Source organism: Labrys sp. HAY1-8F (assembly GCF_056754975.1).
In genome coordinates this window covers 3853687-3909101 of record NZ_JBPGWZ010000002.1, presented here as the reverse complement: position 1 = coordinate 3909101, position 55415 = coordinate 3853687, and the positions used below count along the sequence as shown (strand labels likewise).

Annotated in this window: 52 protein-coding genes and 2 pseudogenes (2 of these 54 only partly in view); 27 read left to right on the top strand and 27 right to left on the bottom strand. The window is 64.5% G+C overall.

Annotation, left to right across the window (positions count from 1 at the left end; genetic code table 11):
* A protein-coding gene (locus tag ACR9ZN_RS27100) for a TetR/AcrR family transcriptional regulator (protein WP_481273654.1) crosses the window boundary here: on the bottom strand, positions 1 to 492 show its 5' portion. It extends 165 nt beyond the left edge of the window; only the first 492 of its 657 coding nucleotides appear in the window; the start codon lies at positions 490 to 492; the stop codon falls past the left edge of the window.
* Positions 493 to 819: 327 nt separating this feature from the next.
* Here ACR9ZN_RS27100 and ACR9ZN_RS27095 point away from each other — a divergent pair, with 327 nt between their 5' ends.
* From ACR9ZN_RS27095 to ACR9ZN_RS27075, 5 genes and pseudogenes are all read left to right on the top strand, one after another.
* Positions 820 to 2151: an HlyD family secretion protein gene (locus ACR9ZN_RS27095; protein ID WP_481273653.1), complete on the top strand. Its 1332-nt coding sequence runs from the start codon at positions 820 to 822 to the stop codon at positions 2149 to 2151.
* Between the two features lie 218 nt (positions 2152 to 2369).
* Positions 2370 to 3950 (top strand): DHA2 family efflux MFS transporter permease subunit, encoded by a 1581-nt coding sequence (locus ACR9ZN_RS27090; RefSeq protein ID WP_481273652.1) that lies wholly within the window; start codon positions 2370 to 2372, stop codon positions 3948 to 3950.
* Between the two features lie 105 nt (positions 3951 to 4055).
* A pseudogene (locus ACR9ZN_RS27085) lies at positions 4056 to 5346 on the top strand (glutamate-5-semialdehyde dehydrogenase).
* Positions 5347 to 5463: 117 nt separating this feature from the next.
* Complete coding sequence (locus tag ACR9ZN_RS27080) at positions 5464 to 6024, top strand: transcriptional repressor (RefSeq protein ID WP_434959508.1); 561 nt, start codon at positions 5464 to 5466, stop codon at positions 6022 to 6024.
* 148 nt (positions 6025 to 6172) lie between these two features.
* Entirely contained in the window at positions 6173 to 7096 is a 924-nt protein-coding gene (locus ACR9ZN_RS27075; protein WP_481273651.1) for a MerR family transcriptional regulator, read from the top strand.
* Between the two features lie 13 nt (positions 7097 to 7109).
* Here ACR9ZN_RS27075 and ACR9ZN_RS27070 read toward each other — a convergent pair whose 3' ends face one another.
* A complete protein-coding gene (locus ACR9ZN_RS27070; protein ID WP_481273650.1) occupies positions 7110 to 8015 on the bottom strand; it encodes a LysR family transcriptional regulator in 906 nt (301 codons plus the stop codon).
* Between the two features lie 89 nt (positions 8016 to 8104).
* On the opposite strand from ACR9ZN_RS27070, the gene ACR9ZN_RS27065 reads away from it, so the two are divergent.
* Positions 8105 to 8881, top strand: a complete 777-nt coding sequence (locus ACR9ZN_RS27065) for an SDR family oxidoreductase (RefSeq protein ID WP_481273649.1) — start codon at positions 8105 to 8107, stop codon at positions 8879 to 8881.
* A complete protein-coding gene (locus ACR9ZN_RS27060; protein ID WP_481273648.1) occupies positions 8874 to 9281 on the top strand; it encodes a GlcG/HbpS family heme-binding protein in 408 nt (135 codons plus the stop codon). Before ACR9ZN_RS27065 ends, ACR9ZN_RS27060 begins: the two co-directional genes overlap by 8 nt.
* 42 nt (positions 9282 to 9323) lie before the next feature.
* Here the strand turns inward: ACR9ZN_RS27060 and ACR9ZN_RS27055 are convergent, their stop codons facing one another.
* Positions 9324 to 10424 (bottom strand): FUSC family protein, encoded by a 1101-nt coding sequence (locus ACR9ZN_RS27055; RefSeq protein ID WP_481273647.1) that lies wholly within the window; start codon positions 10422 to 10424, stop codon positions 9324 to 9326.
* A gap of 146 nt (positions 10425 to 10570) precedes the next feature.
* Between ACR9ZN_RS27055 and ispG the strand changes: the two genes are divergently transcribed.
* Positions 10571 to 11824 carry a flavodoxin-dependent (E)-4-hydroxy-3-methylbut-2-enyl-diphosphate synthase gene (ispG, locus tag ACR9ZN_RS27050; RefSeq protein WP_454812363.1) on the top strand — a complete coding sequence of 418 codons (1254 nt, stop codon included), beginning with the start codon at positions 10571 to 10573 and terminating at the stop codon, positions 11822 to 11824.
* A gap of 91 nt (positions 11825 to 11915) precedes the next feature.
* Here the strand turns inward: ispG and ACR9ZN_RS27045 are convergent, their stop codons facing one another.
* Positions 11916 to 12143, bottom strand: a complete 228-nt coding sequence (locus ACR9ZN_RS27045; protein ID WP_434959501.1) for a hypothetical protein — start codon at positions 12141 to 12143, stop codon at positions 11916 to 11918.
* Between the two features lie 111 nt (positions 12144 to 12254).
* On the opposite strand from ACR9ZN_RS27045, the pseudogene ACR9ZN_RS27040 reads away from it, so the two are divergent.
* Positions 12255 to 13252, top strand: a pseudogene (locus tag ACR9ZN_RS27040) (LysR substrate-binding domain-containing protein).
* Between the two features lie 70 nt (positions 13253 to 13322).
* On the opposite strand, the gene ACR9ZN_RS27035 reads toward ACR9ZN_RS27040, so the two are convergent.
* Positions 13323 to 13547, bottom strand: a complete 225-nt coding sequence (locus ACR9ZN_RS27035; protein ID WP_454812358.1) for a hypothetical protein — start codon at positions 13545 to 13547, stop codon at positions 13323 to 13325.
* Positions 13548 to 13661: 114 nt separating this feature from the next.
* Here ACR9ZN_RS27035 and ACR9ZN_RS27030 point away from each other — a divergent pair, with 114 nt between their 5' ends.
* The gene (locus tag ACR9ZN_RS27030) at positions 13662 to 14558 is read left to right on the top strand and encodes a LysR substrate-binding domain-containing protein (RefSeq protein WP_454812357.1); all 897 of its coding nucleotides are present in this window, start codon (positions 13662 to 13664) and stop codon (positions 14556 to 14558) included.
* On the opposite strand, the gene ACR9ZN_RS27025 is transcribed toward ACR9ZN_RS27030, so the two are convergent.
* Positions 14545 to 15300, bottom strand: coding sequence for an RluA family pseudouridine synthase (locus tag ACR9ZN_RS27025; RefSeq protein WP_481273646.1), 756 nt, complete (start codon positions 15298 to 15300; stop codon positions 14545 to 14547). The genes ACR9ZN_RS27030 and ACR9ZN_RS27025 overlap by 14 nt on opposite strands.
* Positions 15301 to 15402: 102 nt before the next feature.
* Here ACR9ZN_RS27025 and ftsY point away from each other — a divergent pair, with 102 nt between their 5' ends.
* The 4 genes from ftsY to ACR9ZN_RS27005 all read left to right on the top strand — a co-directional run bounded on the left by ftsY (position 15403) and on the right by ACR9ZN_RS27005 (position 19073).
* Positions 15403 to 16638: a signal recognition particle-docking protein FtsY gene (ftsY, locus tag ACR9ZN_RS27020; protein WP_481273645.1), complete on the top strand. Its 1236-nt coding sequence runs from the start codon at positions 15403 to 15405 to the stop codon at positions 16636 to 16638.
* Between the two features lie 3 nt (positions 16639 to 16641).
* Complete coding sequence (locus tag ACR9ZN_RS27015; RefSeq protein ID WP_454812351.1) at positions 16642 to 17313, top strand: septation protein A; 672 nt, start codon at positions 16642 to 16644, stop codon at positions 17311 to 17313.
* 8 nt (positions 17314 to 17321) lie between these two features.
* Positions 17322 to 18122, top strand: a complete 801-nt coding sequence (locus tag ACR9ZN_RS27010; protein ID WP_454812349.1) for a metallophosphoesterase — start codon at positions 17322 to 17324, stop codon at positions 18120 to 18122.
* 198 nt (positions 18123 to 18320) lie between these two features.
* Positions 18321 to 19073, top strand: coding sequence for an arginase family protein (locus ACR9ZN_RS27005; RefSeq protein ID WP_454812348.1), 753 nt, complete (start codon positions 18321 to 18323; stop codon positions 19071 to 19073).
* A gap of 20 nt (positions 19074 to 19093) precedes the next feature.
* On the opposite strand, the gene ACR9ZN_RS27000 is transcribed toward ACR9ZN_RS27005, so the two are convergent.
* A complete protein-coding gene (locus tag ACR9ZN_RS27000) occupies positions 19094 to 19876 on the bottom strand; it encodes a transporter substrate-binding domain-containing protein (RefSeq protein ID WP_454812346.1) in 783 nt (260 codons plus the stop codon).
* Between the two features lie 105 nt (positions 19877 to 19981).
* Positions 19982 to 21061 (bottom strand): DUF2125 domain-containing protein, encoded by a 1080-nt coding sequence (locus ACR9ZN_RS26995; protein ID WP_481273644.1) that lies wholly within the window; start codon positions 21059 to 21061, stop codon positions 19982 to 19984.
* Between the two features lie 254 nt (positions 21062 to 21315).
* Between ACR9ZN_RS26995 and ACR9ZN_RS26990 the strand changes: the two genes are divergently transcribed.
* The gene (locus ACR9ZN_RS26990; protein ID WP_481273643.1) at positions 21316 to 21600 is read left to right on the top strand and encodes a BolA family protein; all 285 of its coding nucleotides are present in this window, start codon (positions 21316 to 21318) and stop codon (positions 21598 to 21600) included.
* A 16-nt stretch (positions 21601 to 21616) separates the two neighbouring features.
* Here ACR9ZN_RS26990 and ACR9ZN_RS26985 read toward each other — a convergent pair whose 3' ends face one another.
* From ACR9ZN_RS26985 to ACR9ZN_RS26975, 3 genes are all read right to left on the bottom strand, one after another.
* Positions 21617 to 23263 (bottom strand): peptidoglycan L,D-endopeptidase MepK, encoded by a 1647-nt coding sequence (locus tag ACR9ZN_RS26985; protein WP_454812343.1) that lies wholly within the window; start codon positions 23261 to 23263, stop codon positions 21617 to 21619.
* Between the two features lie 261 nt (positions 23264 to 23524).
* On the bottom strand, positions 23525 to 25456 hold the full coding sequence (locus tag ACR9ZN_RS26980; RefSeq protein WP_481273642.1) for a L,D-transpeptidase family protein: 1932 nt from the start codon (positions 25454 to 25456) through the stop codon (positions 23525 to 23527).
* Between the two features lie 230 nt (positions 25457 to 25686).
* Positions 25687 to 27204, bottom strand: coding sequence for a sigma-54-dependent transcriptional regulator (locus ACR9ZN_RS26975; RefSeq protein ID WP_481273641.1), 1518 nt, complete (start codon positions 27202 to 27204; stop codon positions 25687 to 25689).
* Between the two features lie 464 nt (positions 27205 to 27668).
* On the opposite strand from ACR9ZN_RS26975, the gene ACR9ZN_RS26970 reads away from it, so the two are divergent.
* Positions 27669 to 29546, top strand: a complete 1878-nt coding sequence (locus ACR9ZN_RS26970) for a M3 family oligoendopeptidase (protein WP_481273640.1) — start codon at positions 27669 to 27671, stop codon at positions 29544 to 29546.
* Between the two features lie 32 nt (positions 29547 to 29578).
* On the opposite strand, the gene ACR9ZN_RS26965 is transcribed toward ACR9ZN_RS26970, so the two are convergent.
* Complete coding sequence (locus tag ACR9ZN_RS26965) at positions 29579 to 29965, bottom strand: RidA family protein (RefSeq protein WP_481273639.1); 387 nt, start codon at positions 29963 to 29965, stop codon at positions 29579 to 29581.
* A 66-nt stretch (positions 29966 to 30031) separates the two neighbouring features.
* On the opposite strand from ACR9ZN_RS26965, the gene ACR9ZN_RS26960 reads away from it, so the two are divergent.
* The 3 genes from ACR9ZN_RS26960 (at position 30032) to ACR9ZN_RS26950 (ending at position 31713) form a co-directional block, all read left to right on the top strand.
* The gene (locus tag ACR9ZN_RS26960; protein ID WP_481273638.1) at positions 30032 to 30562 is read left to right on the top strand and encodes an Lrp/AsnC family transcriptional regulator; all 531 of its coding nucleotides are present in this window, start codon (positions 30032 to 30034) and stop codon (positions 30560 to 30562) included.
* Between the two features lie 95 nt (positions 30563 to 30657).
* The gene (locus ACR9ZN_RS26955; RefSeq protein WP_481273637.1) at positions 30658 to 31341 is read left to right on the top strand and encodes a lysophospholipid acyltransferase family protein; all 684 of its coding nucleotides are present in this window, start codon (positions 30658 to 30660) and stop codon (positions 31339 to 31341) included.
* A gap of 141 nt (positions 31342 to 31482) precedes the next feature.
* Positions 31483 to 31713, top strand: coding sequence for a hypothetical protein (locus ACR9ZN_RS26950; RefSeq protein WP_481273636.1), 231 nt, complete (start codon positions 31483 to 31485; stop codon positions 31711 to 31713).
* 74 nt (positions 31714 to 31787) lie between these two features.
* On the opposite strand, the gene ACR9ZN_RS26945 is transcribed toward ACR9ZN_RS26950, so the two are convergent.
* Entirely contained in the window at positions 31788 to 32696 is a 909-nt protein-coding gene (locus tag ACR9ZN_RS26945; RefSeq protein WP_434959483.1) for a DMT family transporter, read from the bottom strand.
* Between the two features lie 120 nt (positions 32697 to 32816).
* On the opposite strand from ACR9ZN_RS26945, the gene ACR9ZN_RS26940 reads away from it, so the two are divergent.
* Complete coding sequence (locus ACR9ZN_RS26940; RefSeq protein WP_434959482.1) at positions 32817 to 33251, top strand: Lrp/AsnC family transcriptional regulator; 435 nt, start codon at positions 32817 to 32819, stop codon at positions 33249 to 33251.
* Positions 33252 to 33274: 23 nt separating this feature from the next.
* Here ACR9ZN_RS26940 and ACR9ZN_RS26935 read toward each other — a convergent pair whose 3' ends face one another.
* The 3 genes from ACR9ZN_RS26935 to acnA form a co-directional block, all read right to left on the bottom strand.
* The gene (locus tag ACR9ZN_RS26935) at positions 33275 to 33547 is read right to left on the bottom strand and encodes a hypothetical protein (RefSeq protein WP_434959481.1); all 273 of its coding nucleotides are present in this window, start codon (positions 33545 to 33547) and stop codon (positions 33275 to 33277) included.
* Positions 33548 to 33903: 356 nt separating this feature from the next.
* On the bottom strand, positions 33904 to 34572 hold the full coding sequence (locus ACR9ZN_RS26930; protein ID WP_434959480.1) for a carbonic anhydrase: 669 nt from the start codon (positions 34570 to 34572) through the stop codon (positions 33904 to 33906).
* Positions 34573 to 34750: 178 nt separating this feature from the next.
* Positions 34751 to 37432, bottom strand: a complete 2682-nt coding sequence (gene acnA / locus ACR9ZN_RS26925) for an aconitate hydratase AcnA (protein WP_481273635.1) — start codon at positions 37430 to 37432, stop codon at positions 34751 to 34753.
* Between the two features lie 385 nt (positions 37433 to 37817).
* On the opposite strand from acnA, the gene ACR9ZN_RS26920 reads away from it, so the two are divergent.
* Positions 37818 to 38105, top strand: a complete 288-nt coding sequence (locus tag ACR9ZN_RS26920; protein WP_454812329.1) for a hypothetical protein — start codon at positions 37818 to 37820, stop codon at positions 38103 to 38105.
* A 38-nt stretch (positions 38106 to 38143) separates the two neighbouring features.
* Here ACR9ZN_RS26920 and ACR9ZN_RS26915 read toward each other — a convergent pair whose 3' ends face one another.
* On the bottom strand, positions 38144 to 39046 hold the full coding sequence (locus ACR9ZN_RS26915; RefSeq protein WP_481273634.1) for a LysR family transcriptional regulator: 903 nt from the start codon (positions 39044 to 39046) through the stop codon (positions 38144 to 38146).
* 113 nt (positions 39047 to 39159) lie between these two features.
* Between ACR9ZN_RS26915 and ACR9ZN_RS26910 the strand changes: the two genes are divergently transcribed.
* Entirely contained in the window at positions 39160 to 39882 is a 723-nt protein-coding gene (locus ACR9ZN_RS26910; protein WP_481273633.1) for an SDR family NAD(P)-dependent oxidoreductase, read from the top strand.
* Positions 39876 to 40373 carry a RidA family protein gene (locus ACR9ZN_RS26905; RefSeq protein WP_454812323.1) on the top strand — a complete coding sequence of 166 codons (498 nt, stop codon included), beginning with the start codon at positions 39876 to 39878 and terminating at the stop codon, positions 40371 to 40373. The genes ACR9ZN_RS26910 and ACR9ZN_RS26905 overlap by 7 nt, the downstream gene beginning before the upstream one ends.
* A 25-nt stretch (positions 40374 to 40398) precedes the next feature.
* On the opposite strand, the gene ACR9ZN_RS26900 is transcribed toward ACR9ZN_RS26905, so the two are convergent.
* Positions 40399 to 41280, bottom strand: a complete 882-nt coding sequence (locus ACR9ZN_RS26900) for a LysR family transcriptional regulator (RefSeq protein WP_481273632.1) — start codon at positions 41278 to 41280, stop codon at positions 40399 to 40401.
* A 123-nt stretch (positions 41281 to 41403) separates the two neighbouring features.
* Between ACR9ZN_RS26900 and ACR9ZN_RS26895 the strand changes: the two genes are divergently transcribed.
* Positions 41404 to 42615 carry a YbfB/YjiJ family MFS transporter gene (locus ACR9ZN_RS26895; protein ID WP_481273631.1) on the top strand — a complete coding sequence of 404 codons (1212 nt, stop codon included), beginning with the start codon at positions 41404 to 41406 and terminating at the stop codon, positions 42613 to 42615.
* A 160-nt stretch (positions 42616 to 42775) separates the two neighbouring features.
* A complete protein-coding gene (locus tag ACR9ZN_RS26890) occupies positions 42776 to 44443 on the top strand; it encodes an amidohydrolase (protein WP_481273630.1) in 1668 nt (555 codons plus the stop codon).
* A gap of 176 nt (positions 44444 to 44619) precedes the next feature.
* On the opposite strand, the gene ACR9ZN_RS26885 is transcribed toward ACR9ZN_RS26890, so the two are convergent.
* The 7 genes from ACR9ZN_RS26885 to ACR9ZN_RS26855 all read right to left on the bottom strand — a co-directional run bounded on the left by ACR9ZN_RS26885 (position 44620) and on the right by ACR9ZN_RS26855 (position 50814).
* A complete protein-coding gene (locus ACR9ZN_RS26885) occupies positions 44620 to 46014 on the bottom strand; it encodes an amidohydrolase family protein (protein WP_481273629.1) in 1395 nt (464 codons plus the stop codon).
* A gap of 177 nt (positions 46015 to 46191) precedes the next feature.
* Positions 46192 to 47049, bottom strand: a complete 858-nt coding sequence (locus tag ACR9ZN_RS26880) for a LysR family transcriptional regulator (protein WP_441773349.1) — start codon at positions 47047 to 47049, stop codon at positions 46192 to 46194.
* A 192-nt stretch (positions 47050 to 47241) separates the two neighbouring features.
* The gene (irrA, locus tag ACR9ZN_RS26875) at positions 47242 to 47751 is read right to left on the bottom strand and encodes an iron response transcriptional regulator IrrA (protein ID WP_434959469.1); all 510 of its coding nucleotides are present in this window, start codon (positions 47749 to 47751) and stop codon (positions 47242 to 47244) included.
* Positions 47752 to 47864: 113 nt separating this feature from the next.
* The gene (locus ACR9ZN_RS26870; protein ID WP_441773350.1) at positions 47865 to 49052 is read right to left on the bottom strand and encodes a lytic murein transglycosylase; all 1188 of its coding nucleotides are present in this window, start codon (positions 49050 to 49052) and stop codon (positions 47865 to 47867) included.
* 144 nt (positions 49053 to 49196) lie between these two features.
* Entirely contained in the window at positions 49197 to 49781 is a 585-nt protein-coding gene (locus tag ACR9ZN_RS26865; protein ID WP_481273628.1) for a cob(I)yrinic acid a,c-diamide adenosyltransferase, read from the bottom strand.
* A gap of 405 nt (positions 49782 to 50186) precedes the next feature.
* On the bottom strand, positions 50187 to 50516 hold the full coding sequence (locus tag ACR9ZN_RS26860; protein ID WP_434959466.1) for a hypothetical protein: 330 nt from the start codon (positions 50514 to 50516) through the stop codon (positions 50187 to 50189).
* A gap of 106 nt (positions 50517 to 50622) precedes the next feature.
* On the bottom strand, positions 50623 to 50814 hold the full coding sequence (locus tag ACR9ZN_RS26855; protein ID WP_434959465.1) for a twin transmembrane helix small protein: 192 nt from the start codon (positions 50812 to 50814) through the stop codon (positions 50623 to 50625).
* 207 nt (positions 50815 to 51021) lie between these two features.
* On the opposite strand from ACR9ZN_RS26855, the gene ACR9ZN_RS26850 reads away from it, so the two are divergent.
* Together ACR9ZN_RS26850 and eda are read left to right on the top strand one after the other, a co-directional pair.
* Positions 51022 to 51969, top strand: a complete 948-nt coding sequence (locus ACR9ZN_RS26850; protein ID WP_454812311.1) for a PfkB family carbohydrate kinase — start codon at positions 51022 to 51024, stop codon at positions 51967 to 51969.
* Entirely contained in the window at positions 51966 to 52607 is a 642-nt protein-coding gene (gene eda / locus ACR9ZN_RS26845; RefSeq protein ID WP_434959463.1) for a bifunctional 4-hydroxy-2-oxoglutarate aldolase/2-dehydro-3-deoxy-phosphogluconate aldolase, read from the top strand. The genes ACR9ZN_RS26850 and eda overlap by 4 nt, the downstream gene beginning before the upstream one ends.
* 87 nt (positions 52608 to 52694) lie before the next feature.
* On the opposite strand, the gene ACR9ZN_RS26840 is transcribed toward eda, so the two are convergent.
* The gene (locus ACR9ZN_RS26840) at positions 52695 to 53468 is read right to left on the bottom strand and encodes a transporter substrate-binding domain-containing protein (protein ID WP_434959462.1); all 774 of its coding nucleotides are present in this window, start codon (positions 53466 to 53468) and stop codon (positions 52695 to 52697) included.
* Between the two features lie 91 nt (positions 53469 to 53559).
* Positions 53560 to 55415: the 3' portion of an aminotransferase class III-fold pyridoxal phosphate-dependent enzyme gene (locus ACR9ZN_RS26835; RefSeq protein WP_481273627.1), read on the bottom strand. It continues 1195 nt past the right edge of the window; only the last 1856 of its 3051 coding nucleotides appear in the window; its start codon lies off the right edge, out of view; it ends in the stop codon at positions 53560 to 53562.

Here is a 55415-nt window from a genome sequence, read left to right as displayed (position 1 = left end):
CTCGATGGCGAGTTGGCCGGCGGCCACGCGCAGATCGAGATATTTAGCCAATTGCTTGCGCGAGTGGCCAGGCCCCGCATTGTAGAAATGGGCTCCGATATCGGGCATGCGTTCGGTGATGCCCATCACGGCGCGCATCGCCGAGATGATGCGCGGCTGGCAGATGAAGGCGGTGATCGCGGCGGAAAGCTCCAGCAGCGTGCCTTCGACGTCGGGGGAGTTGTAATCGAACTCGAAGATGCGCTCGACATGGGAGGAACGCTCCTCGTCGACGATCGCCGCGAACAGGCGCTCCTTGTTCTCGAAATAGACGTAAAGAGTGCCCTTGGAGACGCCTGCCTCCTTGGCGATGTCGTTCATGCTGGCGCCTTCGAAACCATGGGCCAGAAAGACGCGACGGGCGCCATCGACGATCTGGCGGCATTTGGCGTTGTCGGCGGCCGGTGGGTCGGTAGCCGACTCTTTCGCGGGCACCGGGCTTTCGGCGAGCATGGCTGGAAGTCCCCAAAAAATGACTGAACCGTTCGGTTCGATTTTTATTGCGTATCGCAGCGCAACATGATAGTCAACGAAAACTGACTGAACCGTTCGGTTCGATCCTAACAGTCCCAGCCAGACGGTATTGATCTTGTCGACCGGAGCGAAACGCGTTTCCCTGGAAGCGAATTTTACTCCAAGCCTTTGTTTTAATGCATATTTGCGATCCTTGGCATAACCACCCAAATCGTAGAATGCTCCGGGGCAAGATCAACACGGTCTGGTTTTGCAGACAACTTATCCGAGTTGTCCAGGGGCGCCTCACCTTCCGGTTGGGAGATTATGATGGACGCAGCTCGCGACCACAATGCCGTGCCGGGTGGCCAGGGAGCCACCGGCTCTGCCGATGTTACCGACAACGTCGTGACCCTGGAGCGCCAGCGCACCGACGCGCCGGAAGCGCCCGAGACCAAGAAGACCGAGCCCCAGAAGACCGAGGCTCCTGCGGCTCCGGCGCAGACCAAGCCTACCGCCGCTGCCGGCAAGAAGAAATCCAAGGCCCGCACCGTACTGCCGATCCTGCTGATCGTCGCCCTCGCGGCGGGTGGCTGGTACGGCTATGAATGGTGGACCAATGGCCGCTTCATGGTCGAGACCGACGACGCCTATGTGCAGGCCGACGTCTCGACCCTGGGCGTGAAGGTCTCGGGGTATGTCGACGCCGTGCCGGTGCAGAACGGCGACAGCGTCAAGGCCGGCGACGTCATCGTCAAGCTCGACGACACCGATTATCGCACTGCGCTCGAATCCGCCAAGGCCAAGCGCGTCACCCAGAACGCCACCATCGCCCGCATCGACCAGCAGGTCGTGGCCCAGCAGGCGGCGATCGAAACCGCCAATGCCGGGGTCGCCTCGGCCAAGGCCGGCATCGAAGCGGCACAGGCCGGCATCGACTCGGCCAAGGCCGAGATCGTGCGCGCCAATGCCGCCTTCGAGCGGGCTGACACGCTGGCCGCCCAGAATTTCGGCTCCAAGGCCACGCTCGACCAGGCTATCGCCGACCGCGACAAGGCCAATGCCGGCCTCGCCAGCGCCAACGCCTCGCTCACCAATGCGCAGGCGAGCCTGAACAGCGCCCAGGCCAACGTGATCGCGGCCAAGGCCAATCTCGCTGTGACGCAGGCTCAGAAGGCCGAGGCCGAGCAGGGTGCCAAGGAGCTCGACGTCGCCATCGTCAAGGCGCAGAACGATCTCGACGCCACCGTGGTTCGCGCACCCACCGACGGCGTGGTCGGCAACCGCGCCGCCCAGCCGGGCCAATATGTCTCCCCCGGTTCGCGCCTGATCGCGCTGGTGCCACTCAAGAGCATCTACATCGCGGCCAACTTCAAGGAAACGCAGCTCGGCCCGCTGGTATCAGGCCAGAAGGTGGAAGTCTCGGTCGACTCGATGGACGGCAATATCTTCGAAGGCGTCGTCGGCAAGTTCTCGCCGGCCTCCGGCTCGATCTTCAGCCTGCTGCCGCCAGAGAACGCCACGGGTAACTTCACCAAGATCACGCAGCGCGTGCCTGTTCGCATCGAGGTGCCCGCCGACCTCGCCCTCAGCGGCAAGCTGCGTCCCGGCCTGTCGGTGGTGGTGACGGTCGACAGCCGCACCGGCCCGAAGGGGTAGTGCCACGAGAAAGCCTTCTCCACGCGGTGGGGAAGGTGGCCCGGCGAGGCCGGGTCGGATGGGGTGTGGTCCGCTCGCGCGCCCTATCCGGATAAGATCAACGAACGGCCCGCACCCCATCCGGCATTTCTTCGAAATGCCACCTTCCCCACTGCGTGGAGAAGGCTTTCGCGCGCTTCGTCCGGCAAGGATGCGGCGAAAAGGACCAGGAGGCCGCCATGGCCACCGCAACCGCCACTGCCATTCCGGCACCCGCCGACGACAAGATCGACAAGCGCAAGCTGATCGCCTTCCTGGCGATGGTGTTCGGCATGTTCATGGCGATCCTTGACATCCAGGTCGTCTCCGCCTCCCTGCCCCAGATCCAGGCCGGCCTCGGCGCTTCCGGCGACGAGATCCCCTGGGTGCAGACGGCCTATCTGGTCGCCGAAGTGGTGATGATCCCGCTCTCGGGCTTCCTCTCCCGCGCCTTCTCGACGCGCTGGACCTTCGCGGTGTCCTGCGCAGGCTTCACCGTCATGAGCTTCATGTGCGGTACCGCGACCAACATCAACGAGATGATCATCTACCGCGCGCTGCAGGGCTTCATCGGCGGCGGCATGATCCCCACGGTGTTCGCGGCCGCCTTCACCATCTTCCCGCGCTCCAAGCAGGCCATCGTCTCGCCGATGATCGGCCTGGTGGCAACCCTCGCCCCCACCATCGGCCCGACGGTGGGCGGCATCCTCACCGATGCGATCTCCTGGCACTGGCTGTTCTTCATCAATGTGGTGCCGGGCGTCATCGTCACGCTGATGACCTTCTCCATGGTCGATTTCGACGAGCCGGACCTGTCGCTGCTCAGCAATTTCGACTGGACGGGCCTGATCTCGATGGCGGTGTTCCTCGGCGGCCTCGAATATGCGCTGGAAGAAGGGCCGGGACATGACTGGTTCGCCGAGACGCCCGTCCTGGTGATGTCGGTGCTCGCAGCCATCGGTGCCCTGGTGTTCTTCGCCCGCGTGCTGCTGGCAAGGCAACCCATCGTCGATCTCTACGCCTTCAAGGACGGGAACTTCGCCACCGGTTCGCTGCTTTCCTTCGTGCTGGGCGTCGGCCTCTACGGCCTTACCTATCTCTTCCCCGTCTATCTTTCCGCCGTGCGCGGCTATGATTCGCGCATGATCGGCGAGACCATGTTCGTCACCGGCCTGTGCATGTTCTTCACCGCGCCGATCGCGGGCAATCTCACCCGCTTCGTCGATCCGCGCCTGATGATCGCTGGCGGCTTTATCGGCTTTGCCGCCGGCACCTGGATCATGACCGGCATCACGCATGACTGGGATTTCTACGAGATCCTGCTGCCGCAGGTCCTGCGCGGCGTCTCCTTGATGATCTGCATGGTGCCGATCTCCAACATCGCCTTAGGCACCCTGCCTCCCGCCCGCATCAAGAACGCCTCCGGCCTGTTCAACCTGATGCGCAATCTCGGCGGCGCGGTGGGGCTTGCCATCATCAACACCTCGCTCAACAAGCGCCAGGACCTGCATCTGTCGCGCCTGGGCGAGGCGGTGAACTGGAGTCGCGACAACGTCCTGCAGGCCTATGACAACATGAAGGCGGGCTTTGCCGCCTTCGGCGCGGCCGCCGACCAGATGACCGTTGCCAGGCTGGTCAGCCTGATGCGGCGCGAGGCGTTGGTGATGGCGTTTTCGGATGTGTTCCTGCTACTGACGCTGCTGTTCGGCCTGCTCAGCCTCTCCGTCTTCATGCTGAAGAAGCCGCAGATGCCGGGCGGCGGCGGTGGCGGCGGGCATTGAGGAATTGGGAGGCCGGCCCGAAGACCGGCCCCCAACAGCCTTGCAACGAACCCCGATCCGGCCTAACCACGTCAACCTGATCTTTCCAAACTGACAGGGTGAACCATGCCCGACGAAAACCGGGGAATGGACGACGGCAACGTCATTGCCGTCATGCGCAAAGTGGGACAGGCGGCTCGATCGGCCGCGCGGATCCTGGCGCTCGCCCCGGCCCCAGCCAAGAATGCCGCGCTCGAGGCGATGGCCAGGGCGATCCTCGCCAATGAGGCCGCCATCCTGGCCGCCAATGCGTTGGATGTCGCCGATGCGCTCGCGCGCGGCCAGATCGCTTCGTATGTCGATCGCCTCACCCTCGACGAGAAGCGCGTCGCCGGCATTGCCGCGGCCATCCGTGAAGTCGCTGCCCAGCCCGATCCCGTCGGCCATGTCCTGGCGAGTTGGACGCGGCCGAACGGCCTGGAATTCGAGCGTGTCTCGACGCCACTCGGCGTCGTCGGCGTGATCTTCGAGAGCCGTCCCAATGTGCTGGCCGATGCCGGCGCACTCTGCCTGAAGGCAGGCAATGCCTCGATCCTGCGCGGCGGCTCGGAGAGCTTCCGCACCTGCGCCGAGATTGCCAAGGCATTGAGAGCCGGCCTGCTGGCCGCCGGATTGCCCGAGGCTGCCATCCAGATGGTCCCCACGGCCGACCGCTCCGCCGTCGGCGCCATGCTGGCCGGGCTTGACGGCAATCTCGACGTGCTGGTGCCGCGCGGCGGCAAGAGCCTGGTTTCGCGCGTGCAGGCGGAAGCCCGCGTGCCGGTGTTCGCCCACCTGGAAGGCGTCAACCACACCTATGTTCATGCCGGCGCTTCGCTCGACATGGCCATCCAGGTCGTGCTCAACGCCAAGATGCGCCGCACCGGCGTGTGCGGTGCCACCGAGACTTCTGCTGGTCGACCAGGCCGTAGCCCCCGTCTTCCTCAAGCCACTGGTCAAGGCCCTGCTGGAGGCCGGCTGCGAGGTCCGCGGCGATTCGCGCACCCTCTCGGTCGATCCCCATGTGAAGCCGGCCGACGACACCGACTGGGCCACCGAATATCTCGACGCCATCATCTCGGTGAAGGTGGTTTCGGGCCTCGATGCGGCGCTCGCCCATATCGAGCGCTACGGCTCGCACCACACCGATGCCATCGTCACCGACGACGAGGCCGCCGCCCGGCGCTTCCTCACCGAGGTCGATTCGGCCATCGTGCTGCACAACGCCTCAACCCAGTTCGCCGATGGCGGCGAATTCGGTTTCGGCGGCGAGATCGGTATCGCCACCGGCCGCATGCATGCCCGCGGCCCTGTCGGCGCCGAGCAGCTCTGCTCGTTCAAATACCGTGTGCGCGGCCATGGCACTGTGAGGCCTTAGCCCGGGATCCCGGTATGCCTGCATTCCCGCGAATGCCCCATTCCCGGGAAAGCGCCCTTTCCCTTGAGAACTGGCATTGGCGCCCCGCCATTGCTACATAGGGCGGGAGAGGTTTCCATGGCACACAGCCACTCCCACGATCGCGACCATCGCGGACATAGCCATGATGGCCATGACCATGACGGCTCTACGCCCGTCTTCGCCGAGCCTGGCCATGATCACAGCCACTGCAGCTCGACCGTGCTCGCGCGGGCGGAAAGCCTCTCGGCCGAGCGCGGCGTCCGGCTGACCCAGATCCGCCGCCAGGTGCTGGAGGCGCTCGCCGCCACCCACCAGCCGATCGGGGCCTATGAGCTGATCGAGAAGCTGGAGGATGCCGAGGGCAAGCGCCCTGCCCCGATCACGGTCTACCGCGCGCTCGACTTTCTGCTCGAACAGGGCTTTGCCCATCGCATCGAAAGCCGCAACGCCTTCATCGCCTGCGCCCATGACCACAAGGACGGCAGCGTGGTGATGTTCCTGATCTGCGAGAGCTGCGGCACAGTTGGCGAGGCCGAGTCGGAGGCCGTCGGCAAGGCGCTCACCGCAGCCGCCGGCGCCATCGGCTTTCAGCCGCGCGGCCAGGTCATCGAACTCGCCGGCATCTGTCGCCACTGCCGAGCGAAGGCACAGGGTTAGCCCTCTTTGGGACCGCGAACGTCCGGCCCGCTCTTGGGAGCACTGGGCTCTAGGCAGAGGAAGAGCGGACGGGACGTCCGCGCACCCGGAAAGTTTCCGGAAACGCGCCGCTTGACTCTCCACTTGGTGGAGCCCGTAGAACCGCGCCATGAGCGACAGAACCTACACCATCGGCGAACTTTCCAAGCTGAGCGGCACCGCGGTCCGCAAGATCCGCTTCTATTCCGACAAGGGCCTTCTGCCGCCCACGGCACGGGCTGAAAGCGGCTACCGCGTCTATTCGGAGGCGGACCGGGCCAGGCTCGATCTCATCCTCGCTCTGCGCGATGCCGGCGTGAAGCTCGGCGACATCGCGCGCCTGCTCGCCCGCCGCCTCGGCCTTGCCGACGTCCTGGCCCTGCGCCTGGAAGCCATCGAGGCCGAGCTGTCGGCCAAGCGCCGCATCGCTGCCGCCTTGCGCGCCACGCTGAAACTCGCCGATCCCACCCCGCAAGATTTGAGGAGACTGTGGACCGTGACCGCCCTTTCCCAGAACCAGTTCCGCACCGCAATCGAGAGTTTTTACGATGAGGTCGGCGCCGGCGCCAGGATGGACCCGGCCTGGCGTGCCAGGATGATCGAGGCCTCCACCCCGGACCTGCCCGACGATCCGAGCTCCGAACAGATCGACGCCTGGACGGAACTTACCGGCATCCTCACCGACAAGGCCTATATCAGCGAGATGCAGGCCAGCATGCGGCAATTGTGGAATGACGGCTTCGACCCTGCCGCCTATCGCCAGGTCTCGGACCAGACTTTCGCCGAGGTGCGCCAGGCCATGGCCAAGGGAGTCGCGCCGAATTCGGACACCGGCCGGGCCATTGCCGAGACATGGCTGCAGAACTCGGCCCGAGCGATGAAGAAAGAGCCGGACCAGGCTTTTCTCGACTGGCAGCTCGAACAATATCGCAAGCACCATGCCCGTTCGCGGCGCTATCTGGAACTGATGGCGATCCTGCGCGGCGATCCTCCCAGCCAATTGGCGGCCAGCGAATGGGGCTGGATCGTCGAGGCCCTGTCGAGCCGGCTGTGAACCGAATGCGCCGTCATCCCGCGCGGATGGCGGCGATCAGCGCGCGCAGCCCGGACGAGACGTGGCGGTGCCCGGGATAATAGAGGCAGAGGCCCGGAAAGGCCGGGCACCATTCGTCGAGAACACGTTCGAGACGCCCATCCGCCAGGGCGCCCACCACCAGATGATCGGGCACGAAGGCGATGCCGATGCCCTGGATCGCCGCCTCGACCATCAAGGGCTGGTCGGTCAACGTGAGGGGACCGATGACGTTGATCGTCTCCGTCATGCCGTGACGCTCGAATTCCCAGCGATAGATCGCACCGCTTTCAAACCGGAAGCGGATGCAGGCGTGGCGATGCAAATCCTGCGGCACGGCCGGGCGGCCGTGGGCCGCGAAATAGTCCGGCGACGCCACCGCGGCGAAGCGTGCGGTCTCGGTGAGACGAACCGCGATCATGTCCTGCGGCACCGCCTCGGCCAGCCTGATACCGGCATCGAAGCCATCGGCGACGACGTCGCTCAACCGGCCGTCGCTGACGATGTCGAGATGGACCTGCGGATAGTCCCTGGCGAAGCGCGCCAGCACCGGCAGCAGCACGAGGCGGATCGCACCCTCGCTGGAATTGATCCGCACCGTCCCGCTGGGGATTTCGCGATAATCGTCGACCACCTGCAGCGCCTCGGCGATCGAGGATACCGCCGGCCTGAGCGTGGCGGCCAGCCGCACGCCCGCATCGGTAAGGGAGACGCTGCGGGTCGTACGGTTGAACAGGCGGACGTCGAGGCGCTGTTCCAGGCTCTTGATCGAATGGCTGACGGCCGAGGGGGTCACATCGAGTTCGATCGCTGCCGCCCGGAAGCTGCGATGGGCGGCAACCGAGAGGAACACGGTGAGCGCGAGGAGATCGCCGCTCTTCAATTGATGAATATTTCTCATCTCTACATCAAGAATTGGCGAGATTGTTGCAGCAGTCAAGCTTCCATAGGGTAGGCCCGATCTCGGTCATCGAGAACGGAGGAAAGACCATGTCAAAGAAAATCCTGATCACCGGCGCCAGTTCCGGTTTCGGTCGCGGCGCTGCGATCGAGCTCGCCCGCCAGGGGCACCAAGTCGTCGCGACCGCCGAAACCTGGCCCCAAGTACGCGGCTTGCGCGCCGACGCCGAGGCCGCCGGCGTCAAGCTCGAAGTCATCAAGCTCAACCTTCTCGACGACATCGATATCGCGCATGCAGCCAGCTACGCCCCCGACATCCTCGTGCTCAATGCCGGCGTGATGGAAAGCGGCTCCGTCGTCGACATCCCGATGGAACGCGTGCGAGAATCGTTCGAGATCAACGTTTTCGGCCATCTCAAGCTGGCTCAGGGCATCGTCCCGAAGATGGTGGCGCGCAAATCCGGCAAGGTGGTGTGGACCTCCTCGATGGGCGGCATCCTCGTCATTCCCTTCGTCGGCGTCTACTGCGCAACCAAGCACGCCATCGAAGCCATCGCCGGCTCGATGAGGGCCGAGCTGGCGCCCTACGGCGTCAAGGTCGCGACCGTGAACCCCGGCGTGTTCGGCACCGGTTTCAACGACACCGGCGCAGAGAGCCACACCCAGTGGTATCGCGCCGATAGCGCGGTCGTGCCCATGCCCGACTTTGCCGGCGCCCTCGCAGACCAGAACGATCCCCAGGAGATGATCGACGCGATGGTCGATATCATTCCGGCCGAGGATCATCTCTATCGCACCATGCGCCCGCTCGACACGATCAAGGCGGCCAAGCAGTGGCAGGAAACCGAGTGGAGTCAGAATGCCTGAGATCACGCTCAACCACGCGCAGTCTGTTGTGTCTCAAGGTCGCGCGGCCGCAGAGAAGGCCGGCATGAAGGCGGTCTTCGCAGTGCTCGACAGGGGCGCGAACCTGGTGGCGTTCTCCCGCATGGATGGCGCCTGGCTGGCATCGAACGAACTCGCCATTGCCAAGGCCCGCACCTCGGTCATGTTTCAGGCGCCCACCGAAGCCCTGAATGCGCCGCTGCAGATCGGCCAGCCAGTCCCGCATTTCGACCACATCCACCATGGCGGCCTGCTCCTCATGGGCGGTGGGATACCCCTGTTCGACTCTGAGGGGGCCTTGATCGGTGGGCTGGGAGTGTCGGGTGGCAGCCCCGAACAGGACGCCGCTCTCGCCCTATCGGTGGTCGAGCAACAGAGCTGACCCCAGAACATCGGGCCTGTTTGCTGAATCAGGCCCTGCGTTCTATTCCCGAGCCAGATCGCTGCTGCGCTCGATCAGGTCCTTGATGTCCTGGCCGAGTTGCTCGAAACCGAAGCGCAGGGCGTAGAGGCGGCCGACCTCCTCGCTCTGCAGCTCCCGCAGCACGCCGGCCGACCGCAACTTGTCCATGGCGGTGACATAGGCGGTAAGGCTGGTGTCGAAGCCCACGGCATCCGGCCCGAGATAGCCGCGCCGCAGGGCTTCGGCGATTCCGCGCAGCAGGCCGACGGTCGCGTCCCGCATCGCCTCCAGGGGCTCGGTCAGGGTCGGCGCTACCCGTTCCGGCAGAGCGCGCACGCAGACCCGGGCGATGATGACGAGATCATGCCGGACGCGGTAGAGCGTGCGCGCCATGGGTTCGGGATCGATGGCGGCGCTGAGATGGGCACTGCGCTCGCGCACCGTCTCCTCCACGGCCGCATCGATCTGGCGCAGGCCGGCGCGGATGCGCTTGTTGATGCCGGCGAGCTCGGGCCGGCCCTTGCCGTCGATGAGGCTGCCCGTCAGAGCGAGCAGAAGTTCGGCATTGAGATCGGCCACGCGCGCGGCCGCGGCAGCGAGCGCCCCCTGCGCCCGAGCGGGCAGCACGAAGAGGGCGACGCCGACACCGACGATAATGCCGAGCGCGATCTCCGCGACGCGCTCGGCCGCATAGGCATAGGGCGGCAGCAGCGTACCGCCCGCCGGAATCAGAACGATCAGCGCCGTGATGGGCGCCACCCGGAAGCTCGGCCTGAGGGCGGAGGCCACCGCCATCGGGGCCACGGCCATCAGCACCGCCAGGCCGAGTGCGACATTGCCCTCATGATGCGGCATCACCACCGATACCGCCGCGCCCCATAGAGCCCCGAGCAGCGTGCCGGTCATCCGGTCCATCGCCGCCTTGACCGAGCCGCCCAGGCTGGCTTGCATGACGATGATGGAGGTGATCACCGCCCAGCTCGACTGGGAAAGATCGACCAGCTTGACCGCCACGAAAGTCAGGCCCGCCGCCACCGTGACGCGCACGGCCAGGGCCAGTTCCATGCGCTTGGCCGCGAACCATTTGAACAGGCGTGCCGTGGCACCAGCGCCGATCATCATCAACCCATCACATCATTTGCAAGATGCGATGGTAGAAAGGTTCGGGCGGAGCGCAACCTCTGCGTTTTCCAATCCACGGTGTGCCGAACCTTGACGCGCCCACCGGTGAGGTCCATGTCATCCCCAAACGAAACCAGCGGTGCCCGATGATCCCGTCCTATGCGCGCTTTGGCCTGATGTCCCGTCGCCTTACCGTTCCCGTCGATGTCGGCGGCGTCATGGTCGGTGGCGGCGCACCCATCGTCGTGCAGTCGATGACCAATACCGACACGGCCGATATAGATGGCACCGTGCGTCAGGTCGCCGCCCTGGCTCGTGCCGGATCTGAACTGGTACGCATCACGGTGGATCGCGACGAGGCCGCCGCAGCTGTACCGCGCATCAAGGAGAGGCTGATGCGCATCGGCGTGACCACGCCGATCATCGGAGATTTCCACTATATCGGCCACAAGCTCCTGGCCGACCATCCCGCTTGTGCCGAGGCGCTCGACAAATACCGCATCAACCCCGGCAATGTCGGCTTCAAGGACAAGCGCGACCGCCAGTTCGGTGCCATCATCGAGACGGCGATGCGCCATGACAAGCCGGTGCGCATCGGCGCGAACTGGGGCTCGCTCGACCAGGAACTGCTCACTCATCTGATGGACGAGAACGCCAGGAGCGAGGCGCCCGTCGATGCCCGCACCGTAACCTGGGAAGCACTGGTGCAGTCAGCCCTGCTCTCGGCCGATCGCGCGGTGGAAATGGGCCTGCCCAAGTCCCGCATCATCATCTCGGCCAAGGTCTCGGCGGTGCAGGATCTCATCGCCGTCTACAACGAGATGGCAAGCCGTTCCGACTATGCCCTGCATCTCGGCCTCACCGAGGCCGGCATGGGTTCGAAAGGCATCGTCGCCTCTGCCGCCGCCCTCTCCCCGCTGCTGCAGGCCGGTATCGGCGACACCATCCGCGTCTCGCTCACGCCGGAGCCCGGCGGCGACCGCACTCAGGAGGTCAAGGTCTCCCAGGAGATCCTGCAGGTGATGGGCATCCGCACCTTCGTGCCGCTGGTGGCCGCCTGTCCCGGCTGCGGTCGCACCACCTCGACGGTGTTCCAGGAGCTCGCCCAAAGCATCCAGGGCTTCATCGTCGATTCCATGCCCGACTGGAAGACGCGCTATCCCGGCGTCGAGACGCTGAAGGTCGCGGTGATGGGCTGCATCGTCAACGGCCCCGGTGAGAGCAAGCATGCCGATATCGGCATCTCCCTGCCCGGCACCGGCGAGACACCGACGGCGCCGGTGTTCGTCGACGGCCAGAAGGCCGCGACCCTGCGCGGCCCCGGCATCGCCGACGAATTCAAGCAGCTGGTGATCGACTATATCGAGAACCGCTACGGGGTTAGGCCCGCAGCGGAATAATCCCTGGGAGCGCGGACGTCCTCACCCGCCCCCTTGGAAACGTCACGACTGCTGGAAAAGAAAAGCGGGCGGGACGTCCGCGCTCCCAGGCTTAGCGATAGCGGTCCATCAGGTCGTAGGCACTGGCGGCGGCCTCGGTCGGCCTGCCCCTCACTGGCTGGCCATCGAGCACGCCGATGTCGCGCAGCAGGTGATCCGAAAAGCCGAACAGGCCGACGAGGCGGCGCCGGACGGATGTCCGAGGAAGCCTGGCGCCCTGCCTGTCTTCCCGCGCGTTGCAATAAGATAGATCTATGTGGTGGAACTGAACGGCCGTCATGGCCAAATCTCCTGAGCGACAATTAACAATATCTGACAGGGATATTCCCATTTCCCGCGAGATGTGGCTAATTGAAGCTCGATTTGGAGCCATAAAATAGGCTTATAGCAAATGACGCTTCCGCTCCCTCCCCTCACCGCCATCCGGGTGTTCGAGGCCGTGGCTCGGCACCAGAGTTTCACGCGCGCGGCAAGCGAACTCGCCATGACCCAGGCCGCTGTCTCCTATCAGATCAAGCTGCTCGAGGAGCGCTTCGGCAGCCCGCTTTTCCTGCGCCGTCCGCGCCAGGTCGAATTGACCGAGGCCGGGCAACGCCTGGCGCCGGCCGTGAGCGAGGCCTTTTCCCTGCTCGCCCAGGCCTATGCCTCGGCGCGCGGCGATGCCGAGGGTGTGCTCACGGTCACGGCCTCGGTCACCTTCGCCACGACCTGGCTGGCCCGCCATGTCGGCGCCTTCCAGATCCGCCATCCGGCGCTTGCAGTGCGGATCGACGCCAATAATCAGCCGGTCGACTTCGCGCGCAACGATATCGATCTCGCGATCCGCCACGGCGACGGCGACTGGCCGGGCCTGTGCAGCCACCGCCTGCTTCCAGGCGAATATTCCCCATGCTCAGCCCGAAGCTCGCCGCCACTATCGGCGGTGTGAAGCAGCCGGCCGACCTCCTGCGCCTGCCCTTGCTCGATCCTGGCGACACGTGGTGGGACGACTGGTTCGACAGGGTCAGGGTTGCCCGCCGGCCCACGAACTCGGCGCACGGCCAGGCGCAAACGGCACCGGCGATCACACGCGGGCAGGACCGCTTCGGCAGCAACCATCGCGGCCCGGTGGAAATTCCCTGCATCGGTTCGCAAGCCTTCGTCGGAACCGCAGCGCTGGACGGCCAGGGTGTCGCCATCCTCTCTCGCGCGCTATGGGCGAAGGACCTTGCGGAAGGGCGGCTGATCCAGCCCTTCGACGAAACGGCCGGCGAACAATCCTTCTATCTGGTCTATCCCGAAGCGCGCCGCAACCTGCCGAAGATCCGCGTCTTTCGCGACTGGATCCTGGACGAGGTCGGCAGGACCACCCATGTCGCCGGCCAGACCGAGGAGGCGATCGCCTCCTAGCGCGATCGGTGGTTCACGGTACCCGCTCAGCCGGCGACAATCGTGGCCGGTCAGCCAGTCCGCCTGCCTCTTACCTGTAACGATCGATCAGATCGCGGGCGCTCGCGGCAGGCTCGCAGGGCCTGGCCTTTTCGCGGATGTCGACGGCCCCGATATCGCGCAGCAAATGGCAGGACAGGCCAATCAAACCCCACCTCCGCAGCCATGACCGCTGCCCCGGTCGTGATGCGGCCTGCTCCTGATCACCAGCCTCGAAATAAGCTTGCCCTATGCGTACAACCTGCGCCATTGTCATGGCTAAATCTCCAATCCGGCCTTGGTTTCGCCGTTTCACCCATGAATCTTCCATGGATTCGCGACGATGACGAATTGAAGCTCAAGCAAGGCCCATAAAGAGAGCTGATGCATCGTGAGCACCGCTTTGCCGCCGCTGACCGCCATCCGGGTCTTCGAGGCCGTGGCGCGGCATTTGAGCTTCACCCGCGCGGCGGGCGAGCTCGGCATGACCCAGGCTGCCGTTTCCTATCAGATCAAGCTCCTGGAGGAGCGCTTCGGCGGCCCGCTCTTTCTGCGCAAGCCACGCCAGATCGAGCTCAGCGTGGCCGGCCAGCGCCTGGCCCCGGCGATCACGGACGCCTTCGCCCTGATCGGCGAGGCCTATGCGGCGGCGCGCGGTGGCATCGAGGGCGTACTGACCGTCTGCGCCAAGGTGAGTTTTGCCACCAGTTGGCTTGCCCGCCATATCGGCGCCTTCCAGCTCGCCCATCCCGCCTTGGCGGTTCGTATCGAGGCGACCGACCGAGCCATCGATTTCACCCGCGAGGAAACCGATCTCGCCATCTTTTTCGGCACCGGGGACTGGCCCGGACTGCAGGCACACCGCCTGCTTGCCGGTGACTACACGCCCATGCTCAGCCGCGGCCTCGTCGCTCGTCTTGGCCCGCATTACACGCCGGCCGATCTTCTGCGCCTGCCCCTTCTCGATCCCGGCGATCACTGGTGGCGCGAATGGTTCGAAGCGGCCGGCGTCAGCTATGAGATGCCCAAGCTCGTCTACAATCTCAGCAGCCAGGCGGTGATCAACGCGGCGGCCAAGGCGGGACAGGGGGTCGCCATCCTGTCCACCGCCCTCTATGACGACGATCTCGCCGAAGGGCGCCTGATCCAGCCTTTCGAGCTGGTGCTGGAGAGCGAACGCTCCTTCTACCTGGTCTATCCCGAAGCCCGCCGCAACCAACCCAAGATCCGCGCCTTCCGCGACTGGATCCTGGCGGAGCTGGCGGGTGGGCAACCTATTTCGGCCTGAGCCCGCGGCGGCGCACCGGCTCGGCCGCCGGCTGCACCAGTTCGGGCGGCGTCGGGCTTACAGGCCCCTGATAGCCGAGGGTCGCAAGGTGCTCACCCATATGGTCGGGTGGCGCCGCCTCGGCGCTGACGGCGGGTTTCTTGGGCAGGATCGGCACGCTCACGCCACGGGCATGCAGATGCAGCACCGGGCCGCCCTCGCGCGGCGCGCTGCCATAGATCGGATCGCCGACGATCGGAAAGCCGGAGGCGGCGCAATGCAGGCGCAGTTGATGGGTGCGCCCGGTGCGCGGCTTGAGTTCCAGCCAGGTAAGCCCCTCGGCCCGGCCTAGCACGCAAAAATCGGTCTGGGCCGGCAGTCCATCCTCGGCCGGCTTCATCCACCAGCCGCGTTCGGGCGAACGCCGGGCGATCGGCATGTCGATCAGGCCACCTTCTTCGGCGGGGCCGCCCTCGACCACGGCCCAATAGGTCTTCTCGATGCCGCCCTTGGCGAAGAGCTCGTTGAGGGTGCGCAGAGGCCGGGCATGCCGCCCGAGCACCAGGCAGCCGGACGTATCCTTGTCGAGCCGGTGCGCGAGTTCCGGATTGCGGGGCAGGCCGAAGCGCAACTGCTCCAGCATGGCGGTGAGATTGGGCCCGCCTTTCGGGCCGGCATGCACGGGCAGGCCGGCAGGCTTGTCGAGGATCAGGATCAGGGCGTCGCGGTGAACAAGCCGCGTGGTCAAATCGAGCGATATCATCGCTTAGCGCTATCGTGATCGGGCATTGTCGGCTAGAGGTTCCTTCAACATGAGACCATTTTTCGGTGGCAGGTTCGCCATCAAAGGATCCAGACCGTTTCGATGACTGAGAGCGACAAGCAAAAGCCCGGCTTCTTTTCACGGCTGTTCGGGCGAGGCGCTGCGGCGCCCGAGACCGAAACCAGGCCCGAGCAGACATCCGAGCAGGTGCTCCCGGCGCCCGTCGAAGAGCCACGCCCTGCGGAACCCGCGTCGGAACCGTTGCTCGAAGCGCTCACCGAGCCTGTTCCGCTGGCTGCGGCCGAGCTGGTCGTTCCCTCCGAACCCGAGCCTTCCGTCTCGCCTCCTCCTCCAGCACCGGAGCCGGCTCCCGCGAGCGAACCGGAGTCTGCTCCCGTTCCAGCTCCTGTTCTCGTCGAGAAAAAATCCTGGTGGCGCCGCCTGCGCGACGGCCTGTCGCGCTCGTCCAGCGCCATCTCGCGCGGCATCACCGACATCGTGCTCAAGCGCAAGCTCGATGCCACCACGATCGAGGAACTGGAGGATGTGCTGATCCAGGCCGATCTCGGCGTCGACGTCTCCACCCGCATCGCCGCCGCGATCGGCAAGGGGCGCTTCGATCGCCAGATCTCGCCGGAGGAGGTTCACCAGGTGCTGGCCAGCGAGGTCGAGGCCATCCTCACGCCGGTGGCCAAGCCCTTGGAAATCGACCGCTCCCGCAAGCCTTTCGTGCTCTTGATGGTCGGCGTCAACGGCTCGGGCAAGACAACCACCATCGGCAAGCTCGCCGCCAAGTTCAGCGCCGACGGCCTTAAGGTGACGCTGGCCGCCGGTGACACCTTCCGCGCCGCCGCCATCGAGCAGCTCAAGGTCTGGGCCGAGCGCACCCACTCGCCCATCGTGGCCCGCGCGCAGGGTGCCGATTCCGCCGGCCTGGCCTTCGATGCCCTCAAAACAGCCCAGGAAAACGGCTCGGACGTACTGCTGATCGATACCGCCGGGCGCCTGCAGAACAAGGCGCTGCTGATGGATGAGCTCGCCAAGGTGGTGCGCGTGATCAAGAAGATCGACGAGAGCGCCCCCCATGCCGTACTGCTGGTACTCGATGCCACCGTGGGCCAGAACGCCATCTCGCAGACCGAAATCTTCGGCAAGACCGCCGGCGTCACCGGCCTCGTGATGACCAAGCTCGACGGTACGGCACGCGGTGGCATCCTGGTGGCGCTATCAGCCAAATTCGGCCTGCCGGTGCATTATATCGGCGTCGGCGAAGGCATCGACGATCTCGAACCCTTCTCTGCCCGGGACTTCTCCCGCGCCATTGCCGGGATGGAGTGAGCCATGACCATCGAAGCCACTGCCAAGCCGCGCCAGAAGGTCAACCCTCTGCTCAAGCTCGTGCTGGAAATGGGGCCGCTCGGCCTGTTCTTCCTGGCCAATGTCAGGCCGGAACTGTTCAATCCGCTGGTCGAGCACTTCATGGGACCGGCCCTGTTCGAGGGCCCGAGCGGCAACATCTTCACCGCCACCGCTGTCTTTATCCCGGCGACGCTGATCGCGCTCGTCGCCGGCTTCGTCCTTACCCGGCACATCCCTGTGATGCCGCTGGTCTCGGGCATCTTCGTGCTGGTCTTCGGCGTGTTGACGCTTTGGCTGCAGGACAAGACCTTCATCAAACTCAAGCCGACCATCGTCAACACGCTGTTCGGCCTGATCCTGCTGGGGGGCCTCGCCTTCGGCAAGCCCTTGATCCGCATCGTCCTCGACACCGCTTTCGACCTCAAGCCCGAAGGCTGGCGCAAGCTGACCTTGAACTGGGGCCTGTTCTTCCTGTTCCTGGCGGTGCTCAACGAGATCGTCTGGCGCAACTTCTCGGATAATTTCTGGACCAATTTCAAGGTCTTCGGCACCATGCCGATCACCCTGATCTTCGCGGCCACCCAGGTGCCGATCCTGATGAAATACGAAGTGAAGCCGGACAGCCAGAACGGGTCCGAACAGAGCGGGAGCTAGAGGCTCTCATGCGTCTCTGGGTCCTGTCGGATCTTCATGTCGATAACAGCCCCTATACGCTCGCTCCATCACCACCCGAAGCCGAAGCCATCGTCATTGCCGGCGATGTCTGCAACCGCCTGCATGATCGAGCTCTGCCCTGGCTCGCGCAGCATGTCCTGCCCCGGGGCCTGCCTCTGATCTATGTCCCCGGCAACCACGACTTCTATCGGGAGAACGTGGAAACGGAACTGCGCAAGGCCCGCGATCGGGCGCGGCTGGAAGGCATTCACCTGCTCGCCGAGGGAGAGACCCTCACCGCCGGCGGAACGCGCTTCATCGGCGCCACGCTGTGGACCGACTATGCCGTGGCGGGCAGTTCCTTTCAGGGTCAGGTCGCCGCCGGCATGCAGATGAACGACCACAAGCTGATCCGGACCGGGCCCAACTATCGGCGCTGGCAGACCAGGGACGCCCTGCTCAGCCATGGCCGGCACCGGTCGGCAATCGCGAACATCCTTGCCCGGCCGTTCAACGGCCCCAGCGTGGTGATCAGCCATCACGCCCCGCATCCCCATTCTCTCTGGCGGAACACCGTCACCGAGCCGATCGATGCAGCCTATGCCAGCGATCTGACCTCCCTGATTGCCGAATACCGGCCGCGCCTTTGGATACATGGTCACATTCATGCTAGCCGCGACTATCGCGTGCATGACACCCGCATCGTCAGCAATCCACGGGGCAACATCTATGCCTATCGAAAGGGCAAGCAATCCATCATCGAAATAGAGAACCCCGACCACGATCCGAGCCTGGTCGTGGAGGTTTAAGGCAGAGCAGGAGAGAAGCGGCCGGCAGGAACCATCAACCTTGAAACCGGGCGAGCACTGCCGATACCATCATGAGGTGCTATCGAGCCGTCTGTCGCCGCGAGGGCGATCGTGGCCAAATCCGAGGCGACAGCATTGACCAGGCATTTTGCATATACGGTGTTTCAAGGGCGGGCCGGCGATCACAACGATCTGGCCATGCCCGGAGCCCGGGCGATCGGCGAGGCGCTGGCGCGCCGGACGGGGATTGCGCCCTTCGTGGTCGGCAGGCCGGAACCTGTGCTGAACAAGGGCTGGCGCGAAGAATTGGACGCGGCCCTGCCGGCGCTCAGACAGTTGCAGGCCCGATTCGACGACGTGCTGGCAAGCGGAGCCGTCTCCATCGCCGCCAGCAGCCGCTGCGCGGTCTCGCTGGCGACGCTGCCGACGGTCGCCAGGCATCATCCCGATGCCTGTATCGTCTGGTTCGACGCCCATGGCGATCTCAACACGCCGGAGGCCTCGGCTTCGGGCTATCTCGGCGGCCTTGCCATTTCCGGGCCTGCAGGATTGTGGGATTCAGGCCTCGGGTCCGGCCTGAACCTCGATCGGCTCGTCCTCGTCGGCCAGCGCGATCTCGATCCCTTCGAGCAGGACTTGATCGACAGGCACGCCATCCCGCATGTCAAAGCGCGCGGCGACGTGGCAAGCGAGCTGCGCAAGGCACTCGCCGGCCGTCCGGTCTATGTACATCTGGATTGCGACGTGTTGAATCCGGGCGTCGTTCCCACCGACTATGCCTGCGAAGACGGCCTGTCGCTCGCCGAACTCCAGGCCTGCTGCGAGGTGATCGCGGAACAGGCTTTCGTCGGCATCGAGATCGCCGAGTTCCAATATGCCTGGGAGCCGGGAGGGGAAGCCTTTTCCCCTGACCCGCTGCTCGATGCTCTGGCGCCGATCCTGACGCGGTAAGCGCTTTCCGGCTTATCGGCTCACTTGAACCACTTGTCGTAGATCTTCTGGTAGGCCCCCGTCTCGACCGACTGGTGCAGCCACTGATCGACGAAGCCCTTGAGGCCGATGTCGCGCTGTATCCAATAGGCCTTCTCGGCGAAGTTGAACGGCTTGTCCGGATGCACGGCGCACAATACGCCCGGATGCAGCTTTTCCTGATAGAGGGTCTCGGAAGCATCGGTCATCATCAGATCGGCCCGGCCCGCCGCCACCTCGTCGAAGATCTTGGTGTTGTCGGGAAAGATCACGATCTTCGCCTGTTTCAGGCTGGCACGGGCGAATTTCTCGTTGGTGCCGCCGGGATTGGCGACGACCGTCACCTCGGGCTTGTCGATACCCTGAAGCGTCTCGAACTTGCCCTTGTCGGCGCAGCGGGCGATCGGCGTCTTGCCCTCGCGCATATAGGGACTGGAGAACAAGCCCTTCTTCTGGCGATCGAAAGTCACCGAGACGCCGCCCATGGCGACGTCGAACTTGCCGGCCTCGAAATCCGCCGAAAGGTTGGACCACGTCGTCGGCACGATCTCGAGCTTCACCCCGAGTGTCTCGGCAAGGCTCCTGGCCTGATCGATGTCGAAGCCGGAGAACTCGCCGTTGGCGGGGTCCTTGTAACTGAAGGGACGGTAGTCACCGGTGGACCCCACCCGGAGCACACCGGAAGCCAGCACGGCATCGAGCCCCAGGGCCGATGGTGCCTCCCGTGCGATAGCGGCGGGCGCCAGGCAAAGCAGGCCGAGACAGACGAGAAGCGGACGGAGCATGTGATTCCCCCAAAGCGGATTGTTGCGCGCAGCATAAAGCCGCGAGGCAGGCATTCAACCCATCAGGATGACCCGCGCCCCTCCTCCGCCGCAGCGGCAGCGTCGCTATTCCGGCAGGAACAGGCGCGGCAGTTTGAGGCCGGGCAGGAACGCACCGGCGCGGACCTTGCCGTCGGCGATGGTCAGGGGCACTTCGACCGCTGCCTTGCCATCGATATTGGTGGGCTTGCCCAGCACGGGCAGGCCGACGGTGAGGGTCGTCGCCACCATATCAGGCACCCGGCCCGATTGCTTGAGCGTCTGGGCGAGTTCCGGCACGCCGGCGAGGGCCACAGTCACGTCTCCGGAGGCAAAGCCGCTGGTTTCCAGGCCAACCGTGCCGGTCGCCCTGATGACGCTGGGGCCACGTTCGACCTGGGCCTGGGTGATGGTCAGCGTGCCACCGGCGGCGGCCCAGTCCCGCAGGCGCTCGGGCATCGGCATCGGCCTGAGGTCGATCTTGGTGATCAACCCGCGGAAAGTCCCTTTCATCGGGGAGGGAGCGCCGAGAAAATCGTCGAGCGGCGCAATCGCCCTGGCATCGATATCGGCGGCGAGATCATAAGCGCCCGGCGCGGCATTGGTACCCTCCGCCAGGCGGATATGGACCTCGATATTGCCCTCCTCGACGAGATTGACGGCCTGATCGCCACGCTTGACGTTGCCGCTGAGGCCCTTGATCACCACCGCGGCATTCTGCGGCCCGGAGGTCCAGATCGCCATGCTGGCCTCTGCGCTCTTCCAGTCGGCGGTGAGGGTCGCGCCAGCATCGCTCTTGTCGACCAGCACCACCGGACCCTTGGCTTCGAGCAGCACCTTGTTGGGCTGATAGACCTGGGCTACCGCATTCACCTCGGCAAGCGTGGCGCTGAAGGGGCGCCCGGCCCGGACGCTCTCGACCGTCGTCTGGCCGCAATGCATTTCCAGGCGGAAGGGATAGCCACCGATCGTCTGCTCGCCGCATTTGATCTGGCGGCCGAGTTCTGCCTGCTTGGTCAGGAAGCGGCCCCACTCGGCTTCGAGCCTGGTGGATGCATACCACCAGAAGCCCGACCAGGCGATCGCGACCAAAGCGAACAGGAAGGTCGGCAGGAAGATGCGGCGGGAGGAACGGCGCGGCGCAGGATTGATCAGGTCAGTCGGCACGAAAGGGTCTCGCTATAGCGTTTTGTGATTTGACGGTGTCACCAAGAACCGCAAAGACGCGTTGAAACAAGGAGTTAGAGAAAATAAGCGTTCAGTCGTGAACGCGTTTTGCTCTAAGATTGGCCGTGTTGCGGGTCAACTCATCGGCCTCTTGAAACGGCGCGATTTTAGAGCAGGAATAGTGTGATTCGAGCCAGCCTCTCCTCTATCTCGGAGAATTGGGCCGAAGTCAGGGCAGCATAAGGACCGACGACGTGTCTTCATCCATTCAAAAACTGATCGAAACCAGCCTGAAGACAGCGCTGGTGCCAGAGCGTCTTATCGTGCTCGACGAATCGGCCGCTCATGCCGGCCATGCCGGTCATCGTGAGGGTGGCGAAAGTCATTTCCGGGTGCGGATTGTCTCGCCGCATTTCAGCGGGCGCAGCCGTGTCGATCGCCACCGCCTGGTCAACGAGGCCCTCAAGCCGGCCTTTGCGCGAGGCGTTCATGCCCTGGCAATCGAAGCCAGCGCACCGGGCGAACCGGTGCGCTGGTAAGACCTGTCGTCGATCGTCAGTTGGAGGCGATCGAGCCGGTGAAGATATCCGGCATCGGCGTGAAGCTGGCGACGCGCAGCGGCTTCACCGCGGCGCCGGTAAACTTGTCGGCCCGCAGATCCTGATAGGCCGCCACACCGAAGCGCACCACCACCGTCTTGGACGGCGCCGCAATCAGCGAAGCCGTGGCACGGAGGTCAGGCTTGACCAATGTCGCCTGCTGCTTGTTGCGGGCGGCGGAGACCGGCGCCGACAGCGAAGCGAAGTTCTGCTTCTCGAAGCGCGTCGCGATCAGGGCCGGCCGCGGCGGACGGGCCGTGTTGGTCACGGGCGCCGGATCGGCAAAGCCGAGTGCGCGCTGCGACTGGCGGTTGGCGCTACGCTTCATAAAGCCTTCGCTGCCCTGCGAAAGGTCGGCGAAGATCGGCGGCTTGGGGTCGAGCACCGGCCGCGTCACCGGCACCGGTGGCGGGGTATCCAGGGATGCGAGCTGCACGGGGGCCGCCTGGCTCTCCTCGGCCGCTGTGCCCGGACGCAGAGGCGGCAGTGGTACATTGGCAGCCATTTCGCCACCCGCCCCATTCGGCCCGGTCTGCCACATCATGCGCGGACCGGTATCGGCCGAGGCAAGCTGCGCTGCCGCGGCATCGGCCCCCTGAGCGGCATTGATGTCGTTGGGACGGCGTTCGGGCAGCGGCACGGGCGCCACGCGGCGCGGCGAAATCGCCAGTTCATCAGCCATCGCCATCTGCTGCATGGCCGGCAGTTGCGCTGCCGGAGCGGGCTGAGGCGGCACGGCCGGTATGCGGGCGCTGGCACGCGTGGTCGGCGCATAGGCTTGCGCCATCTGGGTCGGCGGTGGCGCACTGTTGCTGCGAGAACCGAACAGGGCAGCGAAGAAACCGCCGCCGCTGCTGGATCCGCCGGCATCATCCTCGCCGACGCTGCCACCGGCGGTACCGCCATTGCGGCGAATTTCGTTCATTGCCAGTTGGTAGCCGGCCATCGGTCGGCCATCGGAAGGCACCAGCACCGTCTTGCCATCGGGGAAGACGGAAGCGAGTTCGCTGCGCGACATGCGCGGCCACATGCGCACGCCGCCCGAATCCATATGGACGAAGGGCGAACCGGAAGACGGATAGAAACCCACGCCGCCGCGCTGCAGGCGCAGACCGGCCACACGCAGCTTGGACAGGGACACGCCGGGGATGAAATAGTCGACGGCCTTGCCGAGCGTATGCTGGCTGAACTTGGCAACGCCGCGCGAACGCCGGCGCAGCATGTTGTTGGTGCCGGGCGATCGGTAGCCGCCGATGACGTTGATGGGCTGGCTGGCACCCACCTGGCGATAGACCAGCCAGAGCGTGTCCATCGTTCGAGGATCCATGCGCGTAGGCTGGTTCAGGCGCCAGTCGCGAAAGAACCAGTCGAGTTGCTTCAGCGCAGCGGAATCATAGGAGCCGTTGCGCTTGAAGGTGATGTTGATGGTCTCGCCCGTATGCACATGGCGCATATAGAGCGAGCGGGTATCGCCATTGGCAATCGCGTCCTGCGTCGGCCCGACCAGAACCGTCGCCATCACGGTGGATGCGAGGGTAATGGCCAGAATGCGACCGGTACGCGAAACTTTGATCCGGGGCAAAAGGCTGATTGGATTCTGCACGATTAGCACTCTCGGCAAACAGGCGAGGGAACCAGCACGGAGCGTATTTCCACAAATGGGACGCTCAGCGCCAGGTCCGGATTGCCGGAGTCTTGCCGAGATTGGTTAAAGCACCGTTGATGCACCGTTCGACCCCTAATATCTAGCCGTTGAAACCGGCCTTGGGAGTGGCCTTTTGCTTGGGAAACGTGGCAAAAAGACGAACGCGGGCTGGCCTAAGCCAACCCTTACCAAACATGGTAAATCGTTGCATAACAGATTTCAGCCGGGAAGGCCAAGCGCCGAAATCACCTTCCGGTCATATCCGTAGATGTCATTGAGGCGCTGCAATTCACCATCACCGTCCACATAAGCGGTGAAATAAGCGATGTGGACCGGAATTTTCCTCTCCAAATCAATGCGCTGTTCGTCTCCGCCCTGCAGACCGCGGACGCGGTCCTCGGTCCAGCCATTGCCCATTACCAGCTCGGCAAATTTATAGGGGTTATCCACACGCACGCAGCCATGGCTGAAGGCCCGTTCGTCGCGCGAGAACAGGGTGCGCTGCGGCGTATCGTGCAGATAGACCGAGAAATTGTTCGGGAACATGAACTTGATGAAGCCGAGCGCGTTGCGCTCGCCCGGCGGCTGGCGCACCTGCATCTGACCGCCGACATAGCTCACCTCATAGCCACGGCGCTCGAGATAGCCGGGGTCCTGGGCGAGCTTGGGCATATATTCCTTCTTGATGATCGACTGCGGCACGTTCCAGGACGGATTGACCACCACGAAGCTCATCGTGTCCGAGAAGACCGGCGTCGGCGTATTGGCCTTGCCAACCACCACCCGCGCCTCGTAGCTCAGCACGCCGTCCTTGGTGAACCACACCTTGTATTCGGGAACGTTCACGAAGACGTTGGTCAGGCCCATGTCGTGAGGAAGCCAGCGCCAGCGCTCCATATTGGCGATGATCTCGCTTTCCGCATTGGTGCGCGGCTGGCGCAGCGCCGCGTTGAGGGCGACCACAGTGGCCGGCCCCAGCGTACCGCTGGCCTTAAGATTGCGGGCAGCCTGGAACTCGCGCACCGCCGCCTGCAGCGCGTCGTCATAGACGTCGCTGTCGGCATCGCTGGCCGTCAGGCCAAGGCGCGTACGCAGCACGGCCACGCGCGTGTCGGTCATGCCCACCTTGAGCGTAGGACCGGCGGGCACCATCGGCAGGACGGCTTCGGCAGCAGCGGCACTGGCGGCCCTGACATCGGCCAGCTTCTGCTTCAGCGCCAGATATTGCGGCGAGACCGGGTTGTACCCTTCGAGCACTGTAACCGGATCGGAGGCGATCGCCACCGAGGCGAGCGCCGCAACCGGGTCGGGCATGTTGGGGGCCTTGGCGATGTCGCGGCTGATCTGCCTGGTGTCGACCCGGCCCGAGGAGGCCTGGCGGACATAAGTGAGGATGGCCGCGCTCAGCGCGATCTCAGCATCGGCCTGGGCATCGGCGCTCGCGCCGCTCAGGCTGTCGAGCCCGGAAACCCGGAAGGCCGCAGCGTCGAGACCGTCCTCGCTGGCGCGGTTCATGCGATCGACCAGCGCCTTGGCGGTGGGGGTGAGCACTCCATTGTCGATCCAGAGCGGCACAGCGCCGCGCAGAGCATAGAAATCGCTGATGGCCTGCGCATCGGCGCCGCGCTTGGCGGCGTAATCGGCAAGCCTGGCGGAAAGGTTGAGGGTAACCGCGGCAGGTGCGGCAGATGGCGCGGGGGCGGGCGCACTGGCCTCCGCCGGCGGCACGGGCTCGGCCTTCGGTTCGACCTTGGGCTTGGCCTGTGTCTCGGCCGGCACGGCAGCCGGGATTTCCGGCGTCGGAGCAGTTGCGGGCGCAGGCTGTCCGGCCGGTGAGGCTGTGGCCACGGACTGGGAGGCCCCCGGCGCGGCCGGGGCAGCCTCTTCCTTGGAAGGTGTTGCCGAGATCGAGGACGGCGTATCGGGAGCCACTGCCGTCTCGGCCGGTTTGGGTGCCATTTCGACAGGGGCCGGCACTGGCACCGGGCCGACCGGCGCGGGTGCAAGGGTAGCAGTGGAGGCCGGCGCACTCTCCGGTTTGACATGCTGCACGCTCATCCGCTCTTGCGGCGAAGCGGCGGCAGGCGCGGTCTGCGGCGTCGCCGGTGCGAAGGCGCTCTGCTTTTCACCGGCGCTCAGGCCGGGAACCATGGGCGTTTCGGCGGCGGACACAGGGCTATTAGGCGTATGGCTGTCTTGGGCATAGGCCGGGAGCAAAAGGGCGCTCAAGCTCAAAGCCAGAGCAACCGAACTCAACAAATTAGCGCGGTAACTCATAAGATTCCTCAATCCCGGCGCGAATTATCCGAACGCCGCCTGCAATAATATGGATAGTGCCGAGTACCATGCCAGATTCAAGACAAATTCTGGTGTGCGAACAATCACGCGGCCTGGTGGGACTCGTTCAATTCACCGGCTCTCACGCCGATCGTGGCTTCGTCAAGCCCTAGTTCCTTGAGCTTGCGATAAAGCGTGGATCGCCCGATGCCGAGCTTGCGCGCGACCTCGGTCATCTGTCCGCGATGATGGCGGATGGCGAATTTCAGCATGTCCGTTTCCAGCGATTCCAGCGTGCGAACATCTCCCCGTGCATCGAGCATGGTCATGGTGTGGGGTTCGCGCACCGTGATGATCTCGCGCAACGGCGACCCGGTGATCATGGCCGGGCCGATGTGAACCGGCTTGGGCGGCAGCAGCGGTGCAGAGGGGATGCGCACATCGAAGCCATCCACGCGGGCGGCGATCTGAGGCAGATCGGGCACGCCGATCTCGTCGCCCTCGGCGAGGATCACGGCGCGATACATCGCGTTTTCGAGCTGGCGCACATTGCCGGGCCAGTCATAGGCGGTGAGCAGCGCCACGGCCTCGGCGCTGATGCTGCGTACGGCCCTGCCCTCCTCGGCCCCGAAGCGGGCGAGAAAATGCCAGGCGAGATCGGCAACGTCCTCGCGCCTTACCCGTAACGCCGGCAGCATGATCGGGAAGACATGGAGGCGGTAATAGAGATCTTCGCGGAACAGCCCCGCCTTGACCAGGTCGATCAGGTTGCGGCTGGTCGAGGAGATCAGCCGGAAATCCGTGCGCACCGCCCGCCGGGCTCCGAGCGGCTCGATCTCGCCGCTGCGCAGCGCGTCGAGCAGCTTGACCTGCAAAGCGGGCGACAATTCGCCGACATTGTCGAGGAAGAGTGTGCCGCCATGGGCCTCCGCCAGCTTGCCGGCCTGCTTGTCGACAGCGCCGGCTGCGTTCTTGTCCTGGCCGAACAGGATGCGCTCGGCCTCCTCCTCCGGCAGGGTACCGCAATTGACGGCCACGAAGGGCCGGCCGCGGCGCTCGCCGCCGCCATGGATCGCCTGGGCCACCATCTGCTTGCCCGTGCCGGCCTCGCCCTCGATCAGCACGGGAATGGTCGAGCCGGCCGCCTTTTCGGCAAGGCGCACCACCCGCTCCATCTCCGGGCCGCGCGCGACCAGATCCTTCAGGCCGAGTTGGCCCATGGCTCGCTTGGCGAGCACGCGCACTTCGCGTTCCAAGGCACGATGCTTGAGGGCATTGCGGATCGAGGCCTGCAGGCGCTCGGCGCCGACAGGCTTGACCACGAAATCGGCCGCACCCGCCTTCATCGCCGAGATCACGGCATCGATGGAGCCGTGGGCCGTCTGCACGATCACCGGAACCTGCAGGCCGCGGGCGCGCATGCGTCCGAGCACACCCATGCCGTCGAGATCCGGCATCACCAGATCCAGCACGAGGAGATCGATCTTGCCGCCTTCGAGTTCGCGCAACGCCGCTTCGCCGCTGTCGACAAGGCGGGCGTGATAGCCAAAACGCCTCACCATGGCCTCCAGAAGCCGGCATTGCACCGGATCATCGTCGGCGATCAGAACAGTCGAGCCCATCAATCCCCCGTCCCATTTCATTCGGTGCAGCGATCGGATGCCGATCCCTGCCGAAGCCCCGGCACCACCGCGTCAGCGCAAGGTACCCTGTGGCCAGGCCTCGCAATTTCACCCGGGCAAAGCGCCCTGTGTGCCGTTTCGGATCATCTAGGAGCAGAAGCGTGAAGGACTGCTTAACGACGTTGGATGAAAGTCACATTCCACTGAGACGGTTGAAACCGCGGCCGCGAACGGCGATATGTGGGACCATCACGGGGCCGCGTCGCCGGCCCGGCAATGGCGTTTGGCGACTTGGCGGCAACGACAGGAATCGCAAGGACGCGTCGAACCAAAGAGCCGGGGCACGCAAGCGTTCAGGCCTGAACGCGCCTTGCCCCAGGCAGTGTTTCCCGGTGAGGCCCATGGATGGACCTCGTCGGGAAACACTGCAAATATTTGATATCTTGCGGTCTCAAGGAGTTTTCATGGCCGGCAAATCTTTTTCCGCATCCTCCGGTTCCGCCCCGTCGGAGACCGCCAGGGCCGATTCGCAGGAGACCAAGGCCGACCGGAAGGGCAGCGAGCTCGGCCGGTTGCCGGAATGGAATCTCGCCGATCTCTATCCGGGCATCGATTCGCCGGAAATCGCCGCCGATCTCGACAAGGGCCTCGCCGACTGCCTGGCCTTCGAAGAGGGCAACAAGGGCAGGCTCGCCGAGATCCTGGCCGGCAAGGACGGCGCCATCAACCTCTCCGCCATCATCAAGACCTATGAGGGCATCGAGGACAGGCTCGGACGCATCGCCTCCTTCGCCGGCCTCGTCTACGCCGGCGACACCACCGATCCCGCCCGCGCCAAATTCTATGGCGACGTGCAGGACAAGCTGACCACGGCCTCCTCCCACCTGCTGTTCTTCACGCTGGAGCTCAACCGCATCGACGACGGTGCCTTGGCCGAGGCGGTCAAGGACGAGGCGCTCGCCCATTGGAAGCCCTGGCTGGACGATATCCGCATCGAGAAGCCCTATCAGCTCGAGGATCGCGTCGAGCAATTGTTCCACGACAAGTCGGTGACCGGTCGCGGGGCCTGGAACCGCCTGTTCGACGAAACGATCTCGGGCTTGCGCTTCAGGGTTGAGGACAGCCAGGAGCTGACGCTGGAGCCGACCCTGAACCTGCTCCAGGACCCCTCCCCCGCCAAGCGCGAGAAGGCGGCTCACGCCCTAGCCCGCACCTTCAAGGACAATCTCAGGCTGTTCACCCTGATCACCAACACCCTGGCCAAGGACAAGGAGATCTCGGACCGCTGGCGTGGCTTCGAGGATGTCGCCGATTCGCGCCATCTGTCGAACCGGGTCGAGCGCGAAGTGGTCGATGCCCTGGTCTCGGCGGTGCAGGAAGCCTATCCGCGCCTGTCGCATCGCTATTACCGCCTCAAGGCCAAATGGTTCGGGCTCGACCAGCTCAACCACTGGGACCGCAACGCGCCGCTGCCCAAGGTCGAGAGCACCCCGATCAAGTGGGAGGACGCGCGCGGCACCGTGCTCGAGGCCTATGCCGGTTTCTCGCCGCGTATGGCCGGCATCGCCCAGCGCTTCTTCGACGAATACTGGATCGACGCACCCGTCCGCCCCGGCAAGGCACCCGGCGCCTTCGCCCACCCGACCGTGCCCTCCGCCCATCCCTATGTACTGCTCAACTATCAGGGCAAGACGCGCGACGTGATGACGCTCGCCCATGAATTGGGCCATGGCGTCCATCAGGTGCTGGCGGGCCATAACGGCGCGCTGATGGCGCCGACGCCACTGACTCTGGCCGAAACAGCCTCGGTGTTCGGTGAGATGCTGACCTTCCGCGCCTTGCTGGCCCAGGCCGCCACGCCCGCGCAGAAGAAGGCCATGCTCGCCGCCAAGGTGGAGGACATGATCAACACGGTGGTGCGCCAGATCGCCTTCTATTCCTTCGAGCGCAAGGTGCATGTCGAGCGCCGCCAGGGCGAGTTGACCGCCGACCGCCTCGGCGAGATCTGGCTGTCGGTTCAAGAGGAAAGCCTCGGATCCGCCATCAAGATCGGGCCGGGCTACGAGACCTTCTGGACCTACATCCCCCACTTCATTCATTCACCCTTCTACGTCTACGCCTACGCCTTCGGCGATTGCCTGGTGAACTCGCTCTACGCCGTCTACGAGAAGGCCCATGAGGGCTTTGCCGAACGCTATCTCGCCATGCTGGCGGCCGGCGGCACCAAGCACCATTCCGAACTGCTTGCCCCCTTCGGCCTCGATGCCCGCGATCCCGCCTTCTGGCAGATCGGGCTCAATCTGATCGAGAGCATGATCGTGGAGCTTGAAGGGATGGAATGAGGTTTTCGGCTGAGGCATGCCATTGGCATGCCTCAGCCGGCAGCAATAGCCTCCAGTTCCACCAGCCAGCCCGGCTCTAGCGTGCCGACCACGATCGCCGTGGTGGGGATGCGGCGGGCGCCCAGGGCTTTGAGCCGCGCCGCCTGATTGGCCTCGGCAAAGGCTGTGTCGGTGAGATAGCTGGTGACGCGCACGAGATTGTCGATCGTCATGCCGGCTTCGGCGAGGATGCACCGGATGTTGGACCACAGCCATTCGAGCTGTTCCTCCAGGCTGCCGGGCACCCGGCCATCTGGATCGAGGCCCATGGTTCCGCTGAAGAAAAGCAGACGCTGCATTCCCACCACTTCCATGGCGTGAACATAGTCAGGCGTTGCCTCATAGATGCCGTTACTGGGGTTTCGTACGATCATTTGCATGGTTTTTCTCCCTCGGCGAGCGCATGCTGAACAGAATGATCTTCGAGGAAAAGAGCTTTTTGCCGAATGAAATCGAAAACCAAGGATCTTCAGCGGAATGAGCGAGCAGACCGGTCTCTCGATGATTTCGACCGAAAGATCTTAGGCGCCTTGAGCGTCGACGCGCGCCAGACCTATGCCGAGATCGGCCAGAGCGCCGGGCTTTCCCCACCGGCCGTGCACGAACGCGTCAAGCGCTTGCGCGAAGCCGGTGTGCTCAAGGGCTCGACGGCCGTGCTCGACGCCCAGGCCATCGGCAAGCCCTTCCTCGCCTTCGTGCATGTCGACACCGAAGGCTGGGGCAAGAGCGAGCGCATGATGACGTTGCGCCGCTTTCCCGAGGTGGAGGAAATGCATTCGGTGACGGGCGATACCGGCGTGATCATGAAGGTGCGCACCCGAAACGCCCGGGCGATGGAGCATTTCCTCTCCCAGCTTTATGTCCTGCCTGGCGTCAGGGGGACCAAGAGCTATGTGGTACTCTCCACCTATCTGGAACGAGCGATCCAGCCTCTGGCCACCGAGAATTGGCCCGAGATCCCGCTTCCGCCGGCCTAGGTCCGATCTCCGACGCTCCTGGGCAACGTCCGCCTGCCCGCAATGCCCGCGCAATCCGCCCCCCCTAGGTTGCGCCCGCATTCGGGAGGCGTTCGATGATCCGCAGGAAACAATGGACCGCAAGGGCGGCCGGTTACGGGCTGCATGCCTATATCAGCGGCGTGATGCGCACCACGCGCTTCGCCCCTCTGCCAAGCGAGCAGCGGCCCTGGGAGCGGACCGATGGTTCCTTCATCGCCCTGACCTGGCATGGCCAGCAGATGCTGAGCATCGCGGCCCTGCGAGGTGCGCCGCGCACCAGCGTGCTGGTCTCGCTGCATTTCGACGGTACGGTGATCGCCACGGCGCTGGCGCGCGCCGGCTATGGCACCATTCGCGGCTCCGGCACCCAGACCCGCGCCAAGATTCGGGGCAAATGCGGCATCCCGGCCTTCCTGGCGATGCGCCAGGCGCTGGAAACAGGCACCAATGTGCTGATGACGGCCGATGTGCCCAAAGTCGCTCGGGTGGCCGGCAAGGGCGCGGTGCAGTTGGCGCGGGCGACCGGGCGACCGATCTTCCTCTTCGCGGCGGTGACCAGTGCGCGGATCGATCTCGACAATTGGGACAAGGCCAGCGTGGTGCTGCCCTTCGGACGCGGCTGCGTGCTGTGGTCGGAAGCCCTCACCGTCCCCGGTGATGCCGATGCGAAGGAAATCGATGCGGTCAGCCATCGCATCACGGCAGGGCTCGACAGCCTGCACGCAGAGGCGCATCGGCGACTGCGTTCAGGGACCTGACGGCTCCCCTTTCGCGTTTTGGCTGGATATTGACGCGCTTTGGCGCGGCTGTGCATTCCGAGGAGGCAGGGGACGAAGATAAGAGGCGTGGAATCTGGGCGGAAGTACCGTTCCTCCCATGGCCGAACGGCGGACGCGGGCATGGCAATTCTTCTCGGTCTGGCGGCTGCCCTATGTTGGGGTGGCACAGATTTTCTCGGCGGCGCGGCTGCACGCACGCTCGGGGTGCGCCGATCCCTATTCTTCAACCAGGTTATCGGCTTTACCGGCCTGTCGCAGCTGGTTTTGTTCCTGCCAACCATCCGCGGCCAGATGGCGTCGGCGCCACCACCTATGGCGCGATCACCACTTGCTGTCGCTGGCGACCGGTGAGGTGCTGCGCGGCGAAAGGCTGTCGCCGCTGCAATGGTTCGGCATCGCTGCCGCCCTCTTCGGCGTCGTCCTGCTCAGGATCGAGGGCTAGCCGGCGTCCCCGGTACCGCCGTCTCATTCCGGCGCAGGGGCGACCAGCCGAGCGTCATGCCCGCGGCCGCGACCAGGATGGCGCCGGCACCAACCATTTGCAGCCAGTCCAGGCGATGGCCGAAGGCGACGAAGTCGACCAGGATCGCCACCACGGGATAGATGAAGGAGAGCGCGCCGGTGAGGCTGGTCGGTAATTTCTGGATGGCACCATAGAGCAGGATATACATCAGCCCGGTATGGACGACGCCGAGCGTGCCCAAAATCGCCCAGGTCTGCTCCCCCGTGGGCGGATGGGCCAGGCTGGCGAGCGGAGCCAGCATCAGGGTGCCGACGATCACTTGGATGAGGGCTATCAGATGCGGCGGCACCCCCTTGAGTTTCTTGGCGACCAGGGCCGCGATCGCATAGAAGAAGGCGGCGCCGAGCGCCAGGCCGATGCCGACCAGGTAACCGGTCCCGGCGGCCCCGCTTTTGGCCTGCACGATGCCGAGCATACCGGCAAAGGCGAGGCCGAGCCAGAACAGCTTGGACGCCGTCAGCTTCTCCGAGAAGAACAGCACGCCGAACCCCACCAGCATGAAGGGCTGGGTGTTGTAGACGGCGGTGGCAATCGAGATCGAGGCGCGCGGATAGGCGGCGAACAGCATCAGCCAATTCGCCACGATGGCGACGCCGCCGATCACGGCGAGCCCGATCTGCCGCACTGTGATGACATCGCGCCTGTAGAGGCCAAGCCCCAGGCAGATCAAGGCGAGCGTGCCTGCCCCGAACAGGCAGCGCCAGAACACTACGTCGATGACGGGCTGGCCCGACAGGATGACGAACCAACCGATCGTCCCCGATATGATCATGGCCGCCGTCATTTCGGCCGTTCCGCGGAGCTTGTCCATGGCATCTACCTCTCAATGGAGGCTCAATTCTATTCGGGCTCTTTGCGAATTTATATGGATCGGATAAGGTTGCATATGGCATCCTCCTAAATTACGAAGGACAAATAACGGATCGACATCATGCTTGATGAAGTGGACAAACGCATCGTCGACATCCTGGTCGAGAATGCCCGTATCTCGCTGAAGGAATTGGCGGGCCGGGTGAACCTGTCCTCTCCCAGCACCTCCGAGCGTCTCAAGCGCCTGGAGGAGCGCGGCGTAATCCGGGCCTTTACCGTGGACGTCGATCCGCACGCCCTCGGCTATACGCTGCAGGCGATCGTGCGCATCCGCCCCCTGCCCGGCCAGTTGCAGCGGGTGCAGGGCCTGATCGAGGAGATCCCGGAATTCTCCGAATGCGACAAGGTCACCGGCGACGACTGCTTCGTCGCTCGGCTGCATCTGCGCTCGATCGAGCAGCTCGACGAGATCCTCGACCGCCTGATCGACAAGGCCGAGACCAACACCGCCATCGTCAAGGCGCAACCGGTGAAGCGGCGCCTGCCGCCGCTGTGAAGGACTGCCTCATCGCGGCGAAATCACCGCAAGAAAAGCAGCGTGCCGGTCGCCACCAGCAGCAGCCAGGCGACGCCGTCCCATTCCGTCAGCGAGGAGGATGGCGCTCGGCGGCGCGCGCCAAGAGCCGCCATCACCTGCAACAGCGCGAGGAAGGTGAGCAGAACGGCAAAGGTCGGCGCAAAGGCCTTCGAGCCGGAAGCCGCCAGCAAAGCCGCGAACAGGACTTCGGCGGCAAAGACGTGAATGGTTACTCTGGATACGAGGTCCAGTTTTCTCGAGACTGAATTCGACATGATAGGAGTAGTTCCGAAAATACCTTGTTCTCGCGCCGGAACGCAAAGCATTCGGCCGCACGAAGGAAGAAACGGCGTCATCTTGCCTCGCGACGATTGTCCGACGAGGCTGACATCCAAGGCATTTTACGAAATATAGAGTATATTTCACAAATAAATATTGTGTATTGTTTTGAGTGCGACACGTAAACAAGGTATAAGGATGCAGACCTTGCTTCACGCGGGCGGCGCAATTCCTGGGGCCACAGGCGTCTCGCCCATAGGCACCAACTCAACGGTGGACCGAGGAGGCGGGTGGTGTTGCACCTCTCGCCTTAAGTTACACCTATGGGCGTGACGCCCGCAGTCCCAAAGGCTCAATCGCAGCGAAGCAAGGACGGCGGCGTGCCGATCTCGGAAACCACCGGCTCGAAGCGGCGGGTTTTTGGGTCGCGTACCAGGAGATGGCCGGAAGCGATGCCGAAATAAGCGCCGTGGAGCTGTAATTCCCCGGCATCCACGCGCCGGCGCACGCTGCCGAAGGTCGTCAGATTGGCAAGGCTCTGCTCCACTGCGGCAAGGCCAAGCCGGGTGATATAATCCTCGGACGGCGTCTCGCCAGGGTCCTCCAGCGTATCCACCGCCGGGGCGATGATCGACATCCATTTGCCGATGAAATCCCCCGAAGAAAGCGGCGCGCGCTTTTCGGCAAAGGAACGGATGCCGCCGCAACTGGCGTGGCCCATGATGACGATGTGCTTGACCTTGAGCGCCTCGACCGCAAATTCCAGCGCGGCGCTGGTGCCATGGAACTGGCCGCCCGCCTCATAAGGCGGCACGATATTGGCGACGTTGCGCACCACGAAGAGCTCGCCCGGCCCCGCATCGAAGATCACCTCCGGCGAGACACGCGAGTCGCAGCAGCCGATCACCAGGACTTCCGGGCTCTGCCCTGTGGCCGCCAGCGTCTCATAGCGTTGGCGTTCCCGGGAAAAGCGGTCGCCGAGGAAGGACTTGTAGCCGGCTATGAGACTGTCGGGGAACATGGAATCTCCTCGGAACGCGGACATCTCAGCGACATGTTCGCATGTCGCGATGTCCGCTCTTGGGCGTTGACGAATGCGGCAAGAGACGAGGACCGAAAGAGAGGCGAGACAGCCCTCTCCACGAGATGCCGCCATGCCCTCAATATCGGAAGAGCGGGCAGAGCCCGCACTCCCAGGATTACGCCGCCAAATTGCGCAGCACGAACTGCAGGATGCCGCCGTTCTTGAAGTAGTCGAGCTCGTCCAGCGTATCGATGCGGCAGAGCAGCGGCACCTTGACGACCTTGCCGTCGGCGAAGCTGATCTCGGCCTCGATGGTGGCGCGCGGCTTGATCGTCTCGATCCCTTCGATCGTCACCATCTCGTCGCCCTTCAGGCCGAGCGTCTGCCAGGAGGTGCCTTCGGCAAAGGTGAAGGGTACCACGCCCATACCGACCAGGTTGGAGCGATGGATGCGCTCGAAGCTTTGGGCGATCACGGCGCGCACGCCGAGCAGCTTGGTGCCCTTGGCCGCCCAGTCACGCGATGAGCCGGTGCCATACTCCTTGCCGGCGAACACCACCAAGGGCACGCCCTCGGCCTTGTAGCGCATGGCGACGTCGTAGATCGGGGCTTCCACGCCATCGGGATAATGGATGGACAGGCCGCCTTCGATACCCGGCAGCATCTGGTTCTTGATGCGGATATTGGCGAAGGTGCCACGCATCATCACCTGGTGGTTGCCGCGGCGGGTGCCGTACTGGTTGAAGTCCACCGGGCGGACCTGATGGTCGCGCAGATATTCGCCCGCCGGGCTCGCCGCCTTGATCGAACCGGCCGGGGAGATGTGATCGGTGGTGATCGAGTCGAGGAAGAGGCCGAGGACACGGGCCTTGTGCACATCCGTCGGCGGCACAGGCGTCTTGGTCATGCCTTCGAAATAAGGCGGGTTCTGCACATAGGTCGAACGCTCATCCCAGGCATAGGTCTGCCCTGCCGGAGCCGAGATCTTCTGCCAGTTCTCGTCGCCCTTGAAGACGTCGGCATATTTGGACTTGAACATCGCCTGGGTGACGTATTCGTCGATCACCGCCTGGATCTCGGCGCCATCGGGCCAGATGTCGGAGAGAAAGACGGGCTTGCCGTCGCTGCCGATGCCGAGCGGCTCCAGCGTCACGTCGACCTGGAGGGAGCCGGCCAGCGCATAGGCGACGACCAGCGGCGGCGAAGCCAGGTAGTTGGCCTTGACGTCGGGATTGACGCGTCCCTCGAAGTTGCGGTTGCCCGAGAGCACGGCCGCGGCGACAATGTCACCCTTGTTGACGGCCTCCGAGATCGGCTCGGGCAGTGGGCCTGAGTTGCCGATGCAAGTGGTGCAGCCAAAGCCGACCAGGTTGAAGCCGAGGGCGTCGAGATCCTTCTGCAGGCCGGACTGGCTGAGATAGGCTTCCACCACCTGCGATCCCGGTGCGAGCGAGGTCTTGACCCAGGGCTTGGACTTCAGGCCCTTGGCCGCCGCCTTGCGGGCGAGCAGGCCGGCCGCGACCAGCACGGAGGGATTGGAGGTGTTGGTGCAGGAGGTGATGGCGGCGATCGTCACGGCGCCATGGCCGATGGCATAGTCGGTGCCAGCGACGGCCTGCGCCTTGCCGGCTTCGCCCGGCTTCTTGAACTCACCTTCCAGTGCGGCGAGAAAGCCGGTCTTGGCGTCGGAGAGCAGCACGCGATCCTGCGGGCGCTTGGGGCCGGCGAGCGAGGGCAGCACGGTGGCGAGGTCGAGTTCGAGAATGTCGGTGAACACCGGATCGAAGCTCGCCGAGGTCCGGAACATACCCTGTTCCTTGGAGTAGGCTTCGACCAAGGCGATGCGATCGGCATCGCGGCCCGACTTGTCGAGATAGCGCAGCGTCTCGGCATCGACTGGGAAGAAGCCGCAGGTCGCGCCATATTCCGGCGCCATGTTGGCGATGGTGGCCTTGTCCTCCAGCGTCATGGCGTCGAGGCCCTGGCCGAAGAACTCCACGAACTTGCCGACGACGCCCTTCTTGCGCAGCATCTGGGTGACGGTGAGCACAAGGTCGGTGGCGGTGACGCCTGCCGGCAGCTTGCCGTTGAGACGGAAGCCGATCACTTCGGGGATCAGCATCGAATTGGGCTGGCCGAGCATGGAAGCTTCCGCCTCGATGCCGCCGACGCCCCAGCCGAGCACGCCCAGGCCGTTGACCATGGTGGTGTGGCTGTCGGTGCCCACCAGCGTGTCGGGATAGGCGACGGTGACACCGTCTTCTTCCTTGGTCCAGACCGTCTGGGCCAGATATTCGAGATTGACCTGGTGGCAGATGCCGGTGCCCGGCGGCACCACGCGGAAATTGTCGAAGGCCGACTGGCCCCACTTCAGGAAGCGGTAGCGCTCCTGGTTCTGCTCATATTCGCGGGCAACGTTGTTCTTGAAGGCGTCGTTGTTGCCGAAATAGTCGACAACGACGGAGTGGTCGATGACGAGATCGACCGGCACCAGCGGGTTGATCAGGGTGGGATCGCCACCCAGGGCCTTCATGGCGTCGCGCATGGCGGCGAGATCGACGACCGCCGGCACGCCGGTGAAGTCCTGCATCAGCACGCGGGCGGGGCGGAAGGCGATTTCGCGCTCGGCTTTGCCGCGATTGGTGAGGAAGGCGGCGATGGCTTCGATATCACCCTTGGAAACGCTGCGGCCATCCTCGAAACGCAGGAGGTTCTCGAGCAGGACCTTCATGGAGACCGGCAGGGCGGAAATGCCGGGAAGACCGTTCGCTTCCGCTGCTTTCAAGGAATAATAGGTATAGGTCTTCGAGCCCACCTGAAGTGTCTTGCGGGCTTTGAAGCTATCGAGAGAGGCCATGGCAGGTTCCCTGAAAAAGGCCGGGGAACGCCCCCAAGCCTATGATACGTCAGCGGAATTCGCGCTCACGAGGCGGTTTGTGCGGCGCGGTATGGTGCGTTTATAGAAGGATTCCAGTCAGGCCGCTACTGCCTATTTGACGACGTCTGCCATGCCAGGAATGCGGGGTTTGCCGCCGGGGCGAGGGGAGGTGGCAGCAACAGACAAATCGGTCCGATTTTTTACGCTTTGTTAAGGCTGATCCGGGATTCCCAGGCCTGACACCACGATTCCTCGCGATTTCCGCCGTGTGACCATCGGCACGGCACGCTCGCGCCGCAATCGGCATCTACTCCGCCAACTTCAATTTTCAGACCGCGGTCGGATTTTCGATCCCGAGGATATCATGCAGCCATTTGCTCCCTTGCTTGCCAAGCTTCGTACCGAATTCCGGCACGCCTGGTTCCCCACCTTGCTGATCTGCAGCATGGTGATCCTGCATGACCTCGCCACGGGCATCCAGCACAGCGGCCTGGTGGTCGCGCTCCTGATCGCCACCTTCATCCTCGCCCGCCCCGCCATGCTGCGCCGGCGCTCGCCGCTGCAGAGCTGGCGCCACAGCCTGATCTATGCCGGAACCATCCTGGCTGCGACCCTGGTCTCCCTGGGCACGCTCGACTGGCTGAAGCTGTGAGGCCAATGACGATGACGATCATGCTGCGGTAACCAGCGTCACCGCAGCATGATCCAAAGCGGGCTCTTCCAGGCCTTCAGGGCGTCGAGGAAGACCTGTAGCTTGGCAGGAAGGAAGCGCCGCGTCTGGTAGACGGCGTGCACGAAGATCTCCGGCGAAGACCAAGCCGGCAGGAGGCGCACGAGGTCGCCGCTCTCGATGCGCTCGTCGCAATAGGTCGAGGGCAGGAGACCGATTCCATGGCCCTTATAGGTGAAGGCGCTCACGGCCTGGAAGTCGCGGCTGGCGATCGGCCCGGAGACCTGGACCTTCACCGCCTTGCTGCCGCTGACCAGATGCCATTCGGCTTCGTTGTTGCGCCCGTTCATCAGGACGCAGCGATGGCGCGCGAGATCCTCCGGCCTGTCCGGCACCTCTCGATCCCTCAGATAAGCCGGCGTCGCCACGACATAGCGCACGCTCTTGCCGATGCGCTGAGCGATGATGCTGGAATCCTGCAGTTCCCCGAAACGGATGGCGACATCGACATTCTCGGCGATCAAGTCGAGAAAGACATTGGTGACGACGAGGTCGACCTGGATGTGCGGATAGGCCGTCAGGAAGGACGAGATGAAGTCGTAGAAGGGCTCCTGCCCCATGATCACCGGCACCGAGACCCGGAGCAGGCCCTCCGGCCTTCTTTGTGCCTGGACGAGGACCCGCTCGGCATCCTGGAGCTGGCCGAGCGGCTCGCTGCATTGCTGGTAATAGGCGCGCCCCTGGGCCGTGAGGGTCAATTTGCGCGTCGTGCGCTGCAGCAGCGTCACGGCCAATTGCTCCTCGAGGGCGCTCACCTTGCGGCTGACGGTGGAGACCGGCATGCCGAGCGCATGGGCGGCCCGGCTGAAGCTGCCGAACTGCGCAACCTTCACGAACACGGCGATGTCGTTGAGATCCGCCATGTCGTTATTTTTGCATGCGTGGAAAATTGATTCCAGATATTTCCACCTAATCAAAGAACCTGCCGCGACGCACATTCCTGCCACGAGAACAAACCAACTCGTGGAGAACGCAAATGACAAACAAGGTCGTCATCGTCACCGGCGCCTCGCAGGGCATCGGTGCAGGCCTCGCCAACGCCTTCCTCGAACGCGGCTACGACGTGGTCGCAACCTCGCGGCGGGTTTCGCAAACAAACGAGATCCGGGCCTCCGATCGGCTGGCCCGTGTCGACGGCGACATCGCCGATCCCGCCACCGCACAGCGCGTAGTCGAGACGGCCCTCACCCGCTTCGGGCGGATCGATGCTCTGGTCAACAATGCCGGCATCTTCTTCACCAAGCCGTTCGTCGATTACACGCTGGAGGATTACCGCAGGCTCGCCGCCACCAATGTGGAAGGCTTCCTGCATCTCACCCAGGCGGTGGTGCGTCAGATGCTTACCCAGAAGAGCGGCGGCAGCATCGTCAGCATCACCACGCCCCTGGCCGGCCACCCGATCGCCGGCGTCAACGCCTCCGTCGCCATGGCCACCAAGGGCGGCATCGAGGCCCTCTCCAAGAACATCGCCATGGAATATGCGCGTGAGGGCATCCGCGTGAACACGGTCGCGCCCGGTGTGGTCGACACGCCGCTCCACAAGGACAGCCCAAGGGATTTCATCAATGCCTTGTCACCCATGCCCGGCATTTCCGGTGTCGGGGAAATCGTCCAGGCGGTTCTCTTCCTGACCGAGGCTCCGCGCGTAACCGGGGAGGTGCTGCACGTCGATGGCGGCGCACATCTGGGCAAATGGTAAACTTCGGCAACGCCCCCATTGGAAAAGGCGCCGGTGCGGAGCAGCGACTTCGGGAGTTCGGCATCACCCTTCCACCACCACCGACCCCGTTCGGCGCCTATGTCGAGGCAGTCAGGATCGGGAGGTTCATGTTTCTCAGCGGCATGCTGCCGGTGATCGATCGCAAGCCGCAATTCCTCGGACGCCTCGGCGGCGAACTGACGGTCGAGGAAGGCTACAGGGCGGCTGAACTCGCCGCCCGTAGTGCGCTGGCGGCGATCAGGGAGGAACTCGGTTCGCTCGACAAGGTGACCGGCGTCGCCAAGCTCGGCGTCTACATCGCCACGCAAGGTGATTTCCGGGACCACCCGAAGGTGGCGGATGGCGCCTCCGAGCTCCTTCTCAAGGTCTTCGGCGCGGACATGCTGTCGGGCCGGGTCGTACTCGGCGTCGCCAGCCTGCCCCTAGGGTTGCCGGTCGAAATCGAGCTCGTGGTCGAGATCGCCGATTGAGCGGCTGCCCATCGGAGCGGCGCGCTTAGGTGCCGCTCACGCTGAAACTCGCATGTGCCATGTCGAGAAAGGCCGAGAGCGCGCTCGAGACATAACCGTCGGCCCGGCGCACGAACAGCGTGTCGACCTCCGCCCGGCCGGGCGGGAGCTTGTGGATGGCAATCCTGCCCTCCTGCCAGGCGCCAGCGACCACGCTTCTCGGCAACAAGGTGATACCGACGCCGGCCGACACGCAGCTGATGATTGCCTCCAGCGAGCCGAATTCCAGCGGCCTTGCGGTCACGATCCCCCTCTCGGCCAGCGAGGTTTCGAGCCGCTGGCGATAGGAGCAGCCGACCTGGAAAACGATCGTCTTCAACTCCGGGACCGAAGCCAACTCGTCGGGGCTCCGAAGGTTGCGGGCGGTGACGAGGACGAGTTCCTCCCGGAAGACGACCTGCTGGTGCAATTCGGGATGGCTGACGGGGCCGGCAACAAAGGCGCCTTCGAGGCGGCAGGCGATTACTTCGTCCAGGAGCTTGCGCGTAGTACCGGTGGTGAGGACGAGCCGGACGGCGGGATGGGTCTTGGCAAATCGGCTGAGCAGGCCGGACAGGCGCAGCGCCGCCGTCGTCTCCAGACTGCCGAGGGACAGAGCGCCGCTCGGCGCGCCCTCGTCCTGCGCGGCCGTTCGGGCATCCGCCAGCAGCCTGGCGATACGGCCGACGAAAGGCAGCACACGCTGCCCCGCGGGCGTGATCGACACACCGCGCGCATGGCGCTGGAACAGACTGACGCCAAGGTCCTGCTCGAGGGTACGGATACGGGTCGTCACATTGGATTGGACGGTGTTCAGCTCCTGGGCAGCCCGGTTCATGCTGCCGAGCCGGGATACAGCTTCGAACACCCTCAGATCGGATATATCCATGCCGGTCGCATCCACTGCAAACATAGATATCTCAAATAGAGATATCTCGTATCCCTTATATTCGTTTTTATAGATTGATACGGTCCCTTAAGTTCGTCAAGAACGACAATCGAGGGTCGACGAATGGCCGGTACCATCATCTTGGACCGTGACGGGAATTCCAGCGAGCGCAGCCCGAACATGTGGCGCGCGATCCTGTCCGCCTTCTGCGCCAGCCTGATCGGCATTGGCCTTGCCCGCTTCGCCTATACGCCGCTGCTGCCGGCGATCGTCGATGCCCGCTGGTTCGAAGCCTCGACGGCCGCCTATCTCAGCGCTGCCAACCTGGCAGGCTATCTTGCCGGTGCCCTTATCGGCCGTCCGCTGGCCGCGCGTTTCTCGACCATTGCCATTCTCAGGATCATGATGGCCCTGGCTACCTTCACCTTCTTCGCCTGCGCCTATCCGCTCGGCTTTGCCTGGTTCTTCGCGTGGCGCTTCGCCGCCGGCCTGGCGGGCGGCACGCTCATGGTCCTGGCGGCCCCGGCCGTACTCGCCCATGTCGCACCGGCAAGGCGGGGGCTTGCCGGCGGCGCCATCTTCATGGGGATCGGCGCGGGTATCGCCGCCTCCGGCACACTGGCGCCGCTGTTGCTGCAACAGGGGCTGCGGCAGGCCTGGTTCGGTCTCGGCGCGCTCTCGCTATTGCTGACGGCGGCCGCCTGGACCGGCTGGCCGCGAGGCGAGAATGCCGTTGGCCAGCCCGCCCAATCCGGCCATGCCCCCAGGACGGCAAGCCTGCGCGCCCTCTATGCCGAATATGCCCTCAATGCCGCCGGCTGGGTGCCCCACATGATCTTCTTGGTCGATTTCGTCGCGCGGGGATTGGGTGAAGGCGTCGAGGTCGGCGCGCTCTATTGGGTCGTCTTCGGCATCGGCGCCACCATCGGTCCTCTCCTGGCCGGCCACCTCGCCGATCGCATCGGCTTCGGCGCTGCCTTGCGCACCGCCTTCCTGCTCGAAGCCGTCGCGGTAGCCCTGCCCGCCGGCGTCATGGGCCAGCCATGGCTGATCGCCTCCAGCCTCGTGGTCGGCGCCTTCGTCACCGGCACGGTGCCGCTGGTCATCGGCCGCATCCATGAACTCCTGCCGCACCATCCCGCCCAGCAAAAACGCGCCTGGAGCCTGGCGACAGTGTGGTTCGCCCTGTTCCAGGCCGGTGCTGCCTATGCCTTGTCCTTCCTCTTCGCGCAGAGCGGCGGCAATTACCGCCTGCTCTTTGTGATCGGTTCGGCCGCGATGATCCTGGCCCTGGCGATCGACCTTATCGCCAACAGAAGTGGTCCTCGCCGATAAGGGCGGAGGGAACAAACTAGCCGTTCGCTCGCGGAGGCGGGCCGCTCGGGCTCGCCGCGAGACGATGCGGGCCGGGATCTTCCCCCACGGTACCTTTACCTCTCTGCCGCCGCATGGAACATGATCCCTGCGAGGGGAATCACACTGGGGGAAATTTGGCATGAGGAAGGTCGGTTTCGCGACCCTCGTCGCGGCTGCCGCCATGGCGGCCACGCCGACGCTGGCTGCGTCGGTCCTGATTGAAAATATCAGGGGTTATACCATCCGGGACGGCGAACTCGTCCGTTTCGACGCGCTCGTCTTCGGTAAGGACGGCAAGGTCATCGCCACCGGCGCGAGCAAGGAACTCGCCAAGGCCCATGCCGATGCGGCCAGGCGCGACGGTCGCGGCAAGGTGCTGCTGCCGGGCCTGATCGACGCCCATGGCCATGTCGGCGGCCTCGGCGAAACGCTGACGACGATCGACCTGTCCTCGACTGCCAGCCTCAAGGCCGGCCTCAAGCTGGTGAGCGCCTATGCGAGCGCCAATCCCAAGGCGGCCTGGATCCGCGGCGGGGGCTGGAACCAGGTGATCTGGAAGCTCGGTCGCTTCCCCAACGCCGCCGAGCTCGACGCCGTGGTCAGGGATCGGCCGGTCTGGCTCGAACGGGTCGACGGCCATGCCGGCTGGGCCAACGGCAAGGCGCTCGCCCTCGCTGGCGTGACCAAGGATACCAAGGATCCCGATGGCGGGCGTATCGAGCGCGACGCCGAGGGCAATCCCACAGGCGTACTGGTCGACAAGGCCATGGACCTCGTCGTCAAGGTGCTGCCGGCCAAGACCGAAGCTGATCGTACCGCCAATCTCACCGCCGCCCTCGCGCATATGGCCAAGCTCGGCCTGACTGGTGCGCATGACGCCGGCGTCGAGGCTGCCGACATTGCGGTGTACAAGCGCTTCGCCGACGAGGGCCGCCTCACCGCCCGCATCTATGCCATGGTCGGCGGCGTCGGGGAGGATTTCAAGACCGTCTCGGCTGGCGGACCGCTGCTCGGCTATGGGCAGGACCGGCTGACCGTGCGCAGCGTCAAGCTCTACGCCGATGGCGCGCTGGGCAGCCGCGGTGCCGCGCTGATCGAGCCCTATAGCGACGATCCCGGCAATCGTGGCCTGCTCTTCCGCAAGCCCGAGGAGATGCAGGCCGATATCGAGACGGCGCTGAAGGCCGGCTTCCAGACCAATGTCCATGCCATCGGCGACGCCGGTAACCGCGAGGTGCTCGATGCCTTCGAGGGCGCCTTCGCCAAGGTGGGCGGACGCGATTTGCGCAACCGCATCGAGCATGCCCAGGTGCTGGCGCTCACCGACCTGCCGCGCCTCAAGAGCCTCGGGCTCGTCGCCTCGATGCAGCCCACCCACGCCACCTCCGACATGAACATGGCTGAGGACAGGGTCGGTCACGAGCGTATCCGCGGCGCCTATGCCTGGCGTACCGTGCTCAACCAGGGCACGGTGATTGCAGGCGGTTCGGACTTTCCGGTGGAATCGGCCAATCCGTTCTTCGGCCTGCACGCGGCCGTCAACCGCACCGACCATCAGGGCAAGCCCGTCGCCGGCTGGCATGCCGAGCAGGCGATGACGCGGGTGGAGGCCTTCCGCGCCTTCACCCTGGACGCCGCCTATGCCGGACACCAGGAGAAGAGCCTCGGCAGCCTTGAACCGGGTAAATGGGCCGATTTCATCCTGGTCGACCAGGACATCTTCGCCGTCGATCCCCAGTTGATCTGGAAGACCAAGGTCGCGGAAACCTGGGTCGGCGGCAAGAAGGTATATCCCGCCGGGAAGTAAGGCGCCTGCGAGCCTGAAAGGCAGCTGAAGCGCCGCCCCTTGTCATCGCCGGGCTTGACCCGGCGATTCAGGGAAACGCAACAACTGCGATGCTGGCAAATAGATGCCCGGGACAAGCCCGGGCATGACAAAACCGGAGTCCCTCGCGGCGCCAAGGCCGCTTTTCGCGCAGAGGCTCAGGCCTGCCCCACGCTGCCATAGACCATGCGGCCCTGGTGGAAGGTGGCCGTACGCGCCGGCATGCGGGCTACCGCTTCGGCCGAGCAACTGGCGGGAACAAGTGTGAAGGCCGCGTCGTCGCCGGCCTTCGGCCAGGCGCGCTTGCCGCTGTCATCCAGTGGCAGCACGCCGCCGGTGGCGATCGACAGGGAGCGAGAGAGATGGAACTCGTCCGAGCCATGGTAGAGCTGCGCGTAGAGATTGGCCTTTTCGAGCATGTCGCCGCTGCCGAAGGGTGACCAATGATCGATCACGCTGTCGGTGCCGGTCATCACGAAGACGCCCTTCTCGCTGAGCTGCGGCAGCGGCATCACCAGGCTGCCGATCGGCACCGTCGAGGCAATAGTGATGCCCTGGGCGGCAAAGCGCGTGGCAATCTCGGACAACGCCTGCGGCGAGAGCGTGGTGAGGGCGAAGGCATGGCTGATGGTGACCTTGCCCTTGAGCGCCGGGTTCTTCTCCACCGTATCGACCATGTAGTTGATCGCGGCCACGCCGGCCGGGCTGGTCTCATGCAGATGGATATCCACGCCCTTGCCGCTATCGAGCGCGATCTGAAACATGGCGTCGAGCGATTTTTCCATGGCGCCGTCGACATTGGTCGGGTCGAGCCCGCCGACATATTGCACGCCCATGCCCATCGCTTCGCGCATCAGGCCGTCGACCTTGGAATGCAGGAGGCCGTGCTGGGGGAAGGCGACGATCTCGCAGCTGAAGTCGCTTCGATGGTTCTCCAGCGCGCGCTGCAGATGTTCCAGGCTCTTGAGCCCGCTGACCGGATCGATGTTGCAATGGCTGCGCGCCACCGTGCTGCCCTTGGACTGCAACAAGGCAATCAGCCCTTCGGCACGCTGCTGCGAGGTGGGCAGTAGCTTGGGCAGCAATTTCTGCTCCCGCGCGATCATGTCCATGATGGTCTTGCCTTGGCGCGGGCGCGGGGCCTGCCAGGGGCCGCCATAGAAGGTCTTGTCGAGGTGGATGTGCATGTCGCGCATCGCCGGCAGCAGGAGTTGGCCATGCACCTGGTAACGCGGCAGGCCATCGTCCAGCTTGGCGCCGGCCGCATGCAGGGCAGCGATCTTGCCGTCCTTGATCTCCAGCGTATAGAGCGCCGTGCGGGTGCCGATCACCGTCTCGCCCTCATATTCGAAGCCTTCTTCGAGGCGCACGTCGCTGAGAGAATAATGGCGATCGCTCAGCGTGCTGGCGCCTGCTTCACCGGCCGGACGGCTGGTGCCGGTTGTCGCGGCCATGGCGCTGCCGCCTGCCATGCCGACGACCGCCCAGGCGGTGGTGAGTTTTCCGGTCTGGCTGAGAAAGGCTCTGCGGCTCGGCTGCTGCTGGTTTTCCACGGTATTTCCTGCCCTCGATTGGTTGCTTATGCTGCCAATTTACGAAAGGGCGGCTGCGGTTGGCAGCGACATTTGCCAATGCTGATTATTCGATTCGGCAATGATGGAACCTGAATGCAGAGCATGAATGAATGGCCAGGCCTTTCATGCCAAGAGGGCAGCGGAGATTTCCGCGCTTTATGCCTCCAACCCGCAGAAGGTGACCAGCCGCTCCGCCAGGGTCATGACAGCATCGGCAGCGCCGTCACGGAAATAGAGCGCCAGCTCGAAATCGGTCACCGGCTGCAGTCCTTCGGCCTCGCCCAATATGCGGTGACTCGGCAGCCGGCAGCCGGCGGGCAACAGGGTGACGCCGAGGCCGGCGGCGGATGCGGCGGTGAGCGCGGCCAGGCTGGCGCTGCTGTAGCCGACCCGCCAGCGCCGGCCGAGAGCGTCGAGTGCCTGGCATAATTCCTCGCGATAGAGCCCGTTGGGCGGGAAGACCGCCAGCGGCACCGGGGCCTGCTCGATGGCCGGGTGGGCCAGGCTATCCAGCCACAGCAGGGGTTCGGGCCTCGCGGCGCGCGGCGGCTGGCTGCGACGCTGCTTGACCAGGATGAGATCGAGCTCCTCGCGCCCATAGGCGCCATGCAGATCCGCACTCAGCCCGCTGGTGACATCCAGCCGCAAATGCGGGTGCTCGCGGCTGAAGGCTGCCAGCAATTCGGCAGTGGGCACCGTATAGTCCTCGGGCATGCCCAGTCGCAGCACGCCATCGCGCCACAGGCCCGTCAGGGCGTCATGCGCCTCCTCGTTCAAGGCAATGATGCGCCGGGCATAGCCCAGCATCTTGATGCCCTCTTCGGTGAGTTGCACCTGATGCGAGGAGCGCTCGAACAGGGGCCTGCCCAGCATCTCCTCCAGCCGGCGGATCTGCTGGCTGACCGTGGACTGCGACAGCGACACGATCTCGGCCGCGCGGGTGAAGCTCACCGTGTCGCACACCGCCACGAAGCTGTTCAGGAGTTGCGGATTGAACATCGGATAGCGATTCATGCACCCACCGCCGGCACCCCTCCGTTCGATCGCTCACTTGTAGACGACAGTCGAGCTTGATTGCAGCGCAGCGACACCGTCAATTTGCCGAATGCACCGTTCAGAACGAAGATGTGCGATGACCAAAACATGCGCAAACGAAAACGGCGCGGCCAAGCCGCGCCGTTTTCATCAAAATCAAGGGATAATGCCTCAGTCCTTGCGGCGCAGGCGCACGATCACGTCGACGCGGGCGACCTCATAACCATCAGGCACCTTCGGCATCTCGGCCATGTTGACCTCGCCGGGAATGTCGAGCACCTCATTGTCGCCTTCGACATAGTAATGATGGTGCTCATGCACATTGGTGTCGAAATAGGTCTTCGAACCATCCACGGCGAATTCGCGCAGCAGACCGACTTCCGTGAACTGGTGCAGTGTGTTGTAGACGGTGGCCAGCGAAACCGGCACGCGGGCCTTGGAGGCCTCGTCATGCAATATTTCGGCCGTGATGTGCCGATCGCCCTTCTGGAACAGCAACCAGCCCAGCGCCAGGCGCTGGCGGGTGGGCCTCAGACCGACGTCACGCAGCATCGAACGCACGTCGTGGAACGGGCAGCCCGTGCGCTGGTGGTCGCGAGAGGGAAGCTCGCGCGAAGGCGCTGCATCCGGCGTGGCCGCCTTGGCGGAACGATCGAAGTGAATGACTGTGGTCGCTGACATGATGCGTTTCTACAACTTTTCTCGGCGACATTCTAGGGCAAGTGATGCCGCAGGCGCAATCATCATAATGGCTGATGGCAACTATGCCCTGGAAAAATAGCCCTTTTTGGCGATCAACCCCGTTTCAGGGCCGTCAGGACCTTCAGCCCAGGGTGGCCGGTGACCGGCAGGCCGAGCCGGCGCTGCACATCGCGTATCGCCTGGATGGTCTTGTTGCCGATCGAGCCGTCGGGCGTACCCACATCGTAGCCCTTGCGTGCCAGTAGGGCCTGAAGTTCCTTGCGTTGCGCCCGCGACAGGCCGGGATCATCGGTTGGCCATGGCGTTGCGAAGGGGCTTCCACCCCGGATACGGTCGGACAGATGAGCGATCGCCAGCGCGTAGGACTCGGCGGCGTTGTAGGAATAGATCGCATCGAAATTGCGGAACACCACGAAAGCCGGCCCTTCCGGTCCGGCCGGCAGCAGGATCGCAGCCCGGGCATTGCCGCCCTGCAGCGGAGCGCCATCGATACGGGTCACGCCCATCGCGGCCCAGGAGCCGAGCGGGCGCTTCTTGGTGCGTCCGGCCAGCCCCGCCTTGAAGCCAGGCGGCAGGCGCACCTCATAGCCCCAGCGCGTGCCGGAAGCCCAGCCAGACCGGGCCAGATAGTTGGCGGTGGAGGCGAGTGCATCGGGCACGGAATCGACCACATCGCGCCGTCCGTCGCCGTCTCCGTCCACGGCGAGGCGCAGGAAGGTCGAGGGCATGAACTGGGTATTGCCGAAGGCACCGGCCCAGGAGCCAACCAGATGATCGGGATTGACGTCGCCGCGCTGGATGATCTTCAGCGTGGCGATGAGCTCACCCTGGAAATAGGCCTGACGGCGGCCGGCATAGCAGGAAAGCGTGGCCAGTGACTGCACCAGCGGGCGCGTGCCCTTGCTCTCGCCGTAGTTGGACTCGACGCCCCAAACCGCGACCACCACGGCCGGGTCGACGCCATAGCGCCGCTGCACGCCCGAAAGCACCGAACCATATTTGGCCAGCATCTGCTTGCCGTCGGCCACGCGTTGCGTATCGACCAGCGAGGCCATGTAGTCCCAGATCGGTGTCTTGAACTCGGGCTGCTTGTTCATCGCATCGATCACGGTCATGTCCGGCTGCAGGCCGCTGAACTGCCGGTTGATCACGGACGACGATACCCCCGCCGCACCAGCGCGCGCGCCGATGGCTGAAAGGCACTGTTGGAAGGAAGCTGATGACGCCGGCAGAGCCGAGAGGGCGAGCAGCGCAAGGGCGGGCAGGACTGACTTTTTCATGGCCTCGATCATGATTCATCAAGGTAAATGAAAGATGGCCAAACCGGCCGAAATGGGGTGGGGCCGGATTAATTACGCGCAATGATTGCGCGGACATGACGGAGGCGGGCGCAAATACCTTCTCCCCTTGCGGTAAAAGGGAGCTCACCCGTTTGCGCCGGGTACCCAGAGCACGTCGCCGCTTGCTTTGTGGTTGAGGTAGCGGCTGGCTACGAACAGATGGTCGGAGAGGCGGTTGACATAAGCGAGTGCCTCGGCGGAAACCAACTCGCCCACCGATTGCGACAGCGCCACCATCACGCGCTCGGCCCTGCGGCTGACGGTGCGGGCCATGTGCAGATAACTGGCGCAGGGCGTACCGCCCGGCAGCACGAAGCTTTTCAGCGGCGCAAGATCGGCATTCATGGCGTCGATCTCCTGCTCCAGCCGGTCGACCTGGGCCTGCACGATGCGCAGCGGCGTCCAGGTGATCTCCTTCTCGCCGCCCTCGGGCGTGCATAGATCTGCGCCAAGATCGAACAGATCGTTCTGGATGCGGGCGAGCATGGCATCGACATCGACATCCTCGCGGCCGGAATATTGGCGGGCAAGGCCGACCATGGCATTGGCCTCGTCAACCGTGCCGTAGGCCTCGACCCTCAGATCGGCCTTGGACCGGCGTTCGCCGGTACCGAGACCGGTGGAGCCGTCATCGCCGGTACGGGTGTAGATCTTGTTGAGACGAACCATTGCGCTTGCCTGACACTGTTTCGATTTCAGGGATCATTGTCATTGCGAGCGCGAGGAAGCAATCCAGGGACCGGGAAACGCCGGGGCTAAAATCGTCGCCCACTCGCCTGCCGTCCGGTTAGTGGCCCGGCCAGGAGAGCATCCGGCCGGGCCTTTTGCCAGCGCCACGTTATCCCCAACAGGCGCCAGCCGGGCGGACCGTAGGGGGCGGAGGTAACTCAAACGTAAACGCAGGGAGATTTACGGCGCCGACCGCGCAATGCGGGAAACCATGCTTCCGGCGCTATCCATGGAATCAGAAAATTACATGGAAAAGGAAGAAATATCGCGCTCTGATCGGGCGATTCCATTGGCCAATGCGGGTGACGCGACGAAGTCTCGGGCCGCCGCGTATCCCTGATATGATCATTGGCTCAGAGCACCGCCAAGAATGGCGCCAAGGGCGAACGCTGCCGCCGGGTACCACAAGCCGTCGCGGTTGCGACGATAACCGGGCCGGTAGTCACGATAGCCGCGATAGCCGCGGTAATAGCCGGCGCCATCAGGCCTGCGATTTGGTCCCCAGCCCCTGGGATAACGGTCAGGCCCCCTGTGTTGTCCACCCCATGTGCCGGAACGATGATCTCTCCAGTCACGCTGCTGTTGTTCGCGTGGAAAGAAATTTTGCGCCTGGGCGCTTGCCAATGGAGCAGCAATTACCAATGAAGCCAACGCAATCTTCAAAAAATTCTTCATGAATCGTTCCTCGGTTAATACGCGAGCCGAGGTTACGTTACGAAATCTGAATGTAAGATGAAGCCTATATTCAGGACATGACAGGCCTGAGGAAAATTTCCGTCACTTATTTGTGAGCAAAATAGATCGCCGCCATGATGATGACGATCGCCACGGCCTGCAGCAGCACGCGCAGTTGCATCAGGCGCTGGGAACGCCAGCCATCGCCGCCCTTGAGCATGTTGTGCAGGCCGAGGCCGAGCACGATGGCAACCGCCAGGATGGCGAAGGGCACGAGAATATAGAAGAACTTGGCCATCTGGCGGTTCTATGCCCTCGTTTAGCCCGCGTCGAGACCGATCTGGGGCACGGTCGAAAAAGTCGCGGGCCTGACTGTGCCCGATTACGTGCGTGGCCTTTCGTCCCGGGCCGGTGCAATGCTATGACAAATGCGATCATCAGCTCGAACACCGCGCCGCGGCCCCCTTCGTCCGATGACACAGCTTCATCGCGCAGGGAGACAAGGGTGCCCGATTCAGCCGGCAAGGTCGTGCATGTGGTGTGCTGCGGCGCCTCGTCCTTCGATTCGATCTTCCAGCTCGACACGCTGCCGACCGGTCCTGGCAAGGTCCTGCCCAGCCGGGTGACCGAGGTGGCCCACGGCATGGCCGCCAGCGCCGCCGCCGCGATCGCCAGGCTCGGTGGCCACAGCGCGCTGTTCTCGCGTGTCGGCGATGATGCCATCGGCGAGCGTATCGTCGCCGATCTCAGCGCAGCGGGCATCGACTGCCGCTTCATCCGTCGGGCGCAAGGCGCACGCTCGCCGATCTCGACCGTGCTGGTCGACCGTCATGGTGAGAGGCTGGTGGTGCCCTATTATGATCCAGCGCTCGGCCAGGATCCGTCCTGGCTACCGCTCGAACTGGTCGCCCGCGCAGATGCCGCCCTCGTCGACATACGATGGCCCGAAGGCGCGGCCGCCGTGCTGAAAGCCGCACGCGCCGCAGGCCGCCCCGCCGTGCTCGATGCCGATACCGGCCCCGCCGCCGTGACGGTGGACCTTGCTGCGCTGGCGAGCCATGTCGTTTTCTCCGAACCGGCAGCGCTGGCGCTAAGTGGTGCTTCGAGCCCCAGTGAGGCCCTGCGCGCGCTGGCCGGACGTTTTGGCGGATTCCTCGCCGTCACCGCCGGCCCGGAGGGCTGCTTCTGGCTCGATCGCGAAAGTGACCGGATCGAGCAGTTGCGCCCACCTGCGGTTGATGCGGTTGACACGCTGGCGGCTGGCGACGTCTTCCACGGCGCCTTCACTCTCGCTATCGCCGAGGGCACCGACATCCCACGCGCCATCGCCTTCGCCAATGTCGCCGCCGCCCTGAAATGCCGCAGCTTCGGCGGGCGGCTGGGCACGCCCGACCGGACCGAGGTGGAGGCGATGCTGTCGAGTTTGAAAAAAACAGGTCTGGAGGAAAGATGACGACCATTGCCGAATTGCGGGCCTGCCTCGCCGAAACCCCGATCCTGCCGGTGATGGCGATCAAGGATCCGGACGAGGGCCTCGCCGACATCGATGGCCTGGTGGCGGCGGGTGCGCCAGTGATCGAGATCCTTTTCCGGACGCCTGAGGCCCCAGCAGCGCTCAAGGCGGCCAAGGCACGCCATCCCCATTGTCTGTTCGGTGCCGGCACCATGCTGCTGGCGAGCCATGTGCGCCTCGCCCTCGACGCCGGCGCGGATTTCACGGTCAGCCCCGGCCTCACGCCCGCTCTTCAAGCGCTGGTGGCGGGCAGTGGCCTCCCGCATATCCCCGGCGTGCAGACGGCCTCGGAGACGATGCAGGCCTACGAATATGGCTATACGCTGATGAAATATTATCCCTCGGAGGCCTCCAACGGCCCTGCCGTGCTGGCTGACTACGCCAACATCTTCGAGGGCGCGGGCTTCGTCACCACCGGCGGCATCGATACGACCCTGCTGCCGGCCTATGGCGCGGTGCGCAACATCGTCGCCGTCGGCGGCTCCTGGATGCTGCCCTCGCGCCACACGCCCGGCTCACCCTGCCTGCGACAGCAGGCCGCCATCTTCAAGGCGGCGCGCACCGCCGCCGAGGGATGAGAGGAAGGAAGATTCCCGGATGCGCGGACATCGCAGCACCATGCATGCCGTGACACCCGCGTATCCGGGAATAATGGTGTCTCTATTTCACTTCGGCGGCGTGCCAACCTCGAACTTGAAATATTTCTTGGCCATCGGTTCGAATTCGCCATTCTTGTAGATGGCGCGGATGGCGTCGTCGAAGGCCGCCTTCAGCTTGGTGTCGTCCTTGCGCATGCCGCCGCCGATGCCGGTATCGAAGCTCGGATCCTTGGGGAAGTCCTTGACCTCGCAGCAGGCACCGTCAGAGCTTGTGAGGAAGCCCTGCATGCCCACGGCATCGCCGATGATCAGGTCGATGCGCCCGGCCGCCAGGTCCGAATTGGCGGTATCCTGCTGGCTGTAGACCTTCAGGGTCGCCTCCGGATGGGCTTTCTCGATATAGGCGGCATGGATGGTGCTCACCTGCGCGCCGATGCTCTTGCCGGCGAGGCCGCCGGAGCCGAAGTCGAACTTGTCGGCCTTGTTGCCGATGAACACGGATGGTGTGTTGTAGATCGGAAGGGTGAAGGCGATCTGCTTCTGGCGCTCCGGGGTGATCGACATCGAGCCCCAGATCACATCGATCTTGCCGGCCTGCAGAGCCGGCATCATGCCGTCCCAGGCCATGGGCGTGATCTGGCAGTCGAGCTTCGCGGTCTTGCACACCGCCTTGGCATAGTCGAGCGCAAAGCCTTCCCACTCGCCCGAGGCATTCTTATAGGCGATCGGCGGGTAGGGTTCGGCAGCGATACCGACCTTCACGGGATCGGCCTGGGCCGTGGCGGTGACGGCGATCATAGCCGCGCCGGCGAGCAGTGTCGCGAGCGTCTTGGTCTTCATGGCAGGTATCCTCTCTCTGGTTTTTCCCGAATACATTCGAGGCATCCGGGTCGTCTTGGTGTCGGATAGCGGTTGACAAAAGCCTTCTCCCCTATCTCCGCGCCGCTACCTCCTCGAAGGTCTCTTCCAGGACCTCCATGAGCAGATCGGCATCGGCCTTGGCGAAGATCATTGGCGGGCGCAGCTTGAGGACGTTGTCATGCGGCCCCTCGGTGCCCATCAGCACGCCGCGCCGGCGCGCGCCGTTGTTGACAGCCCGTGCGAATTCGGTCGCCGGCTCCTTGGTTTTGCAGTCGGTGACCAGCTCGATGCCGAGGAAGAGCCCCTGCCCGCGCACGTCGCCGATGATCTCGTACCGCTCCTGCAGTTTGCGGAAACGGGCCAGGAGATAGTCGCCCATCCCGAGCGCATTGGCGCGCAGATCCTCACGCTCGATCACGTCGAGCACGGCAAGACCGACGGCACAGGAAACCGGATTGCCGCCGAAGGTGTTGAAATATTCCATGCCGTTGTTGAAGGAGGCGGCGACGTCCTTGGTCGTCACCACAGCGGCCATTGGGTGGCCGTTGCCGATCGGCTTACCCATGGTGACGATGTCGGGCACCACGTCCTGCAGCTCGAAGGCCCACCAATGGCTGCCGACGCGCCCGAAGCCGACCTGCACCTCGTCGGCGACGCACAGGCCTCCGGCCGCCCGCACCATGGCGTAGACCTGCTTCAGATAGCCCTCCGGCAGGAAGACCTGGCCGGCGACGCTGGGGATGGACTCGGCCATGAACAGGCCGGGCGCCTTGCCCTGCCGCTTCATCTCATCTATCTGCTCGGCCACGCTCTGCGCATAGCGGCTGGCGATCTCCTCCACCGGCCAGTCCGCCGGGGCACGATAGCTGTCGGGGATGGCCGCCTCGAAGACATGCGCCTTGCGGCCCTCGCCGCCCTTGCGCTTGTACTTGTAGGGGCTGAGGTCGATCAGGGCCTGGGTGGTGCCATGATAGGCCCAGTCCAGCACGATCGCCTCGTCCCGGCCGGTATGGGTGCGGGCCATGCGCAGCATCAGGCTGTTGGCCTCGCTGCCGGTGCAGGCAAAGCTCGCCACCGTCAGGTCGCCGGGCAGCGTGGCGGTGAGCCTTTCGGCATAAGCAACAATGTTGTCGTGCAGATAGCGCGTATTGGTGTTGAGGATTCCAGCCTGCCGCGCCAGAGCCTCCACCACCTCGGGATGGGCGTGGCCGAGATGGCAGACATTGTTGAAGCAGTCGAGATAGGCCCGGCCGCGATCGTCGATCAGCCAAACGCCCTCGCCGCGCACGAACTTGATCGGCTCCTGATAAGAGATCGAGAGGTTGGGCAGCAGCCCGCGCTTGCGCTCGGCCACGATCGCCTCGCGGCTGCGGCCGCTCTGGTGGAAGGTCTCGGGCGGTACACCGGCGAAATCGGCCGGATCAGGGAATAGCTCGGCCCATACAGGCAGATAGGGCGCTTCGCCGACGCCGAGGATCTCGGTGGCCGTGAGACCGGTCGCGGTTGAAAGCTGCAGGTGCAGATGCGGCGCCCAGCCGCCATTCTCGCTCGGTGCACCCATTTCACCGACGAGGTCGCCGGCTTCCAGGCGGTCGCCCGGCTCAAGGCGCCCGACCGCCTCATGGGCCAGATGACCCCAGAGGCTGACGAAGGGCGGGCAGCCCTCCGGCCGATGTTCGAGCTTGATCAGACAGCCATAGCCGAGCGCCTCGGTCTCGATCACGACTTCCTTCACCGTCGCGGCGAGGGGCGTGAACAGCTTGGTGCCGGCAGGCAGGAAGAGATCGAGGCCGAGATGGCGCGTGCGCCGCGTGCCCGCTATCAGGCGGGATTCGAACATCGGGCTGGTGTAGACGGTGCGTTCTTCGCCCCAGGGACCGATGCCGAGATCGATGCCCTCGCTCTGGCAATGTGCATCCCACCAGG

Coding starts and splice junctions, on each gene's coding strand:
- ACR9ZN_RS26940 (WP_434959482.1), top strand. CDS start 32,817: ATGCTTGATGAAGTGGACAAACGCATCGTCGACATCCTGGTCGAGAAT.
- ACR9ZN_RS26895 (WP_481273631.1), top strand. CDS start 41,404: ATGGCCGGTACCATCATCTTGGACCGTGACGGGAATTCCAGCGAGCGC.
- ACR9ZN_RS26965 (WP_481273639.1), bottom strand. CDS start 29,965: ATGCAAATGATCGTACGAAACCCCAGTAACGGCATCTATGAGGCAACG.
- ACR9ZN_RS26920 (WP_454812329.1), top strand. CDS start 37,818: ATGCAGCCATTTGCTCCCTTGCTTGCCAAGCTTCGTACCGAATTCCGG.
- ACR9ZN_RS27045 (WP_434959501.1), bottom strand. CDS start 12,143: ATGACGGCCGTTCAGTTCCACCACATAGATCTATCTTATTGCAACGCG.
- ACR9ZN_RS26975 (WP_481273641.1), bottom strand. CDS start 27,204: ATGGGCTCGACTGTTCTGATCGCCGACGATGATCCGGTGCAATGCCGG.
- ACR9ZN_RS27080 (WP_434959508.1), top strand. CDS start 5,464: ATGGCACACAGCCACTCCCACGATCGCGACCATCGCGGACATAGCCAT.
- ACR9ZN_RS26915 (WP_481273634.1), bottom strand. CDS start 39,046: ATGGCGGATCTCAACGACATCGCCGTGTTCGTGAAGGTTGCGCAGTTC.
- ACR9ZN_RS26955 (WP_481273637.1), top strand. CDS start 30,658: ATGATCCGCAGGAAACAATGGACCGCAAGGGCGGCCGGTTACGGGCTG.
- ACR9ZN_RS26865 (WP_481273628.1), bottom strand. CDS start 49,781: ATGGTTCGTCTCAACAAGATCTACACCCGTACCGGCGATGACGGCTCC.
- ACR9ZN_RS27065 (WP_481273649.1), top strand. CDS start 8,105: ATGTCAAAGAAAATCCTGATCACCGGCGCCAGTTCCGGTTTCGGTCGC.
- ACR9ZN_RS26905 (WP_454812323.1), top strand. CDS start 39,876: ATGGTAAACTTCGGCAACGCCCCCATTGGAAAAGGCGCCGGTGCGGAG.
- eda (WP_434959463.1), top strand. CDS start 51,966: ATGACGACCATTGCCGAATTGCGGGCCTGCCTCGCCGAAACCCCGATC.
- ACR9ZN_RS27090 (WP_481273652.1), top strand. CDS start 2,370: ATGGCCACCGCAACCGCCACTGCCATTCCGGCACCCGCCGACGACAAG.
- ACR9ZN_RS27035 (WP_454812358.1), bottom strand. CDS start 13,547: ATGACAATGGCGCAGGTTGTACGCATAGGGCAAGCTTATTTCGAGGCT.
- ACR9ZN_RS27015 (WP_454812351.1), top strand. CDS start 16,642: ATGACCATCGAAGCCACTGCCAAGCCGCGCCAGAAGGTCAACCCTCTG.
- ACR9ZN_RS26900 (WP_481273632.1), bottom strand. CDS start 41,280: ATGGATATATCCGATCTGAGGGTGTTCGAAGCTGTATCCCGGCTCGGC.
- ACR9ZN_RS26870 (WP_441773350.1), bottom strand. CDS start 49,052: ATGAAAAAGTCAGTCCTGCCCGCCCTTGCGCTGCTCGCCCTCTCGGCT.
- ACR9ZN_RS27095 (WP_481273653.1), top strand. CDS start 820: ATGATGGACGCAGCTCGCGACCACAATGCCGTGCCGGGTGGCCAGGGA.
- ACR9ZN_RS26910 (WP_481273633.1), top strand. CDS start 39,160: ATGACAAACAAGGTCGTCATCGTCACCGGCGCCTCGCAGGGCATCGGT.
- ACR9ZN_RS26945 (WP_434959483.1), bottom strand. CDS start 32,696: ATGGACAAGCTCCGCGGAACGGCCGAAATGACGGCGGCCATGATCATA.
- ACR9ZN_RS27055 (WP_481273647.1), bottom strand. CDS start 10,424: ATGATGATCGGCGCTGGTGCCACGGCACGCCTGTTCAAATGGTTCGCG.
- ACR9ZN_RS27005 (WP_454812348.1), top strand. CDS start 18,321: ATGCCCGGAGCCCGGGCGATCGGCGAGGCGCTGGCGCGCCGGACGGGG.
- ACR9ZN_RS26970 (WP_481273640.1), top strand. CDS start 27,669: ATGGCCGGCAAATCTTTTTCCGCATCCTCCGGTTCCGCCCCGTCGGAG.
- ACR9ZN_RS26950 (WP_481273636.1), top strand. CDS start 31,483: ATGGCAATTCTTCTCGGTCTGGCGGCTGCCCTATGTTGGGGTGGCACA.
- ACR9ZN_RS26890 (WP_481273630.1), top strand. CDS start 42,776: ATGAGGAAGGTCGGTTTCGCGACCCTCGTCGCGGCTGCCGCCATGGCG.
- ACR9ZN_RS27070 (WP_481273650.1), bottom strand. CDS start 8,015: ATGAGAAATATTCATCAATTGAAGAGCGGCGATCTCCTCGCGCTCACC.
- ACR9ZN_RS26935 (WP_434959481.1), bottom strand. CDS start 33,547: ATGTCGAATTCAGTCTCGAGAAAACTGGACCTCGTATCCAGAGTAACC.
- ACR9ZN_RS26855 (WP_434959465.1), bottom strand. CDS start 50,814: ATGGCCAAGTTCTTCTATATTCTCGTGCCCTTCGCCATCCTGGCGGTT.
- ACR9ZN_RS26930 (WP_434959480.1), bottom strand. CDS start 34,572: ATGTTCCCCGACAGTCTCATAGCCGGCTACAAGTCCTTCCTCGGCGAC.
- ispG (WP_454812363.1), top strand. CDS start 10,571: ATGATCCCGTCCTATGCGCGCTTTGGCCTGATGTCCCGTCGCCTTACC.
- ACR9ZN_RS26980 (WP_481273642.1), bottom strand. CDS start 25,456: ATGGTTCCCGGCCTGAGCGCCGGTGAAAAGCAGAGCGCCTTCGCACCG.
- ACR9ZN_RS26840 (WP_434959462.1), bottom strand. CDS start 53,468: ATGAAGACCAAGACGCTCGCGACACTGCTCGCCGGCGCGGCTATGATC.
- ACR9ZN_RS27025 (WP_481273646.1), bottom strand. CDS start 15,300: ATGATATCGCTCGATTTGACCACGCGGCTTGTTCACCGCGACGCCCTG.
- ACR9ZN_RS26880 (WP_441773349.1), bottom strand. CDS start 47,049: ATGAATCGCTATCCGATGTTCAATCCGCAACTCCTGAACAGCTTCGTG.
- ACR9ZN_RS26860 (WP_434959466.1), bottom strand. CDS start 50,516: ATGAAGAATTTTTTGAAGATTGCGTTGGCTTCATTGGTAATTGCTGCT.
- ACR9ZN_RS27060 (WP_481273648.1), top strand. CDS start 8,874: ATGCCTGAGATCACGCTCAACCACGCGCAGTCTGTTGTGTCTCAAGGT.
- ACR9ZN_RS27010 (WP_454812349.1), top strand. CDS start 17,322: ATGCGTCTCTGGGTCCTGTCGGATCTTCATGTCGATAACAGCCCCTAT.
- acnA (WP_481273635.1), bottom strand. CDS start 37,432: ATGGCCTCTCTCGATAGCTTCAAAGCCCGCAAGACACTTCAGGTGGGC.
- ftsY (WP_481273645.1), top strand. CDS start 15,403: ATGACTGAGAGCGACAAGCAAAAGCCCGGCTTCTTTTCACGGCTGTTC.
- ACR9ZN_RS27075 (WP_481273651.1), top strand. CDS start 6,173: ATGAGCGACAGAACCTACACCATCGGCGAACTTTCCAAGCTGAGCGGC.
- irrA (WP_434959469.1), bottom strand. CDS start 47,751: ATGTCAGCGACCACAGTCATTCACTTCGATCGTTCCGCCAAGGCGGCC.
- ACR9ZN_RS26960 (WP_481273638.1), top strand. CDS start 30,032: ATGAAATCGAAAACCAAGGATCTTCAGCGGAATGAGCGAGCAGACCGG.
- ACR9ZN_RS27000 (WP_454812346.1), bottom strand. CDS start 19,876: ATGCTCCGTCCGCTTCTCGTCTGTCTCGGCCTGCTTTGCCTGGCGCCC.